Here is a 55,182-nt window from a genome sequence, read left to right as displayed (position 1 = left end):
CGACGACGGCATGGCCTATATCGAGCTCGAGCCGACCACCGCGTCGGGCACGCTGACGATGGACTTCACCTTCCGCGACGAGAAGGTCGAGCGCAAGCAGACTATCGAGACCTGGCTCGATCCCGGCGACCGGCCGTGGACCGTCGTCGGCTTCGCGGCGGGCACGCTCGGCTACAACACGCTCGACGATCGCATGGAGCCGGTGGCGGAGACGCTGGACGATGTGAACGCCGACGCGCGCCTCGCGCTCTATGCGAAGGGCCGGGTGCGCGGCAAATGGCTGATGACACTCGCCTACGACAGCGACAAGGAAAAGGATGACGCGCGTTTCGGCGGCGTGATCGACCCGCGCGCCTATTACACCATCTACGCCGACCGCAACGAGACGCGCTACGACGCCGCGTCGGTGCGCAAACTCTACCTGCGGCTCGAACGCCCGCAATTCTACGCGATGTTCGGCGATTTCGAGACCGGCATTTCGGAGCCCGAACTCGCCCGCTACCAGCGCGCCTTGAATGGCGCCAAGGCCGAATATCGCGGCCGCAACATCGCCGCGACCGCCTTCGCCGCCGACACCCCCTACCGTTTCCGCCGCGACGAGATTCAGGGCAACGGCCTGACCGGCCCCTATCAGCTCGGCGCGCGCGACATCCTGCCGAACAGCGAACGGATCGTCATCGAGACGCGCGACCGGCTGCACAGCGAGCGCATCGTCGAAACGCTGACCCTGACCCGGCACGTCGATTACGACATCGACTATTTCGCCGGAGCGCTGCGCTTCGCCAATCCCGTCTTCAGCCGTTCCTCGGGACTCGACCCGCAGTTCATCGTCGCCGAATATGAAGTGAACGGCGTCGGCGAACGCGTGCTCAACGCCGGCGGGCGCGTGAGCTATCGGTCGAGCGACGAAAAGCTACGCGTCGGCGCCACGCTGATCCATGACGAGGACAATAGCGCGCGCACCGACCTCGGCGGCGTCGATGCGCGCTATCGCCCCGATCTCGACACCGAAATCCGCGCCGAGCTGGCGGTCAGCGACGCACGGGCCAAAGCGGGGACCGCGAGCGCGGCGGCCGGAACCGCCAAGGCGTGGCTGATCGAGGCCGAGCACCACAGCCGCACCGCCGATCTCCTTGCCTATCTGCGCGAGCGCGAGGCGGGATTCGGCGCCGGCCAGCTCAATCGCGGCGAGGACGGGACGCGCAAGTTCGGCCTCGACGGCCGCCTGCGCGTGGGCCGCGGCCTGTCGCTGACCGGCAGCGCGTGGCAGGAGGAGTATCTGGATCTCGGTGCGCGCCGCCGTGCCGCGCGCGCGCTGGTCGAATATGACGATGGCTCGACGGTGGCACGCGCGGGCCTGACCCACGCCGACGACCGACTGGCCGACGGAACGTCCAACCGGTCGAACATCGTCCAGCTCGGCGCGACGCAGCGCCTGTTCGAAAAGCGGCTCGAACTCGACGCGCAGACCGAATTCGCGCTCGGCGGCACGAACGCCAGCGTCGACTTCCCCGCCCGCCACCGCCTCGGCGCGCGTTTCGCGGTGACGCGCGACGTCAATCTCGTCGGCAGTTACGAAATCGCCGACGGCGATACGGTCAAGGCGCGCACCGCGCGGCTCGGCTTCGACCTCGCACCCTGGGCCGGGGCGCGGCTGCTCGCGACCGCGAACCAGCAAGCGATCGGCGAATATGGTCCGCGCAGCTTCGCCGCCTATGGCCTGTCGCAGTCGCTGCGGCTCGGCGAGCGCTGGTCGGTCGACGCGTCGCTCGATGGCAACCGCACCCTGGGCGGGATTCACGCCAAGGATATCCTCAACCCGGACCAGCCCGCCGCTTCGGGCGGCTTCCTCGGCACGAGCGGGCTGCTGACCGAGGATTTCCTGGCGCTGAGCGCGGGCGCCACCTATCGCGCCGATCGCTGGACGCTGACCGGCCGCGCCGAATATCGCGACGGCGAACTCGCCGATCGTTACGGCCTGACCTTCGGCGGCCTGCGCCAGCTCGGCGAAGGCCGTGCGCTCGGCGCGCTCTTCACCTGGACGAAGGCGAGCGGCGCGGATGCGGTGCCGACGACCGAAGTCATGCAGTTCGAAATGAGCTGGGCGCACCGCCCCGCCGCCTCGCGCGTCGCGTGGCTGGGCAAGACCGAGTTCCGCTCGGACAAGGTGCGCGGCGCGGTCGCGGGCCAGCGCGACGCGATCGGCAGCACGCTGACGATCGACGGCGACGCGACAAGCCGCCGCCTGCTCGGCAGCCTGTCGGCGAACTGGGCGCCGCTCGGCGACCGCGGCGGGCAAGGCGACGGCCGCATGTGGTACGAACGCGCCGAATTCGGCCTTTTCTGGGGCACGCGTTATAGCTTCGACCGCTTCGGCGCCGACGATGTGAAGGGTTGGTCGAACCTTGTCGGCGCAGATGCGCGCATCCATCTGGGTGAGCACTTCGGGATCGGCGCGTCGGGGACCGCGCGGATCGGTGCCGGTGGCGACACCGTCGCCTGGGCCGGCGGGCCGATGCTGACCATAGCGCCGATGAAGAACGCCAACATCACCCTCGGCTATAATCTCGCGGGTTTCCGCGACCGCGATTTCGAGGATGAACGCTTCTCGCGTTCGGGCGTCTACCTCACCTTCAAGCTGAAGTTCGACCAGACGAGCCTTGCGGGGCTGGGGTTGTAGGAAGCCGTCGCCCCCGCGAAGGCGGGGGCCGCTGGCGGTTTACGCAGCCACGAAGGGCAAGGCCGACAACGGCCCCCCGCCTTCGCGGGGGCGACGGTTTTCGGATCAATCCGCGAACAGCAGCACCGGCGTTTCGATCAGCTTCTTGAGCGCCTGGACATAGCTCGCCGCGTCCCAGCCATCGACGACGCGGTGGTCGCAGCTGATCGACAGGTTCATCAGCTTGGCGCGGCGGATGTCGTCGCCCCCCTGAGGATTTTTGGCGAAGACGGGGCGTTCCACGATCTTGTTGGGGCCGATGATCGCGACCTCGGGCCGGTTGATCACCGGCGTCGTCGCGATGCCGCCGAGCGGGCCGAGCGAGGTCACGGTCAGCGTGCCGCCGGTGAGTTCCTCGACCTTTGCCTTGCCGGTGCGCGCGGCCTCGGCAAGGCGCGCGATCTCGCTCGCGAGCTGCCAGACATTCTTGTCCTGCGCATCGCGGATGACGGGAACCATCAGCCCGGCGTCGGTCTGCGTCGCCATGCCCAGATGCACCGCGCCATGGCGCGTCACCACGCCCGCCTCGTCATCGTAGCGCGCGTTGATCATCGGGAATTGCGGAATGGTGCGGCAGATGGCGACGATCAGGAACGGCAGCATCGTCAGCTTGGGCCGCCCGCCGCGATTGGCGTTGAGGTCGGCGCGCATCGCTTCGAGCGCGGTGACGTCCATTTCCTCGACATAGGTGAAGTGCGGGATCGCGCGCTTCGACGCCGCCATATTCTCGGCGATCTTGCGGCGCATCCCGATGACCTTGACCGGCTCGTCGGCGCGCGCGCGCGCGGCACCGGGCGCATGATAGCCCTGCCCCGCGCTGTAGCGCAGGAAGGCATCGAGGTCGGAATGGCGGATGCGGTCGCCTTCGGCGTGGACCTGCGACAGGTCGACGCCGAGATCCTTGGCGCGCGCGCGCACCGCGGGGGATGCGAGGACGGCCTTATCCCCCCTCCCGCTTGCGGGAGGGGCCGGGGGAGCGCTTGTTTCGGCGGCAACTGCGGGAGCGGATTCGACACGCCCTCCCCCAGCCCCTCCCGCAAGCGGGAGAGGAGCTTCTTCAGCCACCGAAACCTCTTCCGCCCCCGGCGTTTCCGCCACGACCTCTTCCTCGACTGGCTCCTCGGCAGGCGCCGCAACCTCGCCGTCGGTCTCGATCACCGCGAGCGTCGATCCGATCGGGATCAGGTCGCCGACCTCGCCCGCGATTTCGACGACGATCCCCGATACCGGCGATTCCATTTCGACGGTCGCCTTGTCGGTCATCATGTCGGCGAGCTGCGCATCTTCCTCGATGCGGTCGCCGACCTTGACGTGCCAGGCGACGATTTCAGCCTCGGCGATGCCTTCGCCGATGTCGGGCAGACGGAACGAATAACGAGCCATGGCGGTCAGTCCTTTTTGTCTTTAGACCCCGGATCGCGGTCCGGGGCATGCGCGTTTGCCGTGGTGCTCACGTCAATCACGCATGATCTTGTCGAGCGCGGTCGCGATACGCACCGGGCCAGGAAAATAGGCCCATTCGAGGCTATGTGGGTAAGGCGTGTCGAAGCCGGTGACGCGTTCGACCGGCGCCTCGAGGTGATAGAAGCAGCGCTCCTGCACCAGCGCGGCGAGCTCGGCGCCAAAACCCGAAGTGCGCGTCGCTTCGTGGATGATCAGGCACCGGCCGGTCTTCTTCACCGACGCCTCGATCGCCTCGATGTCGAGCGGCAGCAGCGTGCGCAGATCGAGGATTTCGGCGTCGATGCCGCGTTCCTCGATGATCGTCTTCGCGACATGGACCATGGTGCCATAGGCTAGCACCGTCACCGCCTCGCCCTCGCGCACCGTCGCCGCCTTGCCGAGGTCGATGCGGTAATAGCCCTCGGGTACCGCGCTCGCCGCATGCTTCGACCAGGGCTCGACCGGGCGGTCGTAATAGCCGCTGAACGGGCCGTTGTAGATGCGCTTGGGCTCCAGAAAGACGACCGGATCATTGTCCTCGATCGCCGCGATCAGCAGCCCCTTGGCGTCATAGGGGTTCGACGGGATCACCGTCTTCACGCCGCAGATATGCGTCATGATGCTTTCGGGCGACTGGCTGTGCGTCTGGCCGCCGAAGATGCCGCCCCCAAAGGGGGTCCGCACCGTCATCGGGCAGATGAAGTCGTTCGCCGAGCGGTAGCGCAGCCGCGCCGCCTCGCTGACGAGCTGGTCGAGGCCCGGATAGATATAGTCGGCGAACTGGATTTCGGGGACCGGGCGCAGGCCATAGGCGCCCATGCCCACCGCGACGCCGATGATGCCGCATTCGTTGATCGGCGTGTCGAAAACGCGGGTCTTTCCATGCTTTTTCTGCAGCCCCGCGGTGGCGCGGAACACGCCGCCGAAAAAGCCGACGTCCTCGCCCATCACGACGGTCGCCGGGTCGCGCTCGAGCATGACGTCCATGGCGCTGTTGATCGCCTCGATCATGTTCATCGTTTTGCTTTGGTCGGCCATCATTCAGGCTTCCAGTTCGGGCCGAATTTGGCCTCTTGCTCGGCGAGCATCTGCGCGCATTGTTCCTTGAGGTGCCAGGGCATCTCCTCGAACACGTCCTCGAACATCGTCTCGAACGGCTGGTGCATGCCATGCCCCAATATGCCGAGCTTTTCCGCCTGCTTCTGGGTCGTCTTGACCAGATCGTCGAGTTCCTTCGCCTGCGCCTCATGGCGCTCGGCATCCCATTCGCCGAGCCGTTCGAGATGCTGGCGCAGCCGCGCGACCGGGTCGCCGAACGGCCAGGCGCTCGCTTCCTGCGCGGCGCGATAGGCGCTCGGGTCGTCCGAGGTGCTGTGCCCTTCGGCGCGATAGGTGAAATGCTCGATCAAGGTCGGGCCGTTATTCGTCCGCGCCCGATCGGCCGCCCACTGCGTCGCGGCATAGACCGCGAGAGGGTCGTTGCCATCAACCCGCAACCCCGCAATCCCGTAACCCACGGCGCGCGCCGCAAAGGTCGTGCGCTCGCCGCCGGCAAAGCCCGAAAAGCTCGAAATCGCCCACTGGTTATTCACGACGTTGAAGATGACCGGCGCGTTATAGACGGTCGCGAAGGTCAGCGCCGAGTGGAAGTCGCCCTCGGCCGACGAGCCCTCGCCGCACCAGACGGTCGCGATCCGGCTGTCGCCCTTCGACGCCGACGCCATCGCCCAGCCCACCGCCTGCGGATATTGGGTCGCGAGATTGCCCGACACGCTGAAGAAACCATGCTCGGGCGCCGAATACATGATCGGAAGCTGGCGCCCGAGCAGATGATCGCCGCGATTCGAATAGATCTGGTTCATCATCTGGATCAGCGGATAATCGCGCGCGATCAATATGCCCTGCTGGCGATAGCTCGGAAACACCATGTCGGTGCGGTCGATCGCCATCGTCGAGGCGACCGAAGTCGCTTCCTCGCCAGTCGACTTCATGTAGAAGCTGGTTTTGCCCTGGCGCTGGGCGCGGAACATGCGGTCGTCGAATGCGCGGAGCAGCATCATCGTGCGCAGCATCGTCCGCAGCCGGTCGGGGGTCAGCTTCGGGTCCCACGGCCCTTTCGCCTCGCCGTCGAAGTCGAGCACCCGGACGAGGCCATAGCAAAGCTCGCGCATCGCGTCGGGCCTGGTCGCTTCGCCGGGACGCGGCGTCGCCTCGACCGCGGGAATCTCGATATCGCCGAAATCGGGCGTATCGCCGGGGCGATAACGCGGCTCGGGAATATGGAGCGACAGCGGCGGCAGATTGCTCGCCGGGCTCCCCACTCTCCGCTCGGGGCGCGTTTCGGGCATATCTTCGTCCCTTCGAGGCGCGAATCGCCGCGCCGTTATATTTCAATGTGGCGACATATTATTGCTTTCCGCATACCAATGCAATGCCCGCCGCTCAGACCGCGACAGGCGCGGGAATATGGGCCTGCGGCGCGTAATTCTCGACCGCGAAATCCTCGAACCGATAATCGAAAATACTCTCGGGGCGGCGCAGGATGCGCAGCTTGGGCGCGCCTTCGGGAACCCGCGAAAGCTGCGCTTCGACGAGCTCGGCATGGTTGAGGTAGAGGTGCACGTCGCCGCCGGTCCAAACGAGCTCATGCGCGCGGAGATCGCACTGCTGCGCGATCATGCGCGTCAACAGCGCCGCTTCGAAGACGTTGAAGGCGAAGCCAAGCCCGAGATCGCACGAGCGCTGGAAGAGCAGGCACGACAATCCGCCGTCGCTGCGGACGTGGAACTGATAGGTCATGTGGCACGGGGGAAGCGCCATGCGATCCAGATCGGCGACGTTCCAGCCGGTAAAGATATGCCGCCGCGATCCGGGGTTATTGCGCAACCCGTCGATCAGCGCCGCGATCTGGTTATGCCCGCGTTCGGCGCGGCGATAGAGCCCCCCCTCCACCGGTTCGTAGCGCGGCCAGTCGACCCATTGATGGCCATAGACCGGCCCCAGGTCGCCCCAGGCAACGGCAAAGGCTTCGTCCGCAAGAATGCGCGCCTCGAAATCCTCGGCGCTGATCGCCTGACCCGTTTCGCGGCGGTAGCGGTCGAGCGGCCAGTCGGTCCAGATGCGTACGCCCTGCGCGACCAGCGGGCGGATGTTGGTGTCGCCGGTCAGGAACCAAAGAAGCTCGCGAAGCGCCGTCTTCCAATAGACGCGCTTGGTCGTCAGCAGCGGGATCGCGTCGTCCGCGAGCGAGAATCGCATCGTCTCGCCGAACAGCGAGCGGGTGCCGACGCCGGTGCGGTCGACGCGCTCGTCGCCTTCGACCCAGATCCGCCGCATCAGGTCGAGATATTGCAGCTCATAATGGATGGAATCAGGCAAGAATCGCTCCCGGGTTGCCCGCCTTTGCTAAGCCCCCCGCGGGGGCGCGGCAAGCACCCGCCGGCATCGATCCGTTCCGGGCCAGTTGCCGGTTGGAGACAACGCCATCGTCGCGCAAGAAGGACCGATGACGAAATTCGAACCCGTCGGCGGCGCGCCCGACCCGGCGGAAACCGCCGGCTTCACGGCGCGCGCCGACGAAGACGAGGTCGCGCGCCAATTGCTGCGCCCCTGCTTCGCGCGCGACCGCGAGATATTGCTGCTCGCCGCCTTCGACGCCTTCGAGCGCCTGGCCGCCTTCGAGCGGATCGACGAAGGGGCGACGGCGCGCTGCGCGATCACACCGCCGCGCTGGCACAATCTGCTCGGTCGCGGCGTCCGCCATGTGCTGATGGCACACAACCATCCCTCCGCCGACCCACGGCCGAGCCGAGCCGACATCGACTGCACCCGCGAAGCCGCCGCCTTTCTGGCGGTGCTCGACGTCGATCTGGTCGATCATCTGATTTTCGTCGAGAGCGGGCACTTCAGCTTTCGCCGCGCCCAATTGCTGTAGAAACGGCAATCGTACGCGATGTGCGCATTGGCGCTTGAAGTTCGCGAAACGCCCGTCTAGAGGACCGCCCTGCCTTCGCGCCGGTCCGCCGGCGCAGGATCGGTCGGGGAGTAGCTCAGCCTGGTAGAGCACTGTCTTCGGGAGGCAGGGGCCGGAGGTTCGAATCCTCTCTCCCCGACCAGTTTCTTTTGCAATCATCGGTCTTGTAACCTGCGCGCGGAACACCTAGATTGATGTCACGCCGTTGTGGTTCACCCCCTTTCCATCACGGCGAGTGCCCCGTCGCATGACGCGGGTGCGTCCTCCCTGGACCCTGGCCACCTCGTACCCCGGTACGAGGTGGTTTTTTATTCGGCAGCGAGTGGCAGCGAATCGCTTCCGGCTTGCGCCGCGCGCGCGACCAGGTCGGCGAACCACTCGGCGAGCCGGGCCGTCGCAGCGCGATCGGGCATTCTGTCAGGCGTCAGATAAAGACTGCGGTCGATTTCGATCTGGACGGCGTGGATGCCCCGGTCCGGCCTGCCGTGCGTGCGGACGATGTGGCCGCCCGCATAGGGCTGGTTGCGGGCCACCGGAACGTCAAGCGTCCCCGCCGCCTCGATCGCTAGATCGACCAGCCAGCCGTCCGCGGTCGCCCCGAAGCGATCGCCGACGACGATGCGCGCGCCGTGCCCGGGCTGGCCCGCCGGGATCGGCGGCATGCTGTGAAGGTCGATCAGCACGGCTTGGCCGTATCGATCGCGCGCCGCCGCCAGTTCCTCGGCCAGCGCGGCGTGATAGGGGCGATGGAGCGATTCGAGCCGCCAGCGCAGCGCCGCGCGGTCGAGCGGCCGCCGCCACAGCGGCCCGCAGTCGGCGAGCCGCGTCGGCACGACGCCCAGCCCAGCGCGCTCCTTGCGCCCCGGCGCCGAAAATTGCGCGTGCAGCGACGCTTCGACCTCGCCCGGCGCCATCTGTCCCTCGCCGCGGTTGCAGTCAGCGACGGCGCGCGCCCACAGCGCCTCGACGACGACGGCCCCGGCTCCGCAGGCGCGCGCGGCGATCGCATCGCACCAGCTGTCCTCCAATCGCTCGAGCTGTTCGCGCGGCACCCGCGCCGCGGCGAGAATCTCGGGCGGATAGATGCGCCCGGCATGCGGAACGGACACGATCACGGTTCCATTCGCCGCGGGGCGGTTGACAGCGATGGCGGGCGGCGGGATGGAACGGCGCGGCATGGAATGACGGGTGCCAAAAAAGGGCGCCTGAATCCAGCCGCGCGCGTCAATTTGTTAAATCTCTCGCGCTATGACGGGCCTTCGCAACAAGGCCGCGCCCGCGGAGGGCGGCGGCACGGGACCAGGGGCATGAAGTTCACATGATTCGTATCTTGCTGGCCGAGGATGACGACGTGATGCGCGAATATCTTGCGCGCGCGCTGACCAGCGCAGGATATCACGTTACCGCGGTCGACCGCGGCACCGAAGCGGTGCCATACATCGATTCGGGTACCTTCGATCTGCTGCTGTCCGATATCGTCATGCCCGAAATGGATGGTATCGAACTCGCGCAGCACACCGCCAAGGCGGCCCCGCAAACACAGGTGATGTTCATCACCGGCTTTGCCGCGGTATCGCTGCGCGCCGAGGAAAATGTGCCGCAGGCCAAGCTGCTGTCGAAGCCCTTTCACCTCAAGGATCTGGTGCGCGAGGTCGACAATCTGTTTGGCCGCGCCGACCGCTCGAACCAACAATAACGCCGCCGCCTCGCGCGAAGGGCTTGCCAAGCCGCGCCGGGGCGATTAGGGGGCGCGTCACCCCAAGGGATGGGCGTGTAGCTCAGTGGTAGAGCACTGTGTTGACATCGCAGGGGTCGCAAGTTCAATCCTTGCCACGCCCACCATTCAAAACGCCGCCACCCCAACGGGTTGGCGGCGTTTTTGCTTTCTAAGGCTCGGTCAGGCCATCCCGCGCGCCAGGTCGCCGCGCGACGCATCGCCGACCTGGCTGCCGCCGTCGCAGTCGAGGATGGTTCCGGTGATATAGCCCGCCGCCGGCGAGCAGAGGAACACCGCCGATTCGGCGACCTCCTCGACCTTGCCCCAGCGCTTCATCGCGATGCGGGCGTAATGCGCCTCGCGCGAGGCGGCGTCGGGGGCGAGGCGCTTCATGCCTTCGGTGTCGGCGATGGGGCCCGGCGAGATGCCGTTCACGCGCACCTCGGGGCCCCATTCGAGCGCGAGCACGCGGATGAGCTGGTTGATCCCCGCCTTCGCCGCGCAGGCATGCGCCTGCAACGCCGAAGCGTTGACCGCCTGCCCCGCGGTGATCGCGATCAGCGAGGCGCCCGGACGAGCCAGCAAGTCGTGGCAGCCACGGAACACGTTGAAAGTACCGTTGAGGTCGATGTCGACCACAGTACGAAAGGCGTTGGACGACATGCCGAGCGCGGGCGCCAGGAAATTGCCCGCCGCGCCCGAGACGACGATATCCATCGCACCGAGCTTGTCAGCGACGGTCTCCATCACTCCGCGGATCGCATCATAATCACGCACGTCACCCGACAGGCCGATCGCGTCATGGCCGATCTCCGCCGCGGCGCGCTGCGCCTTGTCGGGGTCGCGCCCGGCGACCGCGACCTTCGCGCCCAGCTCGGCAAAGCGCTTGGCGATGCCCAGGTTGATCCCGCTCGTGCCGCCGGCGACGAACGCCGTCTTGCCCTCGAACAGATTCTCACGAAAGGTCGTCATGCACTTGTCTCCCTTGGGGCGCGTACGATCCGGGGTTGACGGATCGGATTCGGTCGCCTTTTGAAACTCAACCAGACAGCAAGGACGAACCGATGGCAAGAGGCCCCACCTCCAACAGCTTCATTTCGCAGCGGCTGAAGCTGCACTATGTCGACTGGGGGAATGAGGGCGCGCTACCGCTGCTGCTCGTTCACGGCGGGCGCGATCATTGCCGGAGCTGGGACTGGGTCGCAGAGAAACTGGCCGACCGCTATCATGTCATCGCGCCCGACCTGCGCGGCCATGGCGACAGTGCCTGGTCGCCCGACGCCAATTACGACATGGACGCCTTCGTCTACGACCTTGCGCAGCTGATCCATCAGCTCGACCTCGCGCCGGTTACCATCGTCGCGCATTCGATGGGCGGCAATGTCGCGCTCCGCTATACCGGCCTCTACCCCGACCATGTTCGCAAGCTCGTCGCGATCGAGGGGCTCGGGCCCTCGCCCAAGGTGCTGGCGGAACGCGCTGCGGTGCCGGTCGGCGACCGCTTCCGCAAATGGATCGATGACAAGCGCAAGGCGGCGGGGCGGATGCCCAAGCGTTATGCGACGCTCGACGATGCGCTCGCCCGGATGATGGCGGAAAACGCCTATTTGACCCCCGAACAGGCGCGCCATCTGACCGTGCAGGGGATCAACCGCAACGAGGATGGCAGTTGGAGCTGGAAGTTCGACAATTACCTCAACGTCTGGTCGGTGTTCGACATGCCGCAGGCCGACATCGAGACACTATGGTCGGCGATCACCTGTCCCACCCTGCTTCTCTATGGCGCCGACAGCTGGGCCTCGAACCCCCAAGGCGATGGGCGGCTCCGCCATTTCAATACCGCGAAGGTGATCGAATTCGAAAATGCCGGCCACTGGCTGCACCACGACCAGTTCGAGCGGTTCATGTCCACGCTAGACGAATTTCTGTAGACCCCGTTCGGAAGGTGCCCGGCGTTCGGGCGCTGCGGACGGAGCGATGAGCTACAGCGGGCAGATTTCAGTGCGGCAGCGCGGGATCGCGGCGGTCGGCAGCTTGCTCGCGGTGGTGGCCGTGGGATTGGGGCTGGTGAGCGGGCTCGACCTGACGGTCGTCCGCATCGCCAATGCGACGATCAGCGCGATCGCCATCCCCGCGCCACCCCGCGAGGAACCACCGCCAAAGCCCCGCTTCGACGAGAAGGCGAGCGGCAACGAAGGGGCCGCCAACAAATTCGCCAAGGCGGCGCCTGTCGCGGCGCCCAAGCCAAAGCTGCCGCCGATCGAACCGACCATTCAGACCTCACCCACCCCCGGTGCCGGCAGCGAATCCTCGGCAGGCGCAGCGCCCAGCCCCGGTCCCGGATCTGGCGCGGGCGGGCAAGGCGACGGGACCGGCGCCGGCGGATCGGGCACCGGCACCGGCGGCGGAACGCGCCCCGTGTGGCTCAGCGGCGCGATCCGCGATTCCGACTATCCCAGCCCAGCGGCCCGCGCGAGGGTCGGCGGCGAGGTCGAGGTGCGCTTCACCATCGAGACGACGGGCCGCGTCAGCGGCTGCCGTATCGCCCGAACCAGCGGCGATCCCTCGCTCGACGCGGCGACGTGCCGCCTGATCGAAAAGCGCTTCCGCTTCAAGCCCGCGACCGAGGGCCGCGGAGCCCCGATCGCGAGCCAATATGGCTGGCGGCAGAGCTGGTGGCTCGAACCCCGGCGCTGATCGATCGCGACGATTTTGCGACAATATCGCGAACGATTCTCAATTTCATTGACTTTGCGACCGACTCGCAATAGCGGCATCGCCGTTACGAAGCTCGCTCGAAAAAAGGGGAAATTCATGTCAATCTTGCGTTTGCGCGAAACCATGTCGGCGGCGGCTCCGGCCTATCTGGCGCTCAGCTGCTTCGGTCTCGCCGCCTCCCCCGCCGCCGCGCAGGATAGCGGGCAGGAAGCGAAGCAGCCGGTGCTCGGCGGCGTCACGGTCGTCGACACCGCCATCGATGAGGACGGCTACAAGGTCGACAAGCCCTCCTCGCCCAAATTCACGCAGCCGCTCCGCGACACGCCACAGACGATCCAGATCATCAGCAAGGAACTGTTCACCGAACAGGGCGCGACGACGCTGACCGAAGTGTTGCGCAACAGCCCCGGCGTCGGCACCTTCTATGCCGGCGAAAACGGCAACACGACGAGCGGCGATTCGATCCGCATGCGCGGCTTCGACACGTCGAACAGCATCTTCGTCGACGGTATCCGCGATCTGGGATCGGTCTCGCGTGACATCTTCAACACCGAAGCGGTCGAGGTCGAGAAAGGTCCGGCGGGCACCGACAACGGCCGCACCGCGCCGACCGGCGCGATCAACATGGTGACCAAGCGCGCATCGCTCGAAACCTCGCTATCAGGCGCGCTGTCGGTCGGGGTCGATGGACAAAGGCGGGTGACCGCCGACGTCAACCAGACGCTGGGTGGCCTCAGCAACAGTGCGCTCCGGCTCAACATGCTGTGGCAGGACAGCGACGTTCCGGGGCGCCATCATGTCGAGAATCAGCGGCTCGGCCTCGCCGCCTCGCTCGGCCTCGGGCTGGACACCCCGACCCGCGCCTATCTCAACCTACTCTATGTCGATCAGGACAATATTCCCGACGGCTATGTTCCGACGATCGCCCTTCTCGGCTGGGAGCCCCAGGCCGGGCTGGAACCGCTGGTCGGCCACCCGGTCGATTCGAAGAATTTCTACGGCACGCGCAAGGATCACGACGACGTGACGGCGCAGATGGCGACGCTCATCATCGAGCATGATTTTTCCGACAGCGTGCGGCTGACCAACATCGCGCGCGCGGGCGAGACCAAGCAGGACTATCTTCTGACCGCCTTCATGTCGACGGGAGCCAATATCACGGGCGATCCCGCCAACCCCGATGACCTGTCCGCCTATCAGATGACGCGCGGCAACCCGACGATCCGCGACGCGAGAAACCGCATTCTGACCAACCAGCTCAATCTGCGGGCCGATTTCGCGACGGGTGCGATCGAGCATAATCTGAGCATCGGCGCCGAGATCACCGGCGAGAAGCAGGTCATATACGGCCACAGCTCCTCGGGCACGTTGCCGGTCGCGAATCTCTACAATCCCGACTGGAACGACACGAGCGACTACACCCATTCGCGCAACGGCACCGCCGCCCGGGGCAAGACGAACACCCTCGCCTTCTATGCGTTCGACACCGCGAAATTCTTCGACGGGCTGCTGCTGGTGACCGGCGGTGTGCGCGTCGATCATTACAAGACGACCTATTTCAACACCGCCGTCTGCAACAACGGCACCGGCCGCGGCGCCGTACCCTGCGGCACCGCACCCGTCGGCTCGATCGTCACCACTGCCGACCTGAAGGCCAAGGACACGCTGTTCAACTGGAAGCTGGGCGCGGTCCTCAAGCCGAGCGAGCCGGTCAGCCTCTATGTGAACTATGCGCTGTCGCAGCAGCCCCCGGGCGGAGAGAACTTCACCCTGGCTGCCGGCAACAGCGCCAATAACCCCGACTTCGCCCCGCAAAAGGCCAAGACGATCGAAGCCGGCCTGAAGTGGGACGTGCTCGACGGTGCGCTGGCGCTCAACGCGGCGGTATTCCAGACCAAGGTGCTGAACGAAGTCAACGCCGCCGACCCGTCCGACATCCAGAGCGGCTCGAAGCGGGTGCGCGGTTTCGAACTGTCGGTCGTCGGCAACATCACCGATGCCTGGTCGATCTCCGCCGGGTACGGACATCAGAAGACCAAGGTGACCAATGGCGGCGCCGTCGCGGTCGACGGCAGCAGCGGCCTGACCTATGCCCCCGACGACAGCTTCTCGTCATGGACCAGCTATCGCACACCTTTCGGCCTCGAGGTTGCCGGCGGCGTCCGCTATACCAGCGGGATGCGGCGCGGGACCGACGGCGCGGCCGGCACGCCGCCGCGCACCGAGGGCTATACGGTCGTCGACGCGATGCTCGGCTATGCGATCAACGACAATATCAAGCTGCGCGCGAACGCCTATAATCTGTTCGACGAAGATTATGTCGCGGCGATCAACAAGAGCGGCTACCGCTATACGCCGGGGCAGCCGCAGACCTTCCTGTTCAGCGCCGACTTCCGCTTCTAGGCCGGGGCGGAACGGGGGTTTGGGCGGGGGGCTTGCCTCCCGCCTTCGCCATTAAAGACATTGGAGCCCGGCATGTTGCTGCATATCCCGAAGGTCCTGACGCCCGACGAGGTGGCCGAGTTCCGCCGCCGCCTCGACGCCGCCGACTGGACCGACGGGCGCGAAACGGTCGGCGCGCAGGGGGCGAAGGTCAAGCGCAACGAGCAATTGCCCGATAGCTCGCCGCTCAAGGCCGAACTCAGCGCCGCGGTGCTCGGGGCTTTGAAGCGGACTCCCACTTTCTTCGCAGCGACACTCCCACGCAAGATCCTGCCGCCGCGCTTCAATCGCTATACCGGCGGGGGCGAATATGGCTTTCACGTCGATGGCGCCGTGATGCACATGGCGAACGGCGAGCATCTGCGATCGGACCTGTCCTGCACGCTCTTCCTCAACGATCCGGACGATTATGACGGCGGCCGGCTGGTCATCAGCGGGAGCCCCGGCGGGCGCGGCATCGCACTGCCGGCGGGCGATGCCATCGTCTATCCCGCGAACAGTCTCCACCGCGTCGAGCCGGTGACCCGCGGCGCCCGGCTCGCGTCCTTCTTCTGGATCCAGAGCCTCGTGCGCGACAACGACCAACGGCGGATGCTGTTCGAAATGGACACCGCCATCCAGAAACTCACGCTCGACGGAGCCGACGACGATGCTGTCCTCCAACTCACTTGCGTCTATCACAACCTCCTCCGGCGCTGGTCCGAGACCTGACGAGACCGGGGAGCCAAGGCGCGTCGCTTCCGCGGCGCGCGCATCTGTCGGCGCCCGCCCGGCGGCGGCCGCGCGCTATGGCGAGGATCACGGGCCCGACCTGCCCGCCGCGGCCCTGACTCTGCTGCTGTCGGCGGCCTTGCTCGCAGCGCTGGTACAGACGAACTATCATCGCGCGCAGACCGAGACGACGAAACTGGCGGTGGTCAATCTGTCGGTCGCCCCGCCTCCACCCCCGCCGGCGCCGCCGAAGAACGTGTCGCAACAACAACCGACGCCGATCGTCGCGCCCCGCCCGCTGGTCGTAGTGCCGAACGATCGCCCCCCGCTGCTGGTGTCGCCCGATCCGGTCCCCACCCCACCGGTGCCGGTCGCCCTTCCCCCCAACCCTCCGACGCCCCCGGCGCTGCCCGCGACGGTGCGTGCGGACGATCTGGGCACGCGCATGCTGTCGGGAGCGCCGCCGAGCTATCCGCGGGAAAGCCGGCGTCACCGCGAAACGGGAACGGTAGTGCTCGCGCTGACCCTCGACGTCGACGGCTCGGTCGCAGCCATTTCGGTCGCGCAGAGCAGCGGCTTCCAGCGTCTCGACGAAGCGGCGCTGCGCGCGGTGCGGAAATGGCGCTGGGCGCCGACGACGCGGAACGGACAGGCGGTGAAGGTCAAGGGACTGGTCGAAATCCCGTTCATCTTGCGCGGGAACGGTTCCTAGCGCCTGTCCTGCTTGAACGGATTCAACGAACCCCATCGGGACAGACTCTATTCGAGCATCGCGCGCCAAGCCTGCGAAGTGAATTCATGCCCCCGGGCGAGCACGCACGCCGCCAATCCCTGCGCATCGGCAAGCGCGATCGCCTTCTCCGGCCCCAGCACGGTGAGCGCCGTCGCCCAGCCGTCGGCCATCATGCAGTTGCGATGGATCACCGTCGCCGAGCGCACGCCATTGACGATCGGCCGCCCGGTGCGCGGATCGAAGCTGTGCGAATAGCGCTGGCCATCGACTTCGAAGCCGCGGCGATAGTCGCCCGAGGTCGCTACCGAGAGATCGTGCAGCGCGATCCGCCAGCCGGCGCCGGGCCAGGAGGGCGGCAGCTCGACATCGACCCACCAGGGCTGGCCGTCGGGCCGAATGCCCTCGCCGCGCAGTTCGCCACCGACCTCGATCAGGAAATGGCGCACGCCCTTGGCCAACAGCCATTCGGCCGCGGCATCGACGCCATAGCCCTTGGCGATGCCCGACAGATCGAGCAGCGCGTCCTCGCCCCGCCGGGCTTGACGGCGTTCGGCATCGAACTCGATCCGGCCGGTCGCGGGAGGATTGTCCGGCACGCGATCGACCGGTCCCATGCTTCCGAAGCCCCATTGCTCGGTGATCCGTCCCAGCGCGGGCTCGAACGCTCCGCCGCTCGCTCGGCCCACGGCGAGCGCCGCCTCGAGGACATGGGCGAGTTCCACCGGCACGTCGCGCCAGACGCCCGGCGCGGCCCGGTTGAAGCGCGAGAGGTCGGACGTCGCCTCCCACTGGCTCATCTGCGCGACCACCCGGTCGAGCACCGCCTGGACGCCGGGCGCTGCATCGGCAGGCGGCGACACGGCCTGAAGCGACCAATAGGTTCCCATCGTCTCGCCCGCGAACGACCGGATCGCCGCGCCGCCATCGCGGGCGGCGAAGGCGGCGGGCGTCAGCGCCCGCGGGATCAGGACGCGATCGGTCAGGGCGCCATCACTTCGAGCGTCGTGACATAGCTCGCGCGCCGCTGCGGCGCGGCCGGCGCGGCCTCGCCTTCCTCGCGCTCGGCGCGCGGCGTCGTGACGTTGAGCCAGTAGAGACCAGCCTCGGGCCAAGTCACTTCCACCTTGCCCTCCGCGTCGGTCGTCAGATCGATCTGGCCGAGCTGGTCGCGGTAGCGGATGCCCCCCGGGATCACCGTCACCGGCAGCCCCGCCGCGGGCTTGCCGTCGAGCAGGAACTGGAAGGTCGCGGCCTCGCCCGCGAACAGGTCGTTCGGGTGGGTGACCGGCGCCAGTTCGATGCCCTTGCCGGTCGGCTTGAACAGCGTCGTCGTCGGCTCGCCGACAGTCACGAAAATCTCGTTGCGGTTGTTCGATTCGGCGGTCTTCACATTGGTCGCTCCGGCCGGGAGCCGCTCTGCGAGGTTCGCGGTCGTCGTTCCGCGCGGCAACCGCTCGGTCTTACCGCCCAGATCATAGGTGCCCATCACCCCGTCGGAGACCGACGCGATCCGCCACGTTCCCTTCTGCGTCAGATGGACGTCGAAGGTGCTGCGATAGCGCCCCGTCGACGCATTCTCGATCGGCGCCTCGCTGCCGTCCGGCGCCCAGGCTTTCATGGAGTTCAGCCGCAGCGGCTGGTGCTCGAAATAGAAAAGGTCGTTCGATACCGCAGCGTCGACCGTTACCCAGACGTCGTCGCCCGACAGCACGGTCGAGGAGGGCAGCAGCCACTGCCGGTGTGCGCTCGCGGGCGCCGCCGTCAGAATTGCCGCTGCGGCGACCGCCGCGAAACCCAGGAAATGCTTATTCATCGCTTTGCCCCTTTTTCAGATCAGCGGAAGGAAATGGAGACGGCGCCGAGCTCTGTCTTGCCCGCGGCGCGCCCTCCGGCGCCCGACTTGCCCGGCCACACGAACGGGATGCGCAGCAATTCGCGCCCGCCGACCTCGCGCGCGGCTTCGACCACCAGCGTATATTGGCCGGGCGCCATCGCCCCGAGTTGCGCGCGCGAGAAGGATATCTTGTGCGTCCCCGGCGCGCGCGTCGCGCCGGTGATGCCGTTGGCGGGAAAGCGCAGCGAGCGGCCCGACGCGCGCCACCATTGGCGTACGTCGCGGAGCCATTTCGTCCCCTCGTTGTTCTTCATGTCATGGTCGTACCAGACCGCGACGGTCTTCGCCGAAGCCCCCGCTTTCTCGACCCAGATCGCCACATAGGGCCGATGATATTCGGCGACCTTGAGCCGCGGGATCGCGACCGTGACGTCCATCGTCGCGGGTTCGGCCGCGAGCACGGGGGCGGCGAGCGTGCAGCCGAGGCCGAGCGTGAGACCGGTCAGGGCGGTGAGAGAGAGAGGCTGCATGCGGATCTCCTAATGGATGAAAATAATGGCGAGCGCGGCCGGGATGACGAGCCCGGAGGCGACGAGCGGCCAGGTGCTCTTGCGCTTCGCCGCGTGAAGCTGGAGCAGCAGAAGCCCGGTCAGCGCGAAGATCAGGCAGGCGCCGGCGAAGACGTCGATGAACAGACTCCACGCCGAACCCGAATTGCGGCCCTTGTGGAGATCGTTGAGATAGGAAATCCAGCCGCGATCGGTGACCTCGGCCGTCACCGCGCCGCTCGCCCGGTCGATCGCGACCCAGGCGTCGCCACCCGGACGCGGCGCCGGCAGATAGACCTCGTCGGCCGACCACTCGGCTTCGGCCGACGCCCGCACCGGCAGCGTCCGCTCGACCCATGCGACGACGGGGTGCGGCAGGCGCGCCTTCCCTTCGGTTGGTCCGGCCGCGATCTCGCGGAGAAGCGCCGCCGGCAATTGCACCGTCCGTTCGGCGACCACCGGCCGTCCCTCGATGTCGGCGGCATGATTGAGCGTGAAACCCGTGATCGCGAACAGCAGGAGCCCGATCAGGCTGACGGCCGAACTCATCCAGTGCCACATGTGGAGCTGTTTCAGCCAGAAGGCTTTCCGGCTCTTTTTCTGCGCCCGTCGCGGGGAAGTGGGTGCGTGCATCGGATGGTCTGGTCGAGGAAAGGATGACCCGCCACTATCGCGAACGATTATCAATTACAATAATATATCGCCCCCCTACCGAACGAAATCGCATGGGAAGGAGCGCTTGCGCGGAGCATCATCGCCGCGGCCGCCCCACCGGCCGCCGCGACGCGGCCCGCCTGTCAATAGTCCGACACGTTAACCATACCTCCACATCAGCCCCTTAACGGTTGGGCCTTAAGAGGGCAGCCGTAGATGTAGGGGCTTTCACTATGCCAACGACAGCGATCCGAACCATGGCCGCCATCGGTTGCGCGGCCGCAGCGCTCGTTTCGGCACCGGCAATGGCGGGGTCGCAGGCGGCCGGGACCTTCCAGATTTCGGCCACCGTGCCGATGGCCTGCTGGGTCGACCATGCCGTGGAGGCGGACGCGATGAGTCCGGCGGACGGACGCGTGACCGAAGCGTGCAACAGCGCGTCGGGCTATGTCGTGTCGGCGATGTACCGCCCGCTCGATCCGTCCGAGCACGCGCGCCTGATCTATGGCGATCGGATGTTCGACCTTTCATCGGCCGGCGAGCAGGAAGTGCACCGCGCCCATGGTCCGCGAATCCAGCAGGTCGTCTATCGGTTCGACGAAGTGCGCCTCGAAGCGCCGCTGACCCTGTCGCTGACGATTCAGCCCATCTGACTATAGCGCGGCGACGGTCAGCATCACGCGGTCGCTGTAATTGCCCGCGCGCTTCCCTTCGGTTTCGCCGATTTCGATCCGCACCGGATAATCGTCGAAATGCCAGCGATCCGACGTGACATCGAACCCGTCGAGCGCCGACAGGTCGAGGCTCTGGCCGCCGAGCCACATGCGATAGCTGACATACCATTGCGAACCCACATGCTTGAGCCGACCCAGGTTCAGTGACGACACCGAGACGCGATAGGCGCCGGTCGACACCACATAGAGCGTCACCGGCAGCTTTCGCTCGCCCGGCTCGAGCTCGCCGAGGTCGACCGAAAGGCCGCCGCGCACGCGCGAAACCTCGCCCTTCACTCCGATCAGCGCGGCGGAGACGATGTCGAGGCCTAGCGTCAGAGGCGCCGCCGCCAGCGACATGCCGCTCGCATCGGTCACCGTCAGGTCGAGCGATTGAACATAGCGGCCCTGTGAGGTTGCCTCGTCGGGAAGCGCGGTGACCGAGATGACCTCGAGGCTCCGTTCGCCCGGCGCGAGGTGCAGCATTCGTCCGCCCGCACGATCGAGATTCCGCCCGGTACGCGGCGTGATGTCGCTGCGGCTCTTTTCATCGACCAGCTGATAAAGGATCGATGGCGCGCTGCTGCCGGATCGGAACCCATATTGTTCGCCGCGCAGCGACGCACCGAGTTGCCCGATGCACTCGCTGTCGCCGCGGTTGACGATGTTAAGCTCGATCGTTCCATATGCCGCGCCCGGTTCGAGCACATTGTGACGGATGAGGAGTTCATCCTGCGCCGGCTCGATCGAGAGGACGCACGCGGCCTGGGCCGCCGAAGGGGCGGCGGCGAGTCCGAAAGCCGCCGCGCAAAGATACGGCCAACGCGCCCAAGAGGTGCCCCGAACAATCATATCATTGGCCTTCCTTGCGCCTGACCTCGATCACGCCGAGGTCCAAAAGTCCTTCATTATCCTCGGGCACCCGGAAACCGAATCCTTCGAAGCCGCCCGAATAGAATTGCACCGAATATTTCACGCCCGGTTCCAGCTTGGCCGCGGCAAACCTGCCGGCCGTGTTGGTGAAGAAGGGTTCGCCTTCGGCCTCGGGCGCGTCCGCGCGGCGCAATATGCCGCTGACCAGCTTGAGCGGCTGGCCATCGACCCCTTTCAATGTGCCGACGGCGCTGACGAAGGCGGCGCTGCCGACTTCGATGACATAGCCGCTCTTGTAGGCCGGTCGCACGCGCTTGACGCCTTCGCCCACGTCATATCCGAGCGGCGGATCGACGACATCATAGCGGATCGACTGGTTGAAGAAGGCGGTGAGCGAATTCTGCACCGCCGGCCCCAAAGCGCCGCTCTTGCTCGTATAGGCGCCATCCTCCAGCCGGTCGCCGACGATCACGGGACGCCCCTTCAGCGTATCGTGGGGATAGACGAGGGCGAAGCTGTCGTCGATCGTGCGACCGATGGCGACACGCCCGCCGACATAGGAAATCGAACTGCCGATGCGCAGCGTGGTGAGCTGGCTGTCGCCGATGCTGTCGAAACCATCCCCGAACGCCGTGTGCGACAGATTTGCGTCGAACCGGTTGCCGACATAGTCGAGCTGACCACTGACCGAGGTCGCGCCATCGTCGTAGTTGGAGGCTACCGCATAGCCGAAGGAGCCGGCACGGTTCTCGGCCGTCTGCTGATAGCGTGCGCTCGCGGCATTGCGGACCGAATTGTAACGCGCCTCGGCACGGCGGTTATAGCCCGGCTGCCAGACCAGACCGATGCTCGCCCCGAACCCGCCTGTGCGGCCGAAACTGCTCGAAAAGCTCGTCCGGCTATATTCGACGCCGAACTGCAGCGACCACTGCCGGTCGAAACGATAATTGGCGGTCGAACCGATGCTGTAGGCGTCGCGGAGCAGCGGGCTCCGGCTCTTTCGGTATGAGACGTTGGTGGTCGCGAACAATTTCGTCGAGAAACGCTTGGTATAGGCGGCGTTGAGGTTCCACGAGATGGGGTTGACCCCGACGATGCCGCCCACGGTCGCGTAGTGCGAAGACGTATAGTCGGCTACGACGGTCACGGTGTCGTAACCCGTCGTGCCGCCGACGATCTGTTCATAGCCGAATGTGGTCGCGAAGCCCTGGCCGGTTTTACCGTGACTGGCCCCGACGTCGATGCGAAGCAGGCCGCTGTTCGGCAGAATGAACTGCGTCTGCGCGGTCACGTTCTGCACATCTTCGGAAATTTGCGTGCCGATGCCGATCGCCGGACGATTCAGGAATGCCTTTCGCCAAAACCCGGTAAACACAGGCTTTTTTCCGGAATAATCTGGATTGCCGAAACCACCCTCGTCAAGGAAGCCGATATAGGCCCCATATTCATAATCGCCCGGCTCGATATCGATAGTGTCGAGATAGGCCTGGTAGTCGACCGTTCGCCGGTTGCCCGAAATGCCCTCGATCTCGATCTGGATGTTGTTGCTGCCGGTGTCGAGCGGCAGGTTCGAAACATCATATTGACCAGGGTCGAGGATGAATTCGCGCTGGTAGATGCCGTTGCGAATGACGCGAACCGTCGATTGCTCCTGCAGCACCAGTTGCCGCCCGCCGGACAGAATATTACTGCGGAACGCGTCGAAACGGCGCCGTTGCCGCACCACGCCGATGCCGCCCATGTTGATGAAGCCCTGGCGCCCGCGCGTTTCGGGATCGAGGTCGCCGAGGAACCAGCGCCGATATTGTTCGGGCTGATCGTAAACCAGTCGCGCGTAGCGCCGCTCGAACTTGTAATCGCCGGTCGCAAAATCGCTGCGCGCCTGGGCGTCGGCCTCGAAGACCAGGCCATTGTATCGAATGGCGCCGTTCAGATAGAGTTCGGGCGTGCGGACGCCGCCCGCGCCGGACAATCGCGACACGATCGTGTTGACGTTCAGATAGGCGCTGAACGGCTCGGGCGCGGCGCCCGGCGCTTCGGGTTCCCCGCGCTGATAGAGGATCTCGACCGACCGTTTTTCGGGCGCGATCTTGAGCACGAGCACCGCGAGCTGTTGCGGATCATAGTCGAGCCGGATTCCGCTCGGTGCGATTTCCTCGGGCAGGAAGCGCTGCTTGCCGTCGAGCAGCGCGGTCAGCTCGGCATTCGCTTCGGGGGTGAGCAAAGGCCCGATCAGCGCCAGAAACCCTTCGGAGCCCACCATGAAACGGTCGTCGCGGGTCAGCAGGACCGGCAGTTCGCCCAATATCCGCCGGTTGAACTGCAACGGCGCGGTGATGTCCACATCGCGATCATAGGGATTGATGTCGACCCGCGGCGCGGCCGGCGACGGGGTGTCCGGCGCGGGGGCGATGTTCGTCGCACCGGTCCCGGCCCCGGGGTCTTCAAACGCCCACGCGCTGGTGGCCGCCCAAAGGCCGGCGCCGATGGCGACCGCGCTGCCGGCGACACGAAGCCAGCGTCTCACCGAATGAATCGCATCGTCAGCGGCTTGGCGGGATCGAGCGCCACGCCGGTCGGAATCTCGAAAATGCGCTTGCCGCCGCCAGGAGCGAGATAGCCGACGCCAAGCAGCGTCGCGACTTCCTCATTGCTATAGGTCCGCTCGAACGGCTTGCCGCTGGTATCGGTGCCGGAGACAACCCATTTCGCGCCGCTCATCAGCGCATAGCGATTGCCCTTGTTCGTCACCACGACCTTCAGCCCCGGGCGGGGCTCGGCGCCCGGCGGGGCGGCCCCCTCGCCCTGGGTCGCGGCCTCGCCCTCGAGCGCGGGAGGCACGATCATCTCCGGCGTCAGCGACACCACTTCCACATCGGGTTTCGCCCCCGGCGGCGCGACGACGATCAGCGCCTTCATGGTATAGAGAATATCGATGGAGACCGCTGCATCGGTCCCCTGAATCTTCTGCGGGTTGGTTTCGACCGGCAACTGGCGGACCCACAGATAATAAGCCTGCGAGGTCGGGATGTCGGGGCGGCCGATCCATTGCGCACGGATGACCTGACGGCCCGAAACCGGAACCAGACCTTGCGGCGGGAAGACGATGAAGTCCTCATCGGCGGGCGTTTCGACAAGCTTTCCGTTCTCGTCGAAATCGATGCGCGTGATCCTGGTCTCGAACGGCATCGACGCGCTGCCGACATTGCCGACCTCGATGCGCGCGACCGCGCCCGCGCCCGATGTCGTCAATTCGGACACCATCGGCGAAACGCGCATCGCCAGCGCCGAAGTCGAGGCAAGGATGCCCAGAAACAACAATACCGCGCCGAGGCGCAGTTTCCCCAAGAGGCCAGCAAACCGAAATTTCGCCATTCGTCCCTCGCCCGGGAGCGGTCGATGGCGTTCGCGCCGTAGCGCTTCCCCCTGCCCCCGATATGCGAGTATCGCGGGGAACAACCCGTTCCCCGCGATACTCAGTCTTGCCGTTTAGATGGCTTCGAGCACCACCGTCACCGTGTCCGTGTAGGTGCCGGCAACCAGCGCCTTCGTCGGATCGGTCAGGGTGACCTTGAACGCAGGGGCCGACTTCCAGGCCCCATGCTCGCGCGATTCCGAATCGTCGTTCGGAAGGACCGTGATCTGGTTGGCGAGCGAAGCGGTGGTGGTGCCGACCGCACCGGCGGTGTAGCGAGCCATGACCGTGTACGGAATGTTCTTCTGGAAGACATTGCCGTCATAACCGCCGTCCGCCGCGCCCGCGTTGACGAGGCCCTCGGAACCGTTGGTCTTGGTGATCGTCATCCGGTTCTTGGTGTTGCAACCCGCGAGGTTGGTGCGGGTGTGGGCATCCGATTCACCGACCGAGGTGAACACGTTTTCCACCGAGCTGGTCGCGTCGGCGTAGATGCCGATGCTGCCCATGTCGAGATCGCGCAGGTCGCCGCCCGCGCCGAGGACGCACGCCGGGCTGACATTGCCGGTGATGGTGAAATCCGCGTCTACCGACGAAGACGCGTTTCCGATGTTGGCGTTCCCGCCCGGCTCGTAGACGGCATTCGCCGGCGTGGTCTGCGCCGAAACGGCGGTGCTGCTCAGCGCGGCAACCGCACCCGCGATCATAAGATGAGAAATTTTCATTACTTAACTCCCTTTTCTACTCAGTTACTTACTACTCACTACGACCCTGCTGACCTTCGCGGTCAGCATTCCTAGACGCGCGGATTGATCACGATCGTGATCGAATCCGCATAATCGCCGGCCAGCAGATCCCGGCCCGCCGTCATTTCCGTTTGCAGCGTGATTTCTCCGCCGCCCTTGGCGATCGCATCGCCGCTGTTCAGCGTCGCGCCGCCAACCATCTGTCCGCTCGTGAAATCGGCCTGCAGTTGCACCGGCTCCGGCGTCAGCCCCGGAACCCTCACGCCTAGGCGATAGGGCACGATGCCCGCATAAGGGCCCTCGCCCTGCGGCTTGCTGACATGGGCGATGCCGCCCTCCGACGATCGGAACACCATTTCGAAGGGCACGTTGCAGGCGACGTCGAAGCGCGCCGAAACATTCTTGTCGACATTCAACTGACCGAGATCGATGGTGTCGCCGCCGCCCACGGTGCATTTCGGCGTGATATGCCCGTTCAGGACGATGTCGAGCGACACGCCCCCGTTGGCGGCCGCCTTGTCGGGCGCATCCGCAGCGGCGGCCGTGGTCGAAACCAGCAACCCCGCAAAGGCAACGCAACACGCTGCCCGAAACCGGCAAAAGGCCTCAGCCAAAGAAAATCCCCACCCAAATCGCCGCCGGCCCGAAAGAGCCACGGCAGGCGATCCCCCATGTGTCCGCCCCCGCGGACGAAGAATCGCCGTAGTCCGAAAGCGAAGGTAAACAGTTTATTTATATTGGCAATCCCACTGCCATCAGATTGTGGGCACACGCCCTCTCTGCCGCAGCCCTGTTCCGGTCTGGCACAGTTCCAAATGTCTTTATTATTATGTATATAAATCAATTAGTTATATATATTTTTGCCGGGAAAAGCGACAATTGCCCCTGTCGTGAGCCCTGGGATTTCGCGCCACTCGATGTCCGCATCCGATCCTTAGCTATTTATTTACGAGAACGACTCTCGGGCAAAAGGGCCCAGCGCACCTCAGGACAGGCTCGTTCCGTCCGATCGCCGGCACGGAATGGGCACGCACTAACCAAGCGTTAACCCCCGATCGCGACTGTCCGGCGAATGGCAGTGACAGCTTTTATCGAAGAGACGGCGCAACCGGGGCATCCACGTTCGAGCGAGCGGCGGCGGCTGCGGCTTTTGCTGCAGGGCGCGAAGGCCAGCGGTTCGGGAATCAAGGCGCTCGTCCACAACATCTCGGCGACCGGCCTTCTGATCGAGGCCGACGCCGACATGAAGCCCGGCGATCGAATCGAAATCGCACTGCCGCATGCGGGCGCCACGTCGGTCAGCATCATCTGGGCGAGCGGGCCGCTTTATGGCTGCCGATTCGACACGCCAGTCTCGACCGCCACCCTCAGCGCCGCCAGCCTGCGGAGTGTCGCGACCCCTGACGCGCCGATCGAGCCCGACGCCCCCGCCTCCACGCTCGAAAGCTTCGGCCTGCGCTTGCAGCGCCTGCGTCTGGCCCAGGGGCTTACCCAGTCACAGGTCGCGACCGAACTCGGCGTCAGCGAACCGTCGATCTCGGCCTGGGAGCAGGACAAGGCGCGGCCCAAGGCTGGACGCATCGAAGCGCTGGCCAAGCTGCTCGGCGTCCAGAGCGCCGATCTGCTCGGCATCGAATCGCGCGAAACGCTGCGAAGCGCCACCGAGCGCGCAAAGGCACAGATCGCCGCCGTCGCGGGCGTATCGCCCGACCGCATCCGGATCACCATCGACCTGTAGCAACTGCATCGCGCTCATGGGCGCCATCAGGCCGCTCGTACGGGCGGCCGCAAATTTCATGGAAATAGCTAGGTGGCGGAGACGGAGGGATTCGAACCCTCGGTACCGGATTTACCAGTACGACGGTTTAGCAAACCGTTGGTTTCAGCCACTCACCCACGTCTCCGCATGGCTGCCGCGCTAACGGCAGTCTTGGCCTCGGCGGGCGCTATAGCCAGCCCGGCACCGGGCCGCAACGCCCAATATTGTCCTTTTTGCCTGCGGACGCGGGCTTCGGCGGCGAACGCGATTCGATCCAGCGCAAAATCGACTCGGGTCATCGCCGGTTCATTGCCCGCCACGCAAAGAGAGTCATGATTAACGAGGGGTCGCGGCGGCGATGCGCGCCGTAGTCCAGCCCTTGGGGGAATGAGATGCGTTCTATGTTTACCAAATTCGCCACGATGGGAATCGCGACCATCGGGATCGCCCTGTCGCCCCTGCCCGCCGCGGCCCAGATGACCGAGGTCGATCCCAATACGGTGATCGATTCGGATCTCGACAATCCCCAGCCGACCCCGCCGCCGGTGACCACGACCGAGCCGACCGCCGACCCGTCGCTCGACAGCGACCTTGCCACCGGCGACGAACAGATCAATGGTGTGTCCGACCCGGCCGACACGACGACCGCGACGACTGCCGCCACCGACCCGCAGACTGCGGCGACGACCGCCAATCCGGCCGAGACCTACAAGGAGGACGACCTGATCGGCGCCGCCGAGGGCGTGTTCGGCAAGGGCGCGCAGGGCCTGGCCGGCCTGATCGAGGATATCCTGAAGAAGCAGGGCGAGCCCAATGCCTATATCGTCGGCCGCGAAGCGAGCGGCGCGCTCGGCATCGGCGTGCGTTACGGTTCGGGCACGCTCTATCACAAGATCGAGGGCGAACGCCCCGCCTATTGGACCGGTCCCTCGATCGGTTTCGACGCGGGCGCCAACGCGGGCAACACCTTCATCCTCGTCTATAATCTCTTCGACAGCGAAGACCTCTACAAGCGCTTCCCCGCCGGCGAAGGCGCCGCCTATCTGATCGGCGGCTTCAACGCCTCCTACATGCGCAGCGGCGATATCGTGCTGATCCCGATCCGCGTCGGCGTCGGCGCCCGCCTCGGCGCCAATGTCGGCTATATGAAGTTCCGCAAGAAACAGAGCTGGCTGCCCTTCTGATCCCACCTGCTTGCCAAGGGGGCGATAGCCCGCGCTTCGGCGCGGGCTTTTTCTTTGGGCAGCGAGCGTGGCGGTTTGCGACCGAGAGCGGCCATACCTTCTCCCCTCCCTTTTAGGGAGGGGCTGGGGGTGGGTAGCCGCCGAAGGCGGCGTTCTTTCGTGGGCTCGCTCCGCTCGCGCACCCACCCCTAACCCCTCCCTAAAAGGGAGGGGAATGGCTCAAACCCACCCCAAAGCGGGCAGTTCTATTAGCCCCCGTCGAAGGCGATCAGCGTCTCGCACGCGAGGCCGGCGGCCGCCAACCGCTCTGATCCGCCGAGATCGGGCAGGTCGATGACGAACATCGCGGCGGCGACCTCGGCCCCGACGTTGCGCATCAATTGCGCCGCGGCGAGGATCGTCCCGCCTGTAGCGAGCAGGTCGTCAACCAGCACGACGCGATGCCCGGCGACCACCGCCCCCTCGTGAAGCTCCAGGCGATCGGTGCCATATTCGAGCTCGTAATCGACGCCGATCGTCACACCGGGGAGTTTGCCCGCCTTGCGCACCGGAACGAGGCCAAGCCCCATCGCGGTCGCCATCGCGGCGCCGAACAGGAAGCCGCGCGCCTCGACCGCGACGATCAGGTCGGGACGATAGGCCGCGGCGCGCTCGCAGAGGCGGCGCACGCTTTCCGAAAAGCCGGCGGCGTCGCCGATCAGCGTGGTGATATCGCGAAAGAAAATCCCCGGCTTCGGAAAATCGGGGATGGTGCGGACGAGTGCCGCGAGGTCGAGATCGGGTCGGGGCGGAAGGGCGATCATCGGCGACGAGCGCCCTTCCCCATCCCTCAATGTTCCTTGTCGGCCCAGATGTTCCGGTACGCCATATAGGTCAGGCCGGTGAAGATGAGCAGGTAGAGGAACACCGCCCAGCCGGTCCAGACGCGCTTCACCAGCTTAGGCTCGGCGGTCCACACCAGGAAGGCCGAAACGTCGCTCGCCATCGCCTTCACATCGTTCGGCGAGCCGTCGGCGAAGGTCACCTGGCCGTCGGTCAGCGGCGGTGCCATCGCGAGGTTGAGGTTGGCGAAATAGGGATTGTAGTGCAGCCCCGTCGCCGGCTGAAGCTCCTTGGGCAGGTTCTTCGGCGGGTTCTGGAAGCCCGTCAGCAGCGAATAGACATAGTCCTTGCCGCCTTCGCGCGCCTTGGTGATCAGCGAGAGGTCTGGCGGCAGCGCATTGTTGTTCGCCGCGCGCGCCGCGACTTCATTGGCATAGGGCGCCGGGAAATGGTCCGACGGCAGACCGTCACGCGTCGCCGGCTCACCCGTGTCGGGGTTGATCGACGGCACCTGGAAGCCCTTGGCGAAGCTCTTCGCCTGGCCTTCGGTATAGCCGAGGTCCTGGATGTCGCGGAAGGCGACGTGATTCAGGCTGTGGCAGGCCGAGCAGACTTCCTTGTACACCTGCATCCCGCGCTGCAGCTTGGCCTTGTCCCAGTGCGGGAACAGGCCGTCGCTCGACAGGGCGAGGTGACGCGGATGCTTGTGGAACGCGTGAGCGGCTTGCGGCTCGTTCGACAGGGGCGTGGTGACGATCGCGCACAACAGCGCGATGATGAACCCCAGGCCGACGAGAAATCCGAGCGGACGAACCATGGCTGTATCAGCTCCTATTAAAGTCCGGCGCTCAGGCCGTTGCCGAAGCCGACGACTTGTCGGCGTGCTTCGCGAGGACCGCCTCGGTGATCGAATTCGGCATCGGAGCCGGGCGTTCGATCCGCGACACGATCGGCAGGATGATCAGGAAGTGGGCGAAATAATAGGCGGCCGCGAGCTGGCTCATGATCACATAGGGCTGCTCCGCCGGGCTCTTGCCGCAATATCCGAGGATCAGCACGTCGACGACGAGCACCCAGAAGAATTTGCGATAGAGCGGCCGATAGGTCGACGACTTGACCGGCGAGCTGTCGAGCCACGGCAGGAAGAACAGCAGCGCGATCGAGGCGAACATCGCGATGACGCCCCACAGCTTCGCGTCGATCCACAGGAAGTTGAAGGTGAAGGCGCGCAGGATCGCGTAGAAGGGCCAGAAATACCATTCGGGGACGATATGCGCCGGCGTCGAAAGCGGGTTCGCCGGGATATAGTTGTCGGCGTGACCGAGCAGGTTCGGGCTGAAGAAGGTCAGCGCGACGAACAGCAGCAGGAAGACGCCGAGCCCGAAGCCGTCCTTCGCGGTGTAATAGGGGTGGAACGGGACGGTGTCCTGTTCATCCTTCACCTCGATGCCGGTCGGGTTGCTCGAACCCGGAATATGCAGCGCCCAGATGTGCAGGATCACGACGCCCGCGATCACGAAGGGCAGCAGATAGTGCAGCGAGAAGAAGCGATTGAGCGCGGCGTCATCGGGTGCGAAGCCGCCGAGCAGCCAGACGCGGATAGGCTCGCCGACGACCGGTATCGCCGAGAAGAAGCCGGTGATGACCTGCGCGCCCCAGAAGCTCATCTGACCCCAGGGAAGGACGTAGCCCATGAAGGCGGTCGCCATCATCAGGAGGAAGATCACCACGCCGAGCAGCCACACCATCTCGCGCGGCGCCTTGTACGAACCGTAATAAAGGCCGCGGAAGATGTGGAGGTAGACGACGATGAAGAACATGCTCGCGCCGTTCATATGCGCGTAGCGGATGAACCAGCCGGCGTTCACGTCGCGCATGATGTGCTCGACCGAATCGAAGGCGACGCCCGCATTGGCGGCATAGTGCATCGCCAGCACGATGCCGGTGATGATCTGGATCGCCAGCGCGGCCCCGGCGAGAACGCCGAAGTTCCAGAAATAGTTGAGATTGCGCGGCACCGGATAGCCCGCGCCGACCGCATTGTAGACGAGGCGCGGCAGCGGCAGCTTCTCGTCCAGCCACTTCATCAGCGGTTGCTGGGGTTCGTAATTCTTGGCCCAGGGAAAGCTCATCTTATCTCGCTCCTCAGCCGATCGTCACGACGGTGTCGCTGGTGAAGTCATAGGGCGGCACGGTCAGATTCTTGGGTGCCGGGCCTTTGCGGATGCGCGCAGCGGTGTCGTAGTGCGACCCGTGGCACGGGCAGAAATAGCCGCCGAAATCGCCGCGCGGCTCGCCTTCGGCGGCACCGAGCGGCACGCAGCCGAGGTGGGTGCAGACGCCGAGCGTGATCAGCCAGTTTTCCTTGCCGGTCTTGGTACGCTCGGCCAGCGTCTGCGGATCGCGCAGGTCGCCGAGCGGCACCTTGTTCGCTTCCGCGATCTCGACCGGGGTCAGGTTACGCACGAACACCGGCTGCTTGCGCCAGCTCGTCTTGATCGCCTGTCCCGACTGGATCGCCGAAATGTCGATCTCGGTCGACGACAGCGCGAGCACGTCGGCCGACGGGTTCATCTGGTTGACCAGGGGAAGGACCACCGCGGCGGCGCCGACTCCGGCGAAGCTGACTGCGGCGATATTGATGAAATCCCGGCGCCGCACGCCATCTTCGATGCCGGCGTTGAGATTGGTTTCACTGGCCATTCGATTGCCCTTGCATGGCTGAACTGACAAATTCGCGCGGATGCCGGGTCGCCCTGTTTGCGCACGCAGGACGCGGCGCATCCCGGCGGCCCCTCCGGGAATTGCGGGCCTGATAGCCGCACATCCGGGGCTTGCCAACAGGCAATTTCCCCTCGGGCCTCGTGCGGCGGCAGCGGCCGCGATCAGGCTCGATTCGCCCGCCGGCGGCGGCTATGGCGGCGCGATGGAAATCGCCCTGTTTCAGCCGGACATCGCCGGCAACCTTGGCACGACGCTGCGCACCGCCGCCTGTTTCGGCGTGCCCGCGCATATCATCGAGCCGTGCGGCTTTCCCTTTTCCGGGGCGGCGTTGCGGCGCGCCGGGATGGACTATGCCGCGCGCGCCGACACCCGGCGCCACGCCGATTGGGCTGCGTTCGGCGACTGGGCGGCGGGCGCGGACAGGCGGATCGTGCTGCTCACGACCGCGGGCGCGACTCCCCTGCCCGCTTTCCTTTTCACCCCGAGCGACATCCTGTTGTTCGGCGCCGAATCCTCGGGCGTGCCACCCCATGTGCACGCGGCGGCGAGCGCGCGGGTCGCGATTCCGATGCAGCCGGGCTTTCGCTCCTTGAATGTCGCGGTCGCGGCTGGCATCGCGCTCGCCGAGGCACTCCGGCAGACGAAAGGCTTTGCGGCATGATTTCGCTCGACTCCCAGCAACAGGCGGCGCGCAGCTGGTTCGAAACACTGCGCGACCGCATCTGCGCCGAGTTCGAGGCGATCGAGGCCGAAGCGGGCAGCGACGCGCGCTTCGCCTATACGCCCTGGGACCGTGAGGCCGAAGGGCTCGCCCCCGGGGAAGGCGGCGGCGGCGTGCGCGGAGTGATGACCGGGCAGGTCTTCGAAAAGGTCGGAGTCAATGTCTCGACCGTCGGCGGCGAATTCGCGCCCGACTTCGCGGCGTCGATCAACGGCGCGAGCGAGGACCCGCGCTTCTTCGCCACCGGCATCAGCCTCGTCGCGCATATGGCGAATCCGCACGTCCCCGCTGTGCATATGAACACCCGCTTCCTCGTCACGACGAAGCGCTGGTTCGGCGGCGGCGCCGACCTCAACCCGCCGATCCCCTATGCCGAGGACACTGACGCCTTCCATGCCCGCTTCCGCGCCGCATGCGCACCCTATGGCCCCGACGTTTACGAACGCTACGCCAAATGGGCCGACGATTATTTCTTCATCCCACACCGCGGCGTTCATCGCGGGGTGGGCGGCATCTTCTACGATCATCTCGAATGCGGCGACGACGCCGAGTTCGACCGCAACTTCGCCTTCACCCAGGCCGTCGGCGAGGCGTTCCTGGACATTTTCCCGCAGATCGTTCGGCGCCGCATGGCCCTGCCCTTCACCGAGGCCGAGCGCGAGGAACAGCTCGTCTGGCGCGGCCGCTACGCCGAGTTCAACCTCGTCTACGACCGCGGCACGCTGTTCGGGCTCAAGACCGGCGGCAATATCGACGCGATCCTGATGAGCCTGCCGCCGCTCGCCAAATGGGCCTGACGAAAAAGGGGCGCCCCGTCGCCGGAGCGCCCCTCACAAGACCCTGACCGACTCCGATCAGGTGAAGACTTCACCCGCGCTCTCGTGACCGAGAGCCCGATAGATGCCCGCCGGAACGGCGACGGTGAAATAAGCCATCGGGATGCTCACGATCAGCGTCAGCAGGATGATCGTTCCGAATCCCGGCACGCCGCCGCCCATCATCATCGACTGGAAGCTCGACCCGACCAGCAGGCCCAGGATGATCGCAAGAACGAACAGCACGACGCCGATCAGAAGGAAATAACCAACGATGCGCCATTGTCCCTCGCTGGTCATGCTCCAGCTGCGCTTCAGCGCCTGAAAAGGCAGATATTCGCTCCGGTCGGCCATCGAAGGCCCCGTGCAGCACAACCGCGCCGCCAACCAGAGGCACAGCGCCCCGAAGGCCACCAGGAGGATCACCATGACCCCGCTTCCGCCCGCAGCAGTGCCCCCCATCATCGGCGCCATAGAGGTCAGCGCGTAGGAGCCGAACGCGGCAAGCAGAAGAAAGAGGATGGCCATGAAGCCGAACAGCCATGGATAGATGACGATGAAGAACAGCATCAGCACCAGGATGAACGGGATCGCGAGCCAAGGCGAGATTGCATAGGCCACCGCTGCCAGGACGACGATCGTGGCGATCATCAATCCGACCAGGACCGCGCCGGCGATCATGCCGAACCGAAGGCCGCCGGGCAGGTCGCCGGCATCGGTGATTCCCAATCGCCACGACGAGAAATAGCTGCCGAACTGCAGGACGTAGGACAGCAGCGATATCACGATCAAACCGACGCCCATGCCCGCCATCATCGTCGGGTTGCCCGCCATGACGGCCGGATTGAATGCGTTCGCCATCGGGTTCCCGATAATGACCCATTGCAGGACGAGCGGGACCAGAATGCCTATCCCAATCAGGACGATGGCGTGATTGGCGGCGTTGCCGCTGAAGAAGCCGGTCGCATGGGACCAAGCCTGTCCGATACTGAATCGATTCATGATGTCTTTCCCCGTTGCTAGATATGTTGCGACAAACGACCCCAGTTCTGAATTATCCGAAAATCTCCCCGCTTTCCCGGATCGCGAGTTGGCGGTATGTCGCCGCCACGATCGCCAAGGTGACCATGCCGCTGACCGCGGCCACTCCGCCCTCGACCAGCCCGATCAGGATGCGCCCCGCATCGCTGCCCGTGCCGACGATGGCGGCGACGATGCCGCCCAAAATCGCGGCGATGATCAGGATCACCAGCGTGACCAGAAACAGGAACAGGAAGATCCGCCAGCCATTGCCCTTCGTCAGCGCCCAGGCCTCGCGGATCGCCGCGAACGGGTTGTGAAGCGCGCGGTCGGCGATCACGGCGGAGATCGTCGACAGACGACCCCAGAAATAGGCGGAGAGCCCGAGGAAAATCAGCAGCCCGACCACCAGCAGGAGGACACCGGCGCCCCCGCGGCCGGCGGCGATACCCGGCGCGAAGAGTATCAGGACCGCGAGCACGAGCGCCACGAACAGGATCAACTGGACCGCAATGACCGTCGGCGCCATTTTAGCCGCAAACGTCAGCGCCTCGCCGACGCTCACGCCCGTCCGAGACAGCCAGAGCCGCAGGATGCCAACCCCGCCGATTGCGGCGATCAGCGCGACCAGCAGCTGATAGGGAAGACCCTGACGCACATTGGCACCCATCGCCGCCATGATCTGGTCGAAGGTTGCGCCTGCGGCGGGTTCGATCGGCGTCGGCCCGAACCAGCTTACCGCCAGCGTCGGCAGGAAAAAGAATACCGCGGCGATCGCCCAGGTCAGGCCGCTGTACGATCGCAGGAGGGTCATGCTGTCCTCCCAGGCTGCGCCCATGTCGAATTTCGGCATCAATATCCCGTCTTTGTCAGGCCCCTCGTTCATGGAGACTGACGCCCCGGCTCTCCCTTGTCCAGCCTCGTTAACGATTTAAGCCGCCCCCTTGCGCTCGGCCTCCGACGCGGGCAGGAGGCGCGCGATGACCCGCCTGCCGTCAACCGAATGGAGCGTTTCGCCCGGTCTCACCGACTATCCCGCCGCGCTGGCCGACATGGAGGCGCGCGCCGCGGCCATCCACGCGGGCGGGGTCGGCGAGCGCATCTGGCTGCTCGAGCATCCGCCGCTCTACACCGCGGGGACGAGCGCCGATCCCGCCGAGCTGCTCGACCCGCGTTTTCCCGTCTATGATGCCGGTCGCGGTGGGCGCTATACCTATCACGGCCCCGGCCAGCGCGTCGGCTATGTCCAGCTCGACCTCAGCCATCGCGGCCGCGACGTCCGCGCCTATGTCTCGGCGCTCGAAGGCTGGGTGATCGATGCCCTCGCCGCGCTCGGCGTCGCGGCGCGGCGGGCCGAGGGGCGCATCGGCATCTGGACCGACGACCCGCAGGGCCGCGAGGCGAAGATCGGCGCGATCGGCGTGCGCGTACGGCGCTGGGTGACGCTGCACGGCTTCTCGCTCAACATCGCGCCCGACCTCACTCATTTCGGCGGGATCGTGCCGTGCGGGATCGCCGAATTCCCTGTGACCAGCCTCGCCGCATTGGGGAAGCAGGCGGGTTTCGCCGAGGTCGATGCCGCGCTGGCGGCGGCCCTTCCCGCCTTTCTCGACAAGCTTTCGCCGAGCGATTAGGAGGGGCGCATGACCCGTCTTCTCCTGTCCTCCGCCCTCCTCCTGTCGCTCGCGGCCTGCGGAGGCGGCGATTCGGGCGGCTCGTCGACGACGAAGCTCGACGCGGTCGAGGTTCAGCCCGGCACGATCAGCGATTCGATGATCATCCTCGACGATTCGAGCATCGACGGCACCGCGGTCGACAACAGCGTGCCCGACGATGGCAGCGCCAAGAAGACCGAGAAGAAGGACGAGGACACGGCCGACGACGCTGCCACGGATGATGCGGGCGAAACGGAAAATCCCGACGCCGTCGCCGCCCCGGCAGCCAAGAAGGCGGTGACCACAGCCCCCGCCCCCAAAGCTTCGACCGAATAAAGCTTAACGCAACCCCAGGCTCTTGTGCGTCTGGAGCGACAGGCGCCAGCGCGGGTCGGCCATCACCAGATCGATGCAAGCGCGAACATTGGCGGCCGCGTTCGGGTCGTCGAGCGGCTGGACCAGATGATGCGCGAAATCGAGCGTCGCGAAGCGCTCCACATCGCTGCCCGGCTGCGGCCAGACGAGTTTCAATTCGTCGCCGCTCGTCTGAACGAGTTCGCTGCCCGCCTTGGGACTGACACAGATCCAATCGATGCTGCGCGGCACCGCGAGCGTGCCGTTGGTCTCGATCGCGATGGTGAAACCGCGCTCGTGGAGCGCCGCGATCAGCGCGTCGTCGACCTGGAGCATCGGCTCGCCGCCGGTCAGCACGACGTAACGGTCATCGCTCCCCGCGCCCCATGCCCCGGCAATGCGATCGGCGAGCGCTGCCGCATCGGCATATTTGCCGCCAAGCGTCCCGTCGGTGCCGACGAAATCGGTGTCGCAGAAGCGGCAGACCGCCTTCGCGCGGTCCTGCTCGCGCCCCGTCCACAAATTGCAGCCGGCAAAGCGGCAAAAGACCGCGCGGCGGCCCGCCTGCGCGCCCTCCCCCTGCAGGGTCAGGAAAATCTCTTTGACAGCGTAGGCCATGATTCAGGCGTAGCGCGTCGGGTCGGTCAGCCCGGCGTCGGCGAAACCCTTGCTGCGCAGCCGGCAGCTATCGCAATGGCCGCAATGCAGCCCTTCGGGCGTCGGGTCGTAGCACGACCAGCTCATCCCGGCGTCCATGCCCAGCCGGGCCGCCTCGGCGGCGATATCGGCCTTGGTCATGTGCTGGAGCGGAGCGTGAATATGAAAATCGACGCCCTTGTCGCCGTCACGCGTCGCGAGGCGCGCGAGCGCCTCGAAGCTCGCGATGAATTCGGGGCGGCAATCGGGATAGCCCGAATAGTCGAGCGCATTGACCCCGATCACGATGTCCTGCGCGCGCCGCGCCTCGGCGAGGCCGAGCGTGAGCGACAGGAAGATGAGGTTGCGCGCGGGCACATAGGTGACCGGAACGTCGCTCGCTTCGCCGATCGGGCCGTCCTTCGGGACGTCGATGTCGGCGGTCAGCGCCGAGCCGCCGAAGCGGCGAAGGTCGAGCGGGAGCACGATATGCTCGGCCGCGCCGACATAGTCGGCGATGTGCGCGGCCGATTCGAGTTCGACGCGGTGGCGCTGGTTGTAATCGACCGTCAGCGCGACGATCCGCGCCCCCGCCTCGCGCGCAAGGCCGGCGCAGACCATCGAGTCGAGCCCGCCCGAGAGAAGGACGATGACCGTTTTTCCGTGCATGTCGTGCATCGGCGCCCGATACGCCCGCCCATGCAGCCGTGCAAGGCCCGCGCTGCGCCGCACCAAGAAAATGGGCCGCGCGGCGGTGCCGGCGGCCCAGTTCGGCATGAAGCCGTAGGGAGAAGGACGCACATCGGTGCGTCATTCATCCCCGATAGCGCGGGATGGTTAATATCGGGTTATCGCCGGAGTGGATCAGCCACCCGTGCACGCCGCGACGCGGCGTGCCTCGATCGCCTGCGAGAAAGGCTTGCCGTTCGCGATCCCCTGCGTGTCGATCTGCACCAGCCGGTTGGTTTCCGAACGGATCGTCGTACGGCCATGCCCGGCGCCGGGGCAGGTGTAATGCACCGTCACCGAATTCGGCTTGTCCTCGATCACATAGCGCGAGCAGCCGCTGCGCGGATGATAGACCTGGATCATCCGCCGCGCGTCGCCAAGGCACATCGATTGCAGAACGTCGGACTTGCCGCGCTCGCTGAGCTGCCAGCGGCCTTTTTCGAGCCGATCGAGCATCGCGAGCGAAGGCGCCTGCGCCGGAACCGCCGCCGTGCTGGCCAGCGCCAAAGTCGCGCTCGCCAAAGTCCATCGCAAGAAATGAGAGAAGATCGCCATGTCCACCTATCCACCTGGCCACCCACAACCGGGCAAGAGTGCGACCCCGTTCGCAAGGAGATAGCGATCCGGTCGCGGCCTTTCAACCGCCCGGCCCTCGATGACCCCGCTTCACCGATGGGGAACGCCGTCCCGGGGCGCTCAGTCCTCCGCGCCGATCTCGCCGAGCGGAATGGGGAAGACGCGCGAGCAAAAGGCGCAGTCGACCTGGACCAGCCCCTGTTCGTCCGCCATTTCGCGGCGCTCGCTTTCGGGGAATTGGGCGAGCACGCCGGCGAAATAGCCGGTGCTGCACCGGCAGCCGCGCGATATGGTGACGCCGGGCGCGACGCGCACCTCATCCTCGTGGAACAGGCGCCATGCGAGCGTTTCGAGCGAGGTCGCCGGGTCGGTCAGCTCGTCGGGCTTCAACGTCTCGGCGATCGTCCGCGCATGCTCCCATTCGGGAAGATCGTGGCGGACGTGCAGCCGATCGCGGCCGACCTCGCCCTCCGGTAGATGCTGGAGCAGCAGCCCGCCGGCGACACAGCCCGCCTCGGCATCATGGCGCGCCGCGAGCTTGATCAGGCTCGAAATCTGCTCGGACTGCTCGAAATAATGTTCGGCGGCGTCGCCGATCGACGCGCCTTCGAGCGGGACGATCCCCTGATAGCGCTCGCCCGTTGTCGCCTGGTCGAAGGTGATCGCGAGGAACCCTTCGCCGAACAGCGCGAACAGCGTCGGTTCCGGGCCGATCTCGGCGAGCCGCTCGGCGTCGAACTTCAGATAGCCGCGAAGCTCGCCGCCGCGATAGTCGCAGACGAGCAGTTCGACCGGCCCGCCGCCGGTCTGCGCCTGCAGCGTGAGCTGACCCTTTTCGTCCTTGAGCGTCGAGCCGAGCAGAACGGTGAGGACGAGCGCTTCGGCCAGCAGCTTTTCCGCGACCGGCGGATAGCTGTGCGCCGCGATGATCGTGCGCAGCGCCGGTCCCAGCCGCACCAGTCGTCCGCGAACATGACGTTCGGCAATGGTAAAGAGCAGCGGCTGGTCGAACCAGGTCTCGACGGAGTCGCTCACAGTTTTTCCAGCGCCCAGAGGAGGACGGATTTTTGAGCATGGACGCGGTTTTCAGCTTCGTCCCAGACGCGCGACTGCGATCCGTCGATCACCGCGTCGACGACCTCCTCGCCGCGATGCGCGGGCAGGCAGTGAAGGAAGAGCGCATCGCTCTTCGCGGCGCCCATCAGCCGCTCGTCGACCTGGAACGGCGCCATCGCCGCGAGCTTGTTGTGGGCATGGTCCTGCCCCATCGACACCCAGGTATCGGTGACGACGACGTCGGCGCCCGCCGCCGCCTCACGCGCGTCGCGCACGACGTCGATCCGCGCACCCTTCGCGCGCGCCGCCTCGACGAAGGCCGGGTCGGGGTCATAGCCCTGCGGGCATCCCGCGCGGACGTTGAAGCCGAACAGCCCCGCCGCCTCGATCAGCGAGGCGAGTACGTTATTTCCGTCGCCGAGCCACGCGAGCTCTAGCCCGGGCAACGCCTTGCCGCTTTCGACCAGCGTCAGCAGGTCGGCGACGATCTGGCACGGATGCGACAGGTCGGTCAGACCGTTGATCACCGGCACGCTTGCATGCGCGGCCAGTTCCTCGATCTTGGCATGATCGTCGGTGCGGATCATGATCGCGTCGACATAGCGCGACAGGACGCGCGCGGTGTCGGCGATCGTCTCGCCGCGGCCGAGCTGGGTGGTCCCCGCGTCGAGGACCATCGCGCTGCCGCCCAGCTGGCGCATCGCCATGTCGAACGAGGCGCGGGTGCGGGTCGAATTCTTCTCGAACACCATCGCCAGCACATGGTCCGCGAGCGGCTTGTCGGCGTCGGGCCGGCCCTTGGGCCAGCCCGCGCGCGCCGCCTTGCGGTCGATCGCGTCGGTCAGCATCGCCGCGACGGCATCGCCGCCGGCGTCCGACAGGTTCAGGAAATGCCGCATCAGGCTTCCGGCGGCGTATAGCTCGCCGCGCCCGCCGACAGCTTTTCGATGCACTCGTCGATATGGCCCTGCCCGATGTTGAGCGGCGGCAGGATGCGGACGACATTGTCGCCCGCCGCCACCGTCAGCAGCCCGTGATTGTCGCGTAGATGCGCGACGAAGGCGCGGCTGTCGGACTTGAGCTTGACCCCCAGCATCAGCCCCATGCCGCGCACGCTGTCGAACAGATGGTCATGATTGGGGATAAGCTGTTCGAGCGCGCCGCGCAGCCGCTCGCCGGTCGCCTTGACCTGGTCGAGGAAGCCTTCCTCGAGGATCACGTCGAACACCGCTTGCCCCGCCGCCATCGCCAGCGGATTGCCGCCATAGGTGGATCCATGAGTGCCGATCACCATGCCGCGCGCCGCTTTTTCGGTCGCGAGGCACGCGCCCATCGGAAAGCCGCCGCCGATGCCCTTGGCGCTCGCCATGATGTCGGGGGCGATGCCATATTGCTCATGGGCGTAGAGGGTTCCCGTGCGCGCGACGCCGCACTGCACCTCGTCGAAGATCAGCATCAGGTCGCGCTTGTCGCAGATGTCGCGCAGCGCCTGCAGGAAGGGCTGCGAGGCGGGGCGGATGCCGCCCTCACCCTGCACCGGTTCGACGAGGAAGCCGGCGGTGTTGTCGTCGACCAGGTCGAGCGCGGCGTTGACGTCGTCGAACGGCGCGTAAGCGAAGCCGGGCAGCAGCGGGTCGAAACCCTTGCGCAGCTTTTCCTGGTTGGTCGCCGAGATCGTCCCGAGCGTACGGCCATGGAAGGCGTTGTTGAAGGTGATCAGAACATGCTTTTCGGCATTGCCCGCGCTCGAATGATAGGCGCGCGCGGTCTTGATCGCGCATTCGACCGCCTCGGCGCCCGAATTGGTGAAGAAGACCGTATCGGCGAATGTGTTCTCGACGAGCCGCGCGGCAAAAGCCTCGCCCTGCGGGCTGCCGTAGAGGTTCGAGACGTGCATCAGCGTCGCCGCCTGATCCTGGATCGCCTTCGTCAGGTGCGGATTCCCGTGGCCGAGCAGGTTGACCGCGATGCCGCTCGCGAAGTCCAGATAGCGCTCGCCTCGCTCGCCGATCAGATAGGCGCCTTCGCCGCGCACCGGACGCACTGCGCACCGGGGGTAAACGGGCATCAGCGGCGTGATCGACATGGCACAGCACCTTTCCAGACAGGTAAAGTAAAAAGGCGACCCCATGCGGGCCGCCCGATTGGCGCCGTCCCTATACTGCCGCGGCCGGAGGCGCGTCAACACGGGCGGCGCGCGTGCCCGGCAGCCCGTTTCGCTCGCCCTGTTGGGCGGCGAGACGAGAGCCAAAAATCCTCAAGGTGCTGGAATAGGCGTCGCGCGAACCTCCTTCTTCCGCCGGTCGATCGTCCACAAGAGCCGCGGCTCGACGGGGTCCCAGTCGATCGCCTGCCCCTCGGTCGGCACCGGCAGCGTCGCGACGAGATCGAGCGTCGCGCCCGCCTCCGGCAGCTTCAGCGCGTAGATTTCAGGGCGGTCGTGGCCGCTCGCATAGATCAGTCCGTCGCTTCCCCAGGCAAGGCCCGAGCAGCTTTTCGGGGCAAAGCGCGCGAGCAGTTCGGCGGGGAAAAGCCAGGATTCGAGCGGCCGGAACGATGCGTCCATTCGCACCAGCGTCGTGAAGCGATGGTCGCGGCCCGGCTCGCCGCCGCGGTCGTCGTAATTGGCGAACACCGCCCACCAGCTGCCCTTGTGCCAGTCCATCGCGGTCAGCGAACCGTACATGCGGCCGAGGCTGACGCTGCGAACATGCTTCAGCGTTCTCGTGTCGAAGATCTCGACCGTGCTCGCCATCGGCACCGCGGGATAGTTGGAGGCCGCACAGACGAGTTGCGGCTTCACCACCGCGCAGCTGTTCATGTGCGGAAACAGCCTGGCATCGCCCTCCCAGCGCGCCACGCGCTCGCCCGTCGCCTTGTCATATTTGCCGATCGCATTGTTATCGATCGCATAGACGTGTCGCGCGTCCGCCGCGACGCCCTGATCGGCCTCGGGCGCGGCGATGGTCGCGAGCGTCAGCAGCGCGGCGGCGAGCATCAGAAGCGCACCGACGCGCCGGCGTAGAAGGTCCGCCCATAGCGCTCGTTCTGGATGATCCAGTCGCGCCGATTGCCCTGATACTGGCGCGTCGGCTCGTCGGTCAGATTCTGCGCCTCGACGAACAGCTTGATCGCATCGGTCAGCGCGAACGACGCCTTGGCATCGAGCCGGCGCAGGTCGTCGTTATACTGGTCGCCCGCTGCGTCGGCGCCGAGCGCGATCAGCGCGCGGCCGGTGTTGTGATAGGCGACCGAGGCCTCGATCGGACCCTTTTGATAGAAGAGCTGCGCGCCATAGAGCAGCCCCGACTGTTCGGGGAAGGCCGCGGGGTCGGCTCGGCCGGGCACCTTCAGCTTGGAATCGATCAGCGCCATGTTCGCCTCGACCCCGAAACCCGACAGGAAGCCGGGAAGGAAGTCGAACTGCTGGCGATAAGCGAGTTCGAGCCCGATCAGGTCAGCGCTGGTGCCGTTCGCCTTTTGCGAGAAGCTGAGCACCGCATAGTCGCGCCCGCCATAGCTGGCATCGAGCACGAAATAGCTCTGCGTATAGACGGGGTTCTTGATGAACTTCGCGAACACCCCAACCGAAAGCAAACCGCCCTTGGCGAAATACCATTCGGCCGAAGCGTCGAGCGCGTCGGCGACATAGGGCTTGAGGTTCGGGTTGCCGAGCGACACCGAGCCGTCGAACGTGCCGTCGTCATTCTGCTCGTAAGCGATCTCGCCGCCGGGCGTCAGGTCCGAATAGTTCGGACGGCCGACACTGCGCGTATAAGCGAAGCGGAAGACCGTTTCCTCATTGGGCCGGATACGGACGACCAGGCTGGGCAGCCAGTTCGTATATTTATGCTTCGCGGTGACCGGAACAACATCGCTCTCATTTTCGAGCTGGAAGCCCTTGATCGTCAGGTCGGTCTGCTCGACGCGCAGCCCCGGCGTCACGGTGATCGTGCCGAAATCGAGGTTCGCCATCGCGTAGCCCGCGGCGATCTTTTCCGACAGGTCGAGATCGCTCAGCGTCGCATTGGCGATCGACGAGGTCTCGTCGAGGACGAAATAGGCGGCGTTAGCGGGATCAGCGGTGAAGGCATCGATCCGTTCGGCGTCGATCACCGGGGTGATCAGATAGTCGTGCCCGCCGCCGACACGCGAGATCACGTCGGCGCCCGAGAGATCGAACTGGCCGAGCGTGAAGCGCGTCGCGGCGTTGCCGCCGCGCGAAAAGACGGTGTTGTTCGAATCGAAATCCTTGTCGGTCGCGCGATATTTGCCGCCGACCTTCAGCCAGCTCTCGTCCCCAAAGGTGAGCCGGCGCGTCACGTCGAGCCGCCCGGTCCAGATATACTCGTCGCCGCTCTCGTCCTGCACCGTATATTGGCGAAAGCCCGCCGCGTCGGCGGACAGCGGCGCGCGCGGCGCGGCGCTGAACAATTTGTCGCTGAAATCGAAATCGACGGTGCCGGGATTGCCGCGGAACTGCCAGAGCTGGTTGGGCTCGACCACCTTGTTGTGCGAGCGCGCGAGGCCGTAGTCGAACGTCCAGTCGTCGGTTTCGGTCGTGCCGCCGACCATCCCGACGAGCACCGACTTTTCCTTATATTCGAGGCGAAGATCCGACCGCTGCTCGGTCGCGGTCGAAACGCCGCTCACACCGTCGGGGTTGAGCGTGACCGTCCCGGCCTCGCGCTGCGCGGCGGTCGCGAAGTCGAGGCGGAAGCGCTGGCGATATTCGTTCTCGGTGAACTTGCTGTAGAGCCCGCGCGCCCACAGGTGCGTCGTGTCGCTCGCTCGCCAGTCGAACGACGCGACCCCGCCGATCCGCTCACGCTCGAGCTGGTAATCGGTATATTTGATGTTGGTCGGCATCCCGCCGCGCGCCGCGCCGGGGAACGGCGACCAGTCGTCGGGAAAGATGCCGAAGCTCTGGAAATCGCGTTTCGAATAGCTGCCGCCGATCAGGACGCCGAACTGCTCGTCGGCGCCGAAACGCCCGCCGATGCTCGCGTCGCCGCGGATCGGTGTCTTTTCGTTGAGCGTCTGATAGCCGACTTGCGCATTGGCCGACAGGACGAAGGGTTCGGCGAAGTCGAAGGCGGTTTGCGTGACGAGGTTGATCGTGCCGCCGATCCCCTGCCCGTCGAGATCGGCGGTCTTCGCCTTGGTCACCTCGACGCGGTTGAGAAGCTGCCCCGACACGACGTCGAGCGGCAGACGGCGGGTATTGCCGTCCGGGTTGCCGAGTTCGAAGCCGTTGACGGTGTAATTGTTGAGGTCGGAAGGGATGCCGCGGATCGCGACATAGCGCCCCTCGCCCTGGTCATATTGCACCCCGACGCCGGGCAGCCGCTCGATCACTTCGGCGACGTTGCGGTCGGGGAGCTGGCCGATCTCGTCCGCCGCCGCGACGTCGACGATCCCGATCGCGTCGCGCTTGATCTCGATCGCGCGCTCCTGTTGCGCACGCTGGCCGCTGACGACGATCGCATCGCCTTCGTCGGCCGCCGCCTCCTGCGCATAGGCCTGATGGGAAGCGGCCAGCACCAGAAGGCTGGCACCGGCGAGACGGATGGCGATGGACATGGAAGCGACCCCTTTTTGGAACGACGCGCCGCGCCTAGGCAGGCAGCGCGTCGATTCGAGGACGCTCCGATGACCTTTCGATTATGTTTCGATGACTCCGATCGTCATATTTCTTGACGGTTCAGAGGCCCCGCGCCGCCTCCATCGCCAAGGCGACCGAATGTTTGCGCGCCTCATGATCGTACATCGACGACGCCACGATCACTTCGTCGACGCCGGTGCGCGCGACGAAGGCCTTGAGGCCCGCCGCGACATCGTCGACGGTACCGACCGCCGAACATTGCAGCACATGATCGAGGATCGCGCGCGCATTGGGCGGCAGGCCGTCCTTATAGCCTTCGAGCGGCGGCTTCATCTTGCCCGGATTGCCGGTGCGCAGCGCGACGAACGCCTGCTGCTGCGACGATGCGAGCAGCTCGGCCTCTTCGCGCGTGTCGGCGGCGAAGACGTTGAACGCCGCGGCGGCATAAGGCTCTGACAGCTGCGCCGAAGCCTTGAACTGGCGGCGGTAGATATCGAGCGCCTCGTCGAGCGCATCGGGCGCAAAATGGCTCGCGAAGGCATAGGGCAGCCCGAGCATTGCCGCGAGCTGCGCGCCGAACAGGCTCGATCCCAGGATCCACAGCGGCACCTGGCTTCCCTCCCCCGGCACCGCGCGGATGCCGAGCCGCTCGTCGCCGGCAAGGAAGGCCTGCAGTTCGACGACATCCTGCGGGAATTGCCGCTCGTCGCTCGCGAAGTTGCGGCGTAGCGCCTGCGCGACGCGCTGGTCCGAGCCGGGCGCGCGGCCCAGCCCCAGGTCTATCCGGCCGGGGAACAGCGCCTCGAGCGTGCCGAACTGTTCGGCGATCACCATCGGCGCATGGTTGGGCAGCATGATCCCGCCGGCGCCGATGCGGATGCTCTGCGTCGCATGGCCGATATGCGCGAGCACGACCGAGGTCGCGGCGCTGGCGATGCCCGCCATGCCGTGATGCTCCGCCACCCAATAGCGATGATAGCCAAGCGCCTCGGCATGGCGCGCGAGATCGGCGGCGTTGGCGAGCGATTGGGCGATCGTCCCGCTGTCGGTGACGGGGACGAGGTCGAGGAAGGAAAGTTTCGGCATGCAACCGATATGCGGTGTCATTACCGCTGGTTCAACCTCCCCTCGTCATTGCGAGGAGCGCAGCGACGAAGCAATCTCCATCTGCCGGCCTCGCCTAACGATAGCGGGAGATTGCTTCGCTTCGCTCGCAATGACAGTCAGCCCCGCTCGTCCTTCGGCGAATCCATCAGCACATAGGTGGTGATCGCGTTCACCTGCGGCAGCACGCCCAGCACCTCGGTATGGAAATGCTTGTAGGCGGCCAGGTCGGCGGCCTCGACGCGCAGCAGATATTCGATCGAGCCGGTAACATTGTGACACTCGCGCACTTCGGGGGCTTCGGCGATCGCAGCCTCGAAACCCGCCTGCGCGTCCTTGGTATGGCGCGACAGGCCCACCGTGACATAGGCGATGAAGGTCGTCCCCGTTCGCGCCGGATCGATGCGCGCGCGATAACCCCTGATCACTCCGCTGCGTTCGAGCTCCTGCACACGGCGCAGGCAGGCCGAGGGCGACAGCCCGACGCGCTCGGCAAGGTCGAGGTTGGAGATTCGCCCCTCGCGGGACAGCTCGCGCAATATCTTGCGGCCTATGGCGTCGATCTCATTCATAGATTGCATATAATACCCGAATGACAGCTAACTTTGCAATCACTTGCCGCCGATGACGAATTATATTGCGCGCATGGAACAGACCACCCTCGCCGCGCTCTCCGCCTTCGCGCTCGTCACCTCGATCACGCCGGGACCGAACAACATGATGCTGATGGCGTCGGGCGCCAATTTCGGCCTGCGCCGCACCGTACCGCACGCGCTCGGCGTCGGCATCGGCTTCACGCTGATGATCGTGCTCGTCGGCGTGGGGCTGATGGAGCTGTTCGACCTTTTCCCCGTCCTGAACCTGATTCTGAAGGTGGTGAGCGTCGTTTATCTCCTGTGGCTGGCGTGGAAGATCGCCAACGCCGCGGCGCCCGACACCGAAGGCGGCGCGCGGGGCAAGCCGATGAGCTTCGTCCAGGCGATGCTGTTCCAGTGGGTGAATCCCAAGGCCTGGTCGATGGCGCTGACCGCGATCGCCCTCTACGCCCCCGACCGCAATCTCGCCGCGGTCGCGCTGGTCGCGGCCGTGTTCGGCGTCATCAACCTGCCCTCGACCAGCCTGTGGGCGGTGATGGGCCAGGCGCTGCGCGGCTGGCTGTCGAGTCCGGCGCGGCTGCGCGTCTTCAACTGGACGATGGCTGCGCTGCTCGTCGGATCGCTCGCGCTGCTCATCTGATTGCAAGGTCGCGGCGCGCCACCTATGCACGGCGCTCCCCTCCCCGCCCGACCGGAGATCAGAGCCCATGAAGAGCCGCCGCCTTGGCCGAAGCGCCATCCATGTGTCCGACATCTGCATGGGAACGATGACCTTCGGCAGCCAGGCCGACGAAGCAACCGCGTTTCGCGTCCTCGACCGCTGCTTCGAGGCCGGAATCAATTTCTACGACACGGCCGAGGGCTATCCGGTGCCGCCCGATATCAAATGGGTCGGGCGCACCGAGGAGATCGTCGGCCGCTGGCTCAAGACCAAGAACCGCGACGCGATCATCCTCGCGACCAAGGTGTCGGGACCGAGCCATGTCTGGTTCAAGTCACCATGCCGGGGTGGCACGACCGCGCTCGACCGCCACCATATCCGCACCGCGGTCGAGGCGAGCCTGACGCGCCTCCAGACCGACTATATCGACCTTTATCAGACCCACTGGCCCGACCATGACGCGCCCTATGACGCGATGATGGAGGCGCTCGACGAACTGGTGGGCGAGGGCAAGGTCCGCATCCTCGGCTGCTCGAACGAGGCGAGTTGGGGACTGATGAAGGCGCTCGGTGCATCGGAACGGCTCGGCCTGGCGCGCTACGAGACGATCCAGAATAATTTCAGCCTCAACAACCGCCGTTTCGAGGACGAGCTGGCGCAGGTCAGCCGGCAGGAGGGCGTCAGTCTGATCCCCTATTCGCCGCTCGCCGGCGGGGTGCTGTCGGGCAAATATCAGGACGGCGCCATGCCCGAGGGCGCGCGCTTCTCGCGCTATCTGCGGATGGAGGGGCGGCAGGCCGCGATGGGACGCCGCTTCGTCAACGACAAGTCGCTCGCCGCGACGGCGCGCTATCTGGCGATCGCCGCCGAGGCGGGACTGCATCCGGTGACGATGGCGATCGCCTGGTCGAAACAGCACGACTTCGTCGCCTCGACGATCGTCGGGGTCAGCGCCGACAACCAACTGGACCCGATCCTCGATGCGATCGACCTGGTGCTCGGCGAGGATGTGATGAAGGCGCTGAACCAGGTCGGCAAGGATATCCTCTACCCGATGGGGTGAGCTAGCCAACCCGCTCCAGCGTCGGCCATTCGAGCGCCAGCGCCTCGCCGGCCCGCAGCGCCCGCCATGCCGCCGACAGCGCGTCGAACATGTCGAACACCCGCGGCGCGGCCGCGTCGAGGCGTGCCCTTTCGTCCGCGCTCAGCGATGCGCGCACCCGTTCGGCCTCGCCCAGCGCCGCCCGCTGCGTTGCGCTGTCCGGGCGTGACCGGCGGCGCCACTCGACGTCGAACAGGAAGGCCGCGAGTTCGGAGAGTTCGCCCTCGCGGCCCTGATCCCTCGCCAGCCGCTGTCCCTTGGCCGCCTGTTTGCGCACCGCGCGGCGATGCTCTTTCGCATCGCGCGCCCCGTCCGCCGCCTCGATCCGGAAGCCGCCGGCGTTGCCACCCGCCGCGATCTGCCCGAACACGCCCGTCTTCAGCCCCAACACGCCCTCGGCGACGAAATGCACCATGTCGTGCGGCAGGTCGGCGTCGAACCCCGGCGCCGGATCCATGACCAGCGGCGGCGCATTGCCGCGCTCGACCCGCACGCTGTAGCGGCGCTCGCCCGACCTGATGAAATCCACCCTCATCGCATCGAAGGACGGAGGCGTCAGAGCGCCGCCTTGAACAGCACCTGCATCCGGCCCCACGCCTTTTCGGCCGCCGCCTCATTATAGGCGCGACCGTCCGGCGGGCACCAGCCGTGGAGCGCGCCCTTGTAGACCTCGACCTCGTGCCATTCGGGACGCGGGTCGAGCACCGCCTTCAGCCGGGTCTTTTCCTCGGGATTTTCCTGGTCGTCATTGTCGGCGATCGCGAACAGAAAGCCCGCCTTGGTCTGGGGGATCAGGAGGTGGGGGCTGTCGGGCTTGTCGGTGCCGATGCTCGCGCCGTGGAAGCTCGCCGCCGCCTTCACCCGCTCGGGGCTGAGCGCGGCGGTGTAGATGACCATCGGCCCGCCCATGCAATAGCCCGCGGTGCCAATGCCCTTTGCGCTATCGACCTCCTTCTGCGCATCGAGGAAGGCGAGATGCGCGGTCGCGTCGGTCGTCACCGCCGCCTTGTCGAGCCGCTTCAGATAGCCGAACAGCGTCTCGCGCACCGCGGGGTCGTCGAAATCATGGCCCGCATAGACCACCGGCGATTTCGCCCAGCGATAGAAGGGGTTGACGCACAGCACCGCATAGCCCTCGCCCGCCAGCCGGTCGGCCATCTGGCGAAAGGCGGGGCGCAGGCCGCGAATGTCGGGCCAGATCAGCACTCCGGGGTGCCTGCCTTCGCCCGGCGCGACGAAATAGGCGTCGCAGGTGCCGTCGGCGGTGGCGATCGAAACGTCGCGCCCGCTCACCGCGCCGGCCGCACAGGCGGCGGCGGGCAGCATCGACGCGAGCGCCCCGGCCCCGACGAGGGCGCCGAACTCGCGCCGCCGGACGGGAAGCCCGGCGCGGTCGAGGTCGGCTTCGGTGATGTCATTGCACATGGTCTCTCTCCTTCGGGCCTTTCATCGAAAGGCGCGGAAAACTGGGCAACTTCACTCGCAATTCGCATCGCGCAGCGGCTGCACAGCGGCTCCACCGGTCTAGGCCTGATAGGGTAGGCTAACCCGCCCATGCTTTGTAGGACAGCGGTTTTTCATCCCGGGCGCGTTGCCAAGGAAGCTCAGGTGCAGCGGCCCTCGCCCCGTCTTCGTCATCCCGGGCTTGACCCGGGATCCGCCTTTTCCTTCAAGGCAGGCAGACCCCGGATCAAGTCCGGGGTGACGACCGGATCAAGTCCGGGGTGACGAATAGTGGAGTCAAGCGGCGACAACGATCTCGTCGAAACGGTGCGCAACATTGTGCACCCCGACCGCGCGCAGCACTGCGCCATGCGCTGCGCGGTCGGCGATGTGCCCCGCGCCGCAAAAACCCACCACCGTCATCCCCGCCGCGAGCGCGGCCTGTGCACCGGTCGGCGAATCCTCGATCGCGAGGCATGTCGCCGGATCGACCTCTAGCCCCTTCGCAGCGGCGAGATAGATGTCGGGATGCGGCTTGCCGCGGTCCCAGCCGTCGGCGCTGTAGACATGGCGCCCGAAATGATGCGCGAGGCCGAAGCGATCCAGCGACATCGCGATATAGGCGGGGCTGCTCGACGAGGCGACCGCGCGCGGCCGGTCGCCCAATGACGCGAGAAACTCGGGCGCGCCGGGCACCGGCCCGAACCCCTCGGCGAAGCGCGCCCGCGCGCGTTCGCGGTGACGCTCCCGGAAATCGGCGGGAAGCGCACGGCCGAAGCGCGCCTCGATCCGCCGCTGCGTCTCCTGCCAATTATGCCCGTAATAGTCGCGCAAGCAGTCGTCGTAGCTCGTCGGCAGCCCGATCGCGGTCAGGCTTTCGGCGAGCGTCTGGTTCGCCCGCACCTCGCTGTCGGCGATGACGCCGTCGAAGTCGAAGATGATCGCGGCTGGGGTCATCGGATCAGGGCATGACCCCGGACTCGCGCGCATAGTCCCACGATCCCTCGCCCGACCAGTGGCGTCCGTCGGGAAAGCTCAGCTTCAAACCGCTGAGCTGCGACGGGGCGAACAGGCGCATGTTGACGCCCATCAGATCGACCTCGCCGCCCATCCGCTCGATCAGCCCCTCGGTCGCCGACCAGTGGGTCGAACAACCGCAGGTCGGGCAAAAATGCAGGTCCGAATTGGGGTTCGGCCGGTCGGCGCGATTATAGGTCCGTGTCTCGCCCTCGATCACCACATCGCGCGGCGAATAATAGGCCCAGAGGATTCCGTGCGAAAAGCAGAGCGAGCAATTGCATTCGACGATCTCTTCAGGTGCCTTGGCGAGGCGAATCGAGACGGCGCCGCAATGGCAGGTGGTATTCCAATCCATCAGAATTCGATATCGTCCCTAATGCTCTCTGGAGCCCATCACGGCAAAGACCTGTTCCAGAGATAGCCTCAGTTCAAGGGACCTTGTCCCAGAACCGCGAGAATACGGTTGAGCAAACGATCTCGGAGCTGCGCTGGGTCAGCCCAGACGATGTGATTAAATTGCCGGGTATCAAAGTGGACGTGCTCGATTAAATCCTCTCGGCAAGTCCAGATAACCGGTTTTCCTAGCGCCAATGCAAATCCTGCTTCAAAGTATACGCCTCCGCGCGGAGAAGCTGGTTGGGAAGTGAAATCGGCGACTAGAAAACGAGATCGTCGTATCTCTGCTATTATCTCGTCGTCGATTTTGTTGACGTGCTCTTTCCGATCGATCCTCATAGGACGGTATCCGGCCGAGCGAACAGCAGTTTCGATGCCGAGTTCGTATGGCTCAAGCATCGAGTTATCAAACCACATCGCTACAAAAGCTTGCTCATGCTCGCCATTTGAGCCTGCTGGAGACACCTCGTCGTACCCCTTTGCCATGACCGTGATTTTCGGGATAGGTTGATCGTCAGCTAACCGAACGGCACCGCGCTCTTGGAGAATATCAAGAAGGAAGATGACCTCATCGGTTTCTACCGAGCCGCTCCACGCGAAAAGCTCAGCAGCCCCAGGGCCCAGCTTTCGCCCAATGTAAAAGAAGGTATCGTTGGATTGGGTATCGACGACTGAGAAATGATCAAGAATCTCTCCGAGATGCTTCGATCTTTTGACCAAAAATCTCAAAAGCCAAACCGATCGATCTGTTACCTTCAATTGGGTCGAAGCCAATGCTTCGATGGTGCCGGTTGAAATTTCTGGTATTGACGAAATATAGTTGTGTCTAACAATCTCAAAAGAGACTTTGGCTCGCAAGGAATCATCAGAATTTTGAAGATTCATCTTCGCGCTGTGTGAGATAAAGAATTTCCCACCTGCCCTTGGCGAGTCCACGGCAATGCCATCCCTGCCTTCATATCCGGCAATTCGCTGCGCGGGCGTCCCCCAGATCGGACAGCTATTCATCAAGCTCATTCCACCGTCACCGACTTCGCCAAGTTGCGCGGCTGGTCGACGTCGGTGCCCTTCGCCACCGCGACATGATAGGCCAGAAGCTGTACCGGTACCGCATAGACGAGCGGCGCGATCAGCGGGTGGACCTTGGGCATCTCGATCGTCGCGAGGCAGCCTTCGCCGGCTTCGGCGAGACCCTCGGCGTCGCTGATCAGCACGACCTTGCCGCCGCGCGCGCGGACCTCCTGCATATTGCTCACCGTCTTTTCGAACAGTGGGCCCGAGGGCGCGAGGACGACGACCGGAACCGCCTCGTCGATCAGCGCTATGGGTCCGTGCTTCATTTCACCCGACGCATAACCTTCGGCGTGGATATAGCTGATTTCCTTGAGTTTCAATGCGCCTTCGAGGGCGAGCGGATAGTCGGGGCCGCGGCCGAGATAAAGGACGTCGCGCGCCGGGGCGACGAGGTGCGCCATCGCCGCGATATCCTCGTCGTGCGCGAGCGCCGCGTTGAGCGCCGCGGGCGCCTCGATCAGGTGGCGGACGATCTCGCGCTCCTGTTCCTCGCTGAGCTTGCCCTTCTTGAGCGCGAGGTGCGCGGCGAGCGCGGCGAGCACCGCAAGTTGGCAAGTGAAGGCCTTGGTCGAGGCGACGCCGATCTCGGGGCCCGCATGGGTGGGGAGCAGGAGGTCGGCCTCGCGCGCCATGCTGCTCGTAGGCACGTTGACGACGACCGCGATCGTCTGGCCGTGCGCCTTGCAATGGCGCAGCGCCGCGAGCGTGTCGGCGGTCTCGCCCGACTGCGAAATGAAGAGCGCGAGCCCGCCGGGTGCGAGCACCGGGTCGCGGTAGCGGAATTCCGACGCGACATCGATGTCGACGGGGACGCGCGCGAAGGTTTCGAACCAATATTTGGCGACCATGCCGGCGTAGAAGCTGGTGCCGCACGCGACGATCGTGATGCGGTCGATCTTGCTCAGGTCGAAATCCATCTGCGGCAGCGCGACCGTCTGTTCGAGCGGGCGGATGTAGGAGGAGAGCGTCTGCGCGACCACCGTCGGCTGCTCGAAGATCTCCTTTTGCATATAGTGGCGGTAATTGCCCTTCTCGATCGTCGCGGCGGAGACGCCACTTGTGGTAACTTCGCGCTCCACTGGATTGTTTTCATGATCGAAAATCTGCGCACCGTCGCGGCCGATGATCACCCAATCGCCTTCCTCCAGATAGGCGATCTTTTGCGTCAGCGGCGCCAGGGCCAGGGCATCCGACCCCAGATAGGTTTCGCCTTCGCCATAGCCGACGACGAGCGGCGATCCCAGCCGCGCGCCGATAAGCAGGTCGGGATGGCTGCGAAAGGCGATGGCGAGCGCGAAGGCGCCGCGCAGCTGCGGCAGCACCGCCTTCACCGCATCGGCGGGCGACTTGCCCGCCTCGACCTGTTCGGAGACGAGATGCGCGACGACCTCGGTATCGGTCTCGCTTTCGAAAACGCGCCCGCGGCCGGTGAGTGCTTCGCGCAGCGGCTTGAAATTCTCGATGATCCCGTTGTGGACGAGCGCGACCTCGCCCGTCGCGTGCGGGTGCGCGTTGTTGGTGGTCGGCGCGCCGTGCGTCGCCCAGCGCGTGTGCGCGATGCCGACGGTGCCGGGTGCGGGGTTGCCCGCGAGTTCCTTGACGAGATTGGCGAGCTTGCCCTCGGCACGGCGGCGGACGAGCTGGCCGCCCTCGACCGTGCACACGCCCGCCGAATCATAACCGCGATATTCCATCCGCTTGAGGCCGTCGACCAGACGATCCGCCACTTGGTCCTTGCCAATGATTCCGATAATTCCGCACATGGGGGTCTGGCTTTCTTTCAGAGCGTATAGGGAACGCGAATACCCGGCATCGCGGCCGGAAACACCTTGATATTGCGCGTAACGAGGATGCGGCCCGATATTTGCGCGGTAGCCAAGACAAAGGCGTCCGCCAGCGTCAAGCCCTTGCGCTCGGCCCTCAGCGCGGCGGCGCGCCGGGCCACCGCATCGCCGACCTCTTCGACCGCGAAGCAGCCAAGGAACGCCTCGACCGCCTTGACCGACGCGGGATCGGCGGCCGACATGACCTCGGTCCAGCTGATCCGGCTGACGCTCCGGCGGCCGGCGCGGCGAATCTCGCTGCGCGCGGCCTCGACGCCGTTCAAGGCGTCGATCAGGATGTCGCTGTCGAACTGCGCCTCGATCATTCGCGCTTGCCCCGCAGGCGACGCTGATACTTGAGCCCGTCGCCAATGTCGTCACGTGCGCGCCATATGCCGAAGGCATTGTCGATGGCATCGCCCGACACCTCGGCGCGATAGACCGCGATCGCACGGCGGACGAGCTCCGCACGCGACACGCCCTGACCGGCCGCGAGCGCGTCGAGCCACTGGACATCGTCGTCGGGAATATCGGCGAGGAATCGCATGAACATCCGATATCATATCATGATATCATTGCAAGTAAGCGTTTCAGTTCCGCCCGAAATTCCGGTCGACGAAGATCATCGCGAACTGCACCGGATCGGGCGCCTCGCCGTGGCCTTCCGCGAAGCGCGCCTTGCCGTCTTCCCATATCTTGCGAATCTGCCCGGGCAGCTCGGGCGGGAATTTCATCTGCCGCTCGACGATCTCGACCCAGCCGCCTTCCGCCGTGGCGAAGCTTTGCCGGAGCTGCGGCACCATCGCGTCGCAATAGGCGGCGGTCGCGGTGTCGAGATGGCCGATCGCGCGGAGCACATAGGCATCGACGAAGCGCAGGAAAGGCGTGTCGGTGTAGCGGTCGCTCAAATCATTTTCTCCAGCTTCATGGCCTTCGGCCTTCCCTCTTCCGTCCCGGCAGATCAGTCCCTGGACGATGCTCTCGAGGCAAATGCAAGGTTCGCAAACGCTTTCACGCTTTCAAAGTTGCCTCTGCGGCGCAGCGGCTTATGACATGCGTTCGGGGGAG

At 65.7% G+C, this 55,182-nt stretch carries 57 protein-coding genes and 3 tRNA genes (1 of these 60 only partly in view); 19 read left to right on the top strand and 41 right to left on the bottom strand.

Annotated features, from left to right (window positions below):
- Window positions 1-2,680 carry the 3' portion of a DUF11 domain-containing protein gene (locus CD928_RS02510; RefSeq protein ID WP_095384402.1) on the top strand. The gene continues 2,417 nt to the left of window position 1, outside the view, so the window shows 2,680 of its 5,097 coding nt (coding positions 2,418-5,097); the start codon falls outside the window, past its left edge; the stop codon is at window positions 2,678-2,680.
- 105 nt (window positions 2,681-2,785) lie between these two features.
- Here CD928_RS02510 and CD928_RS02505 read toward each other — a convergent pair whose 3' ends face one another.
- The 4 genes from CD928_RS02505 to thyA all read right to left on the bottom strand — a co-directional run bounded on the left by CD928_RS02505 (window position 2,786) and on the right by thyA (window position 7,540).
- Complete coding sequence (locus CD928_RS02505; RefSeq protein WP_095384399.1) at window positions 2,786-4,102, bottom strand: dihydrolipoamide acetyltransferase family protein; 1,317 nt, start codon at window positions 4,100-4,102, stop codon at window positions 2,786-2,788.
- Between the two features lie 72 nt (window positions 4,103-4,174).
- Window positions 4,175-5,179, bottom strand: a complete 1,005-nt coding sequence (locus tag CD928_RS02500; RefSeq protein WP_095385185.1) for an alpha-ketoacid dehydrogenase subunit beta — start codon at window positions 5,177-5,179, stop codon at window positions 4,175-4,177.
- 20 nt (window positions 5,180-5,199) lie between these two features.
- The gene (locus tag CD928_RS02495; protein WP_095384397.1) at window positions 5,200-6,510 is read right to left on the bottom strand and encodes a 3-methyl-2-oxobutanoate dehydrogenase (2-methylpropanoyl-transferring) subunit alpha; all 1,311 of its coding nucleotides are present in this window, start codon (window positions 6,508-6,510) and stop codon (window positions 5,200-5,202) included.
- A 94-nt stretch (window positions 6,511-6,604) separates the two neighbouring features.
- Complete coding sequence (gene thyA / locus CD928_RS02490; protein ID WP_255247018.1) at window positions 6,605-7,540, bottom strand: thymidylate synthase; 936 nt, start codon at window positions 7,538-7,540, stop codon at window positions 6,605-6,607.
- Between the two features lie 127 nt (window positions 7,541-7,667).
- Here thyA and CD928_RS02485 point away from each other — a divergent pair, with 127 nt between their 5' ends.
- Together CD928_RS02485 and CD928_RS02480 are read left to right on the top strand one after the other, a co-directional pair.
- Entirely contained in the window at window positions 7,668-8,096 is a 429-nt protein-coding gene (locus CD928_RS02485; protein WP_095384394.1) for a JAB domain-containing protein, read from the top strand.
- A gap of 104 nt (window positions 8,097-8,200) precedes the next feature.
- Window positions 8,201-8,277 (top strand) — tRNA-Pro (locus tag CD928_RS02480).
- Window positions 8,278-8,443: 166 nt separating this feature from the next.
- On the opposite strand, the gene CD928_RS02475 is transcribed toward CD928_RS02480, so the two are convergent.
- Window positions 8,444-9,244: an N-formylglutamate amidohydrolase gene (locus CD928_RS02475; RefSeq protein ID WP_095385179.1), complete on the bottom strand. Its 801-nt coding sequence runs from the start codon at window positions 9,242-9,244 to the stop codon at window positions 8,444-8,446.
- Between the two features lie 209 nt (window positions 9,245-9,453).
- On the opposite strand from CD928_RS02475, the gene cpdR reads away from it, so the two are divergent.
- Both cpdR and CD928_RS02465 read left to right on the top strand, forming a co-directional pair.
- Window positions 9,454-9,831, top strand: a complete 378-nt coding sequence (gene cpdR / locus CD928_RS02470) for a cell cycle two-component system response regulator CpdR (protein ID WP_095384392.1) — start codon at window positions 9,454-9,456, stop codon at window positions 9,829-9,831.
- 71 nt (window positions 9,832-9,902) lie between these two features.
- Window positions 9,903-9,977 (top strand) — tRNA-Val (locus CD928_RS02465).
- A gap of 55 nt (window positions 9,978-10,032) precedes the next feature.
- Here CD928_RS02465 and CD928_RS02460 read toward each other — a convergent pair.
- Window positions 10,033-10,824 (bottom strand): SDR family oxidoreductase, encoded by a 792-nt coding sequence (locus CD928_RS02460; RefSeq protein ID WP_095384389.1) that lies wholly within the window; start codon window positions 10,822-10,824, stop codon window positions 10,033-10,035.
- Between the two features lie 92 nt (window positions 10,825-10,916).
- Between CD928_RS02460 and CD928_RS02455 the strand changes: the two genes are divergently transcribed.
- From CD928_RS02455 to CD928_RS02435, 5 genes are all read left to right on the top strand, one after another.
- A complete protein-coding gene (locus CD928_RS02455) occupies window positions 10,917-11,783 on the top strand; it encodes an alpha/beta fold hydrolase (RefSeq protein ID WP_095384386.1) in 867 nt (288 codons plus the stop codon).
- 46 nt (window positions 11,784-11,829) lie between these two features.
- Window positions 11,830-12,549: an energy transducer TonB gene (locus tag CD928_RS02450; protein WP_095384383.1), complete on the top strand. Its 720-nt coding sequence runs from the start codon at window positions 11,830-11,832 to the stop codon at window positions 12,547-12,549.
- A 117-nt stretch (window positions 12,550-12,666) separates the two neighbouring features.
- On the top strand, window positions 12,667-14,973 hold the full coding sequence (locus tag CD928_RS02445; RefSeq protein ID WP_095384380.1) for a catecholate siderophore receptor Fiu: 2,307 nt from the start codon (window positions 12,667-12,669) through the stop codon (window positions 14,971-14,973).
- 72 nt (window positions 14,974-15,045) lie between these two features.
- Window positions 15,046-15,723: a Fe2+-dependent dioxygenase gene (locus CD928_RS02440; RefSeq protein WP_095384377.1), complete on the top strand. Its 678-nt coding sequence runs from the start codon at window positions 15,046-15,048 to the stop codon at window positions 15,721-15,723.
- Entirely contained in the window at window positions 15,662-16,435 is a 774-nt protein-coding gene (locus tag CD928_RS02435) for an energy transducer TonB (RefSeq protein ID WP_095384374.1), read from the top strand. The genes CD928_RS02440 and CD928_RS02435 overlap by 62 nt, the downstream gene beginning before the upstream one ends.
- A 47-nt stretch (window positions 16,436-16,482) precedes the next feature.
- Here CD928_RS02435 and CD928_RS02430 read toward each other — a convergent pair whose 3' ends face one another.
- The 4 genes from CD928_RS02430 to CD928_RS02415 form a co-directional block, all read right to left on the bottom strand.
- Window positions 16,483-17,343 carry an FAD:protein FMN transferase gene (locus CD928_RS02430; RefSeq protein ID WP_176473414.1) on the bottom strand — a complete coding sequence of 287 codons (861 nt, stop codon included), beginning with the start codon at window positions 17,341-17,343 and terminating at the stop codon, window positions 16,483-16,485.
- 92 nt (window positions 17,344-17,435) lie between these two features.
- Window positions 17,436-18,269 (bottom strand): DUF4198 domain-containing protein, encoded by an 834-nt coding sequence (locus CD928_RS02425; protein WP_095384371.1) that lies wholly within the window; start codon window positions 18,267-18,269, stop codon window positions 17,436-17,438.
- Between the two features lie 20 nt (window positions 18,270-18,289).
- Window positions 18,290-18,820, bottom strand: a complete 531-nt coding sequence (locus CD928_RS02420; protein ID WP_095384368.1) for a DUF2271 domain-containing protein — start codon at window positions 18,818-18,820, stop codon at window positions 18,290-18,292.
- A gap of 9 nt (window positions 18,821-18,829) precedes the next feature.
- Window positions 18,830-19,471, bottom strand: a complete 642-nt coding sequence (locus CD928_RS02415; protein WP_095384366.1) for a PepSY-associated TM helix domain-containing protein — start codon at window positions 19,469-19,471, stop codon at window positions 18,830-18,832.
- A gap of 278 nt (window positions 19,472-19,749) precedes the next feature.
- Here CD928_RS02415 and CD928_RS02410 point away from each other — a divergent pair, with 278 nt between their 5' ends.
- Window positions 19,750-20,145 carry a hypothetical protein gene (locus CD928_RS02410; protein ID WP_095384363.1) on the top strand — a complete coding sequence of 132 codons (396 nt, stop codon included), beginning with the start codon at window positions 19,750-19,752 and terminating at the stop codon, window positions 20,143-20,145.
- On the opposite strand, the gene CD928_RS02405 is transcribed toward CD928_RS02410, so the two are convergent.
- The 5 genes from CD928_RS02405 to CD928_RS02385 form a co-directional block, all read right to left on the bottom strand.
- Window positions 20,146-21,057, bottom strand: a complete 912-nt coding sequence (locus CD928_RS02405; protein WP_095384361.1) for a hypothetical protein — start codon at window positions 21,055-21,057, stop codon at window positions 20,146-20,148.
- Window position 21,058: 1 nt separating this feature from the next.
- Window positions 21,059-23,605 carry a hypothetical protein gene (locus tag CD928_RS02400; RefSeq protein WP_095384358.1) on the bottom strand — a complete coding sequence of 849 codons (2,547 nt, stop codon included), beginning with the start codon at window positions 23,603-23,605 and terminating at the stop codon, window positions 21,059-21,061.
- Window positions 23,602-24,453 carry a hypothetical protein gene (locus CD928_RS02395; RefSeq protein ID WP_095384355.1) on the bottom strand — a complete coding sequence of 284 codons (852 nt, stop codon included), beginning with the start codon at window positions 24,451-24,453 and terminating at the stop codon, window positions 23,602-23,604. Before CD928_RS02395 ends, CD928_RS02400 begins: the two co-directional genes overlap by 4 nt.
- A gap of 114 nt (window positions 24,454-24,567) precedes the next feature.
- Window positions 24,568-25,218 (bottom strand): hypothetical protein, encoded by a 651-nt coding sequence (locus tag CD928_RS02390; RefSeq protein WP_141237064.1) that lies wholly within the window; start codon window positions 25,216-25,218, stop codon window positions 24,568-24,570.
- Window positions 25,219-25,289: 71 nt separating this feature from the next.
- Window positions 25,290-25,799 carry a hypothetical protein gene (locus CD928_RS02385; protein WP_095384349.1) on the bottom strand — a complete coding sequence of 170 codons (510 nt, stop codon included), beginning with the start codon at window positions 25,797-25,799 and terminating at the stop codon, window positions 25,290-25,292.
- Between the two features lie 518 nt (window positions 25,800-26,317).
- On the opposite strand from CD928_RS02385, the gene CD928_RS02380 reads away from it, so the two are divergent.
- Window positions 26,318-26,977 (top strand): helix-turn-helix domain-containing protein, encoded by a 660-nt coding sequence (locus CD928_RS02380; protein ID WP_176473413.1) that lies wholly within the window; start codon window positions 26,318-26,320, stop codon window positions 26,975-26,977.
- A 73-nt stretch (window positions 26,978-27,050) separates the two neighbouring features.
- On the opposite strand, the gene CD928_RS02375 is transcribed toward CD928_RS02380, so the two are convergent.
- Window positions 27,051-27,143 (bottom strand) — tRNA-Ser (locus CD928_RS02375).
- A gap of 247 nt (window positions 27,144-27,390) precedes the next feature.
- Between CD928_RS02375 and CD928_RS02370 the strand changes: the two genes are divergently transcribed.
- Window positions 27,391-28,182, top strand: coding sequence for a DUF1134 domain-containing protein (locus tag CD928_RS02370; RefSeq protein ID WP_095384344.1), 792 nt, complete (start codon window positions 27,391-27,393; stop codon window positions 28,180-28,182).
- Window positions 28,183-28,430: 248 nt separating this feature from the next.
- Here CD928_RS02370 and CD928_RS02365 read toward each other — a convergent pair whose 3' ends face one another.
- The 4 genes from CD928_RS02365 to petA are packed head-to-tail and all read right to left on the bottom strand — an operon-like array spanning window position 28,431 to window position 31,707.
- The gene (locus CD928_RS02365) at window positions 28,431-28,985 is read right to left on the bottom strand and encodes an adenine phosphoribosyltransferase (protein ID WP_095384341.1); all 555 of its coding nucleotides are present in this window, start codon (window positions 28,983-28,985) and stop codon (window positions 28,431-28,433) included.
- Window positions 28,986-29,011: 26 nt separating this feature from the next.
- Window positions 29,012-29,821 carry a cytochrome c1 gene (locus CD928_RS02360; RefSeq protein ID WP_095384338.1) on the bottom strand — a complete coding sequence of 270 codons (810 nt, stop codon included), beginning with the start codon at window positions 29,819-29,821 and terminating at the stop codon, window positions 29,012-29,014.
- A 31-nt stretch (window positions 29,822-29,852) separates the two neighbouring features.
- Window positions 29,853-31,136 carry a cytochrome b/b6 gene (locus tag CD928_RS02355; protein WP_095384335.1) on the bottom strand — a complete coding sequence of 428 codons (1,284 nt, stop codon included), beginning with the start codon at window positions 31,134-31,136 and terminating at the stop codon, window positions 29,853-29,855.
- A gap of 13 nt (window positions 31,137-31,149) precedes the next feature.
- A complete protein-coding gene (gene petA, locus CD928_RS02350; protein ID WP_095384332.1) occupies window positions 31,150-31,707 on the bottom strand; it encodes a ubiquinol-cytochrome c reductase iron-sulfur subunit in 558 nt (185 codons plus the stop codon).
- 223 nt (window positions 31,708-31,930) lie between these two features.
- Here petA and CD928_RS02345 point away from each other — a divergent pair, with 223 nt between their 5' ends.
- Together CD928_RS02345 and hemF are read left to right on the top strand one after the other, a co-directional pair.
- Window positions 31,931-32,389, top strand: a complete 459-nt coding sequence (locus tag CD928_RS02345) for a tRNA (cytidine(34)-2'-O)-methyltransferase (RefSeq protein WP_095384329.1) — start codon at window positions 31,931-31,933, stop codon at window positions 32,387-32,389.
- Window positions 32,386-33,246 carry an oxygen-dependent coproporphyrinogen oxidase gene (gene hemF, locus CD928_RS02340; protein ID WP_095384327.1) on the top strand — a complete coding sequence of 287 codons (861 nt, stop codon included), beginning with the start codon at window positions 32,386-32,388 and terminating at the stop codon, window positions 33,244-33,246. Before CD928_RS02345 ends, hemF begins: the two co-directional genes overlap by 4 nt.
- Window positions 33,247-33,303: 57 nt before the next feature.
- Here hemF and CD928_RS02335 read toward each other — a convergent pair whose 3' ends face one another.
- Window positions 33,304-34,266: a glycerophosphoryl diester phosphodiesterase membrane domain-containing protein gene (locus tag CD928_RS02335; protein WP_095384324.1), complete on the bottom strand. Its 963-nt coding sequence runs from the start codon at window positions 34,264-34,266 to the stop codon at window positions 33,304-33,306.
- Window positions 34,267-34,318: 52 nt separating this feature from the next.
- Complete coding sequence (locus CD928_RS02330) at window positions 34,319-35,137, bottom strand: hypothetical protein (RefSeq protein WP_095385173.1); 819 nt, start codon at window positions 35,135-35,137, stop codon at window positions 34,319-34,321.
- Window positions 35,138-35,264: 127 nt separating this feature from the next.
- Here CD928_RS02330 and lipB point away from each other — a divergent pair, with 127 nt between their 5' ends.
- Window positions 35,265-35,918: a lipoyl(octanoyl) transferase LipB gene (gene lipB / locus CD928_RS02325; RefSeq protein ID WP_095384321.1), complete on the top strand. Its 654-nt coding sequence runs from the start codon at window positions 35,265-35,267 to the stop codon at window positions 35,916-35,918.
- Window positions 35,919-35,927: 9 nt separating this feature from the next.
- On the top strand, window positions 35,928-36,275 hold the full coding sequence (locus tag CD928_RS02320) for a hypothetical protein (protein ID WP_095384318.1): 348 nt from the start codon (window positions 35,928-35,930) through the stop codon (window positions 36,273-36,275).
- Between the two features lie 3 nt (window positions 36,276-36,278).
- Here CD928_RS02320 and queE read toward each other — a convergent pair whose 3' ends face one another.
- The 10 genes from queE to CD928_RS02270 all read right to left on the bottom strand — a co-directional run bounded on the left by queE (window position 36,279) and on the right by CD928_RS02270 (window position 46,580).
- Window positions 36,279-36,911, bottom strand: coding sequence for a 7-carboxy-7-deazaguanine synthase (gene queE / locus CD928_RS02315; RefSeq protein WP_095384315.1), 633 nt, complete (start codon window positions 36,909-36,911; stop codon window positions 36,279-36,281).
- 3 nt (window positions 36,912-36,914) lie between these two features.
- Entirely contained in the window at window positions 36,915-37,607 is a 693-nt protein-coding gene (gene queC / locus CD928_RS02310; RefSeq protein ID WP_095385171.1) for a 7-cyano-7-deazaguanine synthase QueC, read from the bottom strand.
- A gap of 186 nt (window positions 37,608-37,793) precedes the next feature.
- Window positions 37,794-38,213, bottom strand: coding sequence for a hypothetical protein (locus CD928_RS02305; RefSeq protein ID WP_095384312.1), 420 nt, complete (start codon window positions 38,211-38,213; stop codon window positions 37,794-37,796).
- Window positions 38,214-38,354: 141 nt separating this feature from the next.
- Window positions 38,355-39,269 carry an Hsp33 family molecular chaperone HslO gene (locus tag CD928_RS02300; protein ID WP_095384310.1) on the bottom strand — a complete coding sequence of 305 codons (915 nt, stop codon included), beginning with the start codon at window positions 39,267-39,269 and terminating at the stop codon, window positions 38,355-38,357.
- Window positions 39,266-40,192 carry an ornithine carbamoyltransferase gene (gene argF, locus CD928_RS02295; RefSeq protein WP_095385168.1) on the bottom strand — a complete coding sequence of 309 codons (927 nt, stop codon included), beginning with the start codon at window positions 40,190-40,192 and terminating at the stop codon, window positions 39,266-39,268. The genes CD928_RS02300 and argF overlap by 4 nt, the downstream gene beginning before the upstream one ends.
- Entirely contained in the window at window positions 40,189-41,376 is a 1,188-nt protein-coding gene (locus CD928_RS02290; protein WP_095384308.1) for an aspartate aminotransferase family protein, read from the bottom strand. The genes argF and CD928_RS02290 overlap by 4 nt, the downstream gene beginning before the upstream one ends.
- Window positions 41,377-41,547: 171 nt before the next feature.
- Window positions 41,548-42,288 carry a hypothetical protein gene (locus CD928_RS02285; protein ID WP_095384305.1) on the bottom strand — a complete coding sequence of 247 codons (741 nt, stop codon included), beginning with the start codon at window positions 42,286-42,288 and terminating at the stop codon, window positions 41,548-41,550.
- Window positions 42,288-44,873, bottom strand: coding sequence for a TonB-dependent receptor (locus CD928_RS02280; RefSeq protein WP_095384302.1), 2,586 nt, complete (start codon window positions 44,871-44,873; stop codon window positions 42,288-42,290). The genes CD928_RS02285 and CD928_RS02280 overlap by 1 nt, the downstream gene beginning before the upstream one ends.
- A gap of 121 nt (window positions 44,874-44,994) precedes the next feature.
- Entirely contained in the window at window positions 44,995-45,981 is a 987-nt protein-coding gene (locus CD928_RS02275; RefSeq protein ID WP_095385165.1) for an LLM class flavin-dependent oxidoreductase, read from the bottom strand.
- Between the two features lie 137 nt (window positions 45,982-46,118).
- Window positions 46,119-46,580 carry an Lrp/AsnC family transcriptional regulator gene (locus CD928_RS02270; protein WP_255247017.1) on the bottom strand — a complete coding sequence of 154 codons (462 nt, stop codon included), beginning with the start codon at window positions 46,578-46,580 and terminating at the stop codon, window positions 46,119-46,121.
- Between the two features lie 64 nt (window positions 46,581-46,644).
- Between CD928_RS02270 and CD928_RS02265 the strand changes: the two genes are divergently transcribed.
- The gene (locus CD928_RS02265; protein WP_095385162.1) at window positions 46,645-47,235 is read left to right on the top strand and encodes a LysE family translocator; all 591 of its coding nucleotides are present in this window, start codon (window positions 46,645-46,647) and stop codon (window positions 47,233-47,235) included.
- A 67-nt stretch (window positions 47,236-47,302) separates the two neighbouring features.
- Window positions 47,303-48,319, top strand: a complete 1,017-nt coding sequence (locus CD928_RS02260; RefSeq protein WP_095384296.1) for an aldo/keto reductase — start codon at window positions 47,303-47,305, stop codon at window positions 48,317-48,319.
- A 1-nt stretch (window position 48,320) separates the two neighbouring features.
- On the opposite strand, the gene CD928_RS02255 is transcribed toward CD928_RS02260, so the two are convergent.
- From CD928_RS02255 to CD928_RS02220, 9 genes are all read right to left on the bottom strand, one after another.
- Entirely contained in the window at window positions 48,321-48,887 is a 567-nt protein-coding gene (locus tag CD928_RS02255) for a hypothetical protein (RefSeq protein WP_095384293.1), read from the bottom strand.
- A 26-nt stretch (window positions 48,888-48,913) separates the two neighbouring features.
- On the bottom strand, window positions 48,914-49,783 hold the full coding sequence (locus tag CD928_RS02250) for a dienelactone hydrolase family protein (RefSeq protein ID WP_095384291.1): 870 nt from the start codon (window positions 49,781-49,783) through the stop codon (window positions 48,914-48,916).
- A gap of 315 nt (window positions 49,784-50,098) precedes the next feature.
- Complete coding sequence (locus tag CD928_RS02245) at window positions 50,099-50,758, bottom strand: HAD family phosphatase (RefSeq protein ID WP_176473412.1); 660 nt, start codon at window positions 50,756-50,758, stop codon at window positions 50,099-50,101.
- 4 nt (window positions 50,759-50,762) lie between these two features.
- Window positions 50,763-51,176, bottom strand: coding sequence for a GFA family protein (locus CD928_RS02240; RefSeq protein WP_095384285.1), 414 nt, complete (start codon window positions 51,174-51,176; stop codon window positions 50,763-50,765).
- A gap of 68 nt (window positions 51,177-51,244) precedes the next feature.
- On the bottom strand, window positions 51,245-52,225 hold the full coding sequence (locus tag CD928_RS22900) for a hypothetical protein (RefSeq protein ID WP_141237063.1): 981 nt from the start codon (window positions 52,223-52,225) through the stop codon (window positions 51,245-51,247).
- Between the two features lie 5 nt (window positions 52,226-52,230).
- The gene (gene glmS, locus CD928_RS02235; RefSeq protein ID WP_095384283.1) at window positions 52,231-54,054 is read right to left on the bottom strand and encodes a glutamine--fructose-6-phosphate transaminase (isomerizing); all 1,824 of its coding nucleotides are present in this window, start codon (window positions 54,052-54,054) and stop codon (window positions 52,231-52,233) included.
- A gap of 17 nt (window positions 54,055-54,071) precedes the next feature.
- Window positions 54,072-54,440 carry a PIN domain-containing protein gene (locus CD928_RS02230; RefSeq protein WP_095384280.1) on the bottom strand — a complete coding sequence of 123 codons (369 nt, stop codon included), beginning with the start codon at window positions 54,438-54,440 and terminating at the stop codon, window positions 54,072-54,074.
- Complete coding sequence (locus CD928_RS02225) at window positions 54,437-54,667, bottom strand: ribbon-helix-helix domain-containing protein (protein ID WP_255247016.1); 231 nt, start codon at window positions 54,665-54,667, stop codon at window positions 54,437-54,439. The genes CD928_RS02230 and CD928_RS02225 overlap by 4 nt, the downstream gene beginning before the upstream one ends.
- A 37-nt stretch (window positions 54,668-54,704) precedes the next feature.
- Window positions 54,705-55,022 carry a hypothetical protein gene (locus CD928_RS02220; protein WP_095384277.1) on the bottom strand — a complete coding sequence of 106 codons (318 nt, stop codon included), beginning with the start codon at window positions 55,020-55,022 and terminating at the stop codon, window positions 54,705-54,707.
- Between the last annotated feature and the right edge of the window lie 160 nt (window positions 55,023-55,182).

Source organism: Sphingopyxis sp. GW247-27LB (genome assembly GCF_002277025.1).
Taxonomy (GTDB): Bacteria; Pseudomonadota; Alphaproteobacteria; order Sphingomonadales; family Sphingomonadaceae; genus Sphingopyxis.
The sequence above is the reverse complement of the archived record's forward strand: the minus strand, read 5'-3'. Positions and strand labels throughout refer to the sequence as shown.

What these genes read in the sequence shown, in the direction of transcription:
- CD928_RS02365 (WP_095384341.1), bottom strand. Translation starts at nt 28,985, where the DNA reads ATGATCGCCCTTCCGCCCCGACCCGATCTCGACCTCGCGGCACTCGTC.
- CD928_RS02455 (WP_095384386.1), top strand. Translation starts at nt 10,917, where the DNA reads ATGGCAAGAGGCCCCACCTCCAACAGCTTCATTTCGCAGCGGCTGAAG.
- CD928_RS02500 (WP_095385185.1), bottom strand. Translation starts at nt 5,179, where the DNA reads ATGAACATGATCGAGGCGATCAACAGCGCCATGGACGTCATGCTCGAG.
- CD928_RS02430 (WP_176473414.1), bottom strand. Translation starts at nt 17,343, where the DNA reads ATGGGAACCTATTGGTCGCTTCAGGCCGTGTCGCCGCCTGCCGATGCA.
- CD928_RS02290 (WP_095384308.1), bottom strand. Translation starts at nt 41,376, where the DNA reads ATGTCGATCACGCCGCTGATGCCCGTTTACCCCCGGTGCGCAGTGCGT.
- CD928_RS02240 (WP_095384285.1), bottom strand. Translation starts at nt 51,176, where the DNA reads ATGGATTGGAATACCACCTGCCATTGCGGCGCCGTCTCGATTCGCCTC.
- CD928_RS02245 (WP_176473412.1), bottom strand. Translation starts at nt 50,758, where the DNA reads ATGACCCCAGCCGCGATCATCTTCGACTTCGACGGCGTCATCGCCGAC.
- CD928_RS02250 (WP_095384291.1), bottom strand. Translation starts at nt 49,783, where the DNA reads ATGTGCAATGACATCACCGAAGCCGACCTCGACCGCGCCGGGCTTCCC.
- CD928_RS02405 (WP_095384361.1), bottom strand. Translation starts at nt 21,057, where the DNA reads ATGATTGTTCGGGGCACCTCTTGGGCGCGTTGGCCGTATCTTTGCGCG.
- queC (WP_095385171.1), bottom strand. Translation starts at nt 37,607, where the DNA reads ATGCACGACATGCACGGAAAAACGGTCATCGTCCTTCTCTCGGGCGGG.
- CD928_RS22900 (WP_141237063.1), bottom strand. Translation starts at nt 52,225, where the DNA reads ATGAATAGCTGTCCGATCTGGGGGACGCCCGCGCAGCGAATTGCCGGA.
- CD928_RS02390 (WP_141237064.1), bottom strand. Translation starts at nt 25,218, where the DNA reads ATGAAAATTTCTCATCTTATGATCGCGGGTGCGGTTGCCGCGCTGAGC.
- lipB (WP_095384321.1), top strand. Translation starts at nt 35,265, where the DNA reads ATGACCCGCCTGCCGTCAACCGAATGGAGCGTTTCGCCCGGTCTCACC.
- CD928_RS02260 (WP_095384296.1), top strand. Translation starts at nt 47,303, where the DNA reads ATGAAGAGCCGCCGCCTTGGCCGAAGCGCCATCCATGTGTCCGACATC.
- CD928_RS02415 (WP_095384366.1), bottom strand. Translation starts at nt 19,471, where the DNA reads ATGCACGCACCCACTTCCCCGCGACGGGCGCAGAAAAAGAGCCGGAAA.
- CD928_RS02280 (WP_095384302.1), bottom strand. Translation starts at nt 44,873, where the DNA reads ATGTCCATCGCCATCCGTCTCGCCGGTGCCAGCCTTCTGGTGCTGGCC.
- CD928_RS02330 (WP_095385173.1), bottom strand. Translation starts at nt 35,137, where the DNA reads ATGCCGAAATTCGACATGGGCGCAGCCTGGGAGGACAGCATGACCCTC.
- CD928_RS02355 (WP_095384335.1), bottom strand. Translation starts at nt 31,136, where the DNA reads ATGAGCTTTCCCTGGGCCAAGAATTACGAACCCCAGCAACCGCTGATG.
- cpdR (WP_095384392.1), top strand. Translation starts at nt 9,454, where the DNA reads ATGATTCGTATCTTGCTGGCCGAGGATGACGACGTGATGCGCGAATAT.
- CD928_RS02345 (WP_095384329.1), top strand. Translation starts at nt 31,931, where the DNA reads ATGGAAATCGCCCTGTTTCAGCCGGACATCGCCGGCAACCTTGGCACG.
- CD928_RS02425 (WP_095384371.1), bottom strand. Translation starts at nt 18,269, where the DNA reads ATGAATAAGCATTTCCTGGGTTTCGCGGCGGTCGCCGCAGCGGCAATT.
- CD928_RS02485 (WP_095384394.1), top strand. Translation starts at nt 7,668, where the DNA reads ATGACGAAATTCGAACCCGTCGGCGGCGCGCCCGACCCGGCGGAAACC.
- CD928_RS02420 (WP_095384368.1), bottom strand. Translation starts at nt 18,820, where the DNA reads ATGCAGCCTCTCTCTCTCACCGCCCTGACCGGTCTCACGCTCGGCCTC.
- CD928_RS02450 (WP_095384383.1), top strand. Translation starts at nt 11,830, where the DNA reads ATGAGCTACAGCGGGCAGATTTCAGTGCGGCAGCGCGGGATCGCGGCG.
- CD928_RS02440 (WP_095384377.1), top strand. Translation starts at nt 15,046, where the DNA reads ATGTTGCTGCATATCCCGAAGGTCCTGACGCCCGACGAGGTGGCCGAG.
- CD928_RS02320 (WP_095384318.1), top strand. Translation starts at nt 35,928, where the DNA reads ATGACCCGTCTTCTCCTGTCCTCCGCCCTCCTCCTGTCGCTCGCGGCC.
- queE (WP_095384315.1), bottom strand. Translation starts at nt 36,911, where the DNA reads ATGGCCTACGCTGTCAAAGAGATTTTCCTGACCCTGCAGGGGGAGGGC.
- CD928_RS02505 (WP_095384399.1), bottom strand. Translation starts at nt 4,102, where the DNA reads ATGGCTCGTTATTCGTTCCGTCTGCCCGACATCGGCGAAGGCATCGCC.
- CD928_RS02285 (WP_095384305.1), bottom strand. Translation starts at nt 42,288, where the DNA reads ATGCTCGCCGCCGCGCTGCTGACGCTCGCGACCATCGCCGCGCCCGAG.
- CD928_RS02410 (WP_095384363.1), top strand. Translation starts at nt 19,750, where the DNA reads ATGGCCGCCATCGGTTGCGCGGCCGCAGCGCTCGTTTCGGCACCGGCA.
- CD928_RS02370 (WP_095384344.1), top strand. Translation starts at nt 27,391, where the DNA reads ATGCGTTCTATGTTTACCAAATTCGCCACGATGGGAATCGCGACCATC.
- CD928_RS02335 (WP_095384324.1), bottom strand. Translation starts at nt 34,266, where the DNA reads ATGAATCGATTCAGTATCGGACAGGCTTGGTCCCATGCGACCGGCTTC.
- CD928_RS02460 (WP_095384389.1), bottom strand. Translation starts at nt 10,824, where the DNA reads ATGACGACCTTTCGTGAGAATCTGTTCGAGGGCAAGACGGCGTTCGTC.
- CD928_RS02495 (WP_095384397.1), bottom strand. Translation starts at nt 6,510, where the DNA reads ATGCCCGAAACGCGCCCCGAGCGGAGAGTGGGGAGCCCGGCGAGCAAT.
- CD928_RS02445 (WP_095384380.1), top strand. Translation starts at nt 12,667, where the DNA reads ATGTCAATCTTGCGTTTGCGCGAAACCATGTCGGCGGCGGCTCCGGCC.
- hemF (WP_095384327.1), top strand. Translation starts at nt 32,386, where the DNA reads ATGATTTCGCTCGACTCCCAGCAACAGGCGGCGCGCAGCTGGTTCGAA.
- CD928_RS02275 (WP_095385165.1), bottom strand. Translation starts at nt 45,981, where the DNA reads ATGCCGAAACTTTCCTTCCTCGACCTCGTCCCCGTCACCGACAGCGGG.
- petA (WP_095384332.1), bottom strand. Translation starts at nt 31,707, where the DNA reads ATGGCCAGTGAAACCAATCTCAACGCCGGCATCGAAGATGGCGTGCGG.
- CD928_RS02305 (WP_095384312.1), bottom strand. Translation starts at nt 38,213, where the DNA reads ATGGCGATCTTCTCTCATTTCTTGCGATGGACTTTGGCGAGCGCGACT.
- CD928_RS02265 (WP_095385162.1), top strand. Translation starts at nt 46,645, where the DNA reads ATGGAACAGACCACCCTCGCCGCGCTCTCCGCCTTCGCGCTCGTCACC.
- CD928_RS02435 (WP_095384374.1), top strand. Translation starts at nt 15,662, where the DNA reads ATGCTGTCCTCCAACTCACTTGCGTCTATCACAACCTCCTCCGGCGCT.
- CD928_RS02225 (WP_255247016.1), bottom strand. Translation starts at nt 54,667, where the DNA reads ATGTTCATGCGATTCCTCGCCGATATTCCCGACGACGATGTCCAGTGG.
- CD928_RS02270 (WP_255247017.1), bottom strand. Translation starts at nt 46,580, where the DNA reads ATGCAATCTATGAATGAGATCGACGCCATAGGCCGCAAGATATTGCGC.
- glmS (WP_095384283.1), bottom strand. Translation starts at nt 54,054, where the DNA reads ATGTGCGGAATTATCGGAATCATTGGCAAGGACCAAGTGGCGGATCGT.
- CD928_RS02395 (WP_095384355.1), bottom strand. Translation starts at nt 24,453, where the DNA reads ATGGCGAAATTTCGGTTTGCTGGCCTCTTGGGGAAACTGCGCCTCGGC.
- CD928_RS02230 (WP_095384280.1), bottom strand. Translation starts at nt 54,440, where the DNA reads ATGATCGAGGCGCAGTTCGACAGCGACATCCTGATCGACGCCTTGAAC.
- CD928_RS02360 (WP_095384338.1), bottom strand. Translation starts at nt 29,821, where the DNA reads ATGGTTCGTCCGCTCGGATTTCTCGTCGGCCTGGGGTTCATCATCGCG.